This window comes from Sphaerimonospora thailandensis, assembly GCF_016863115.1.
Lineage (GTDB): Bacteria > Actinomycetota > Actinomycetes > Streptosporangiales > Streptosporangiaceae > Sphaerimonospora > Sphaerimonospora cavernae.
In genome coordinates, this window is record NZ_BOOG01000052.1 from 1 (window position 1) to 51801 (window position 51801).

Here is a 51801-nt window from a genome sequence, read left to right on the forward strand (position 1 = left end):
GTATCAGCATTACGGCCTTTACCCGTACCCTCTGGGCAACTCGATCGTTTGGTGTGTCAGATGCACGTCCACGCATCGTGGGGAGAGCCATGTCAGGACCGTCCATGCAGACCACTGCCCGGAACAGCGTCGGCGTATCGCTGCCCGACAGCGGGCTGCCCGATGGATTCAGCCCGCGGCCGCGGCCCACGATCCGCAATGTGGCCGAGCGCGCGGGGGTGTCCAAGTCGCTGGTGTCCCTCGTACTCAGGGGATCACCTCATGTGAGCGAGCATCGCAGGGAGGCCGTCCTCCAGGCGGCCAGGGAGCTCGGCTACCGCCCGAACGCGGTGGCCCGCAGCCTCGTGGAGGGCCGCACCCATCTGGTGGGCGCCCTGGTGTCGGATCTGCACAACCCCTTCTATGCGGAGTTCCTGGACGGTCTGCAGGAGAGCCTGCACGGCGACGGTCTGCGACTGCTTATAGGAAGCGGCCGGTGGGATCCGGCGTTCGAGGACGAGGCCGTGGAGGCCTTCCTGGAGTTGCGTGTGGACGGCCTGGTGATGCTGGGTGTCGCCCCGTCCAGCGACACGCTCGCCGAGGCCGCCGCCTACACCCCCACCGTGGTCGTGGGTGAGCGCGACGTGAACCTCGAGGGCGTCGACATCGTCGTGGACGATGACCAACTCGGAGCCCGCCTGGCCGTCGACCACCTCGTGGAACTCGGTCACCGGCGGATCGCCCATATCGAAGGAACGCCGTCATCGGCCGCCCGCTGCCGCTGCGAGGGCTATCTGATGGCCATGCGCCGCCACACGCTCGCGCCGCACATCATGGTCGAGCACGGAGACTTCACCGAGGAGGGCGGCCGGCAGGCCGCGCTGGCCCTGCTGCGCCGTACGCCTCGGCCGACCGCGGTCTTCGCGGCCAACGACATCGTCGCGATGGGCGTGCTCACGGCCGCGAGCGAACTGGGCCTGCGCGTGCCTCAGGACCTGTCCGTGGTCGGGTACGACAACACGCATCTCGCGGCGGTGAACCAGATCTCGCTGACCAGCGTGGACCAGCCCCGGCGCGCGATGGGGCGGTCTGCCGCCGCCCTGCTCAGCGACCGCATCTCGGAGCCGGGCAAGGCGGCCAGGCTGCGCCAGGTTACCCCCCAACTGGTCGTCCGGCGGAGCACCGGGCCTGCGCCAAGCGATTCCCAAAGCTAGGTCAACCTCCGACGTGTCGTCTCGCGGCGGTGTTAACTCGTGCCGTGACGCCGACCCGGCGCGTCAGTGTCATCGGGGGGACCCGCCGGGGCGGCGACCGCATTTCGCGAGAATCGGGGGGATTCATGCGTGATCCGGAGCTGGTCTCCTGCGCACAGCGGGCGGCCGACGAGCTCGAACGGGCCTGGGTGCGCTGGCGGGAGGCCCGGGGGCTGACCGTCGGCGACGACGACGCCGGCGACCTCGCCGAGACCGTGGCGAGCTACGTCGCCCACTCGATCGAGCATCCGTGGGGACGCCCCCGGGTGGTGCTGGGACTCGACGCCGCGGACGCGCGCGAGCTGGCCGCCCTCCTGCACGGGCAGGACGGCCCGCCCCTGCGGCCTCCCACGCCCAGGCTCGGGCTCTCCGTGGCGCCGGGAGCCTAGCTCATCCATCGGCGTTTCCGGTGTGACGGCATGGTCACGTGCGCTTTGCGCGTAGGTTGGTTTCCCAGGGAAGTGTCTGGCAAATGCTGCCCGGCCCCGCCTATCAGGGCGTGGTTTGTCAGACACGACCGAAGTGTCGCGAAGGGATTCGAGCGTGATCAGTCGACCTCTTGCCGCCGCGATCGTGGGCCTGTGCGGGCTCAGCACCCTCGTGGCCTGCGGCTCTCTGGAGGTCTGGGGCGGTTCCGAGGCTCCCGACGCGACGAGCCCGGCCGCCGCCACCCGTACGGCGAACCCGCCGCGAGCCGATGCCAAGTCGCCTGCCAGGACGCACACCACCGCGCAGACCACCTCCCAGGGCAGATCTCAGGAGGACACGTCGCAGCGTGACGCTCAGGCCAAGCCGCTGGCCGGGAAGGTCATCGTCATCGATCCCGGCCACAACGCGAACAACTGGCGGCATCCCCAAGAGATCAACAAGCAGGTCGACGTCCTCACCAAGCGGAAGGCCTGCGACACCACCGGCACGTCGACCAACGACGGCTACAGCGAGCCCGCCTTCACCTGGGACGTCTCGAACCGGCTGGTCAAGCGGCTGAAGGAACTGGGCGCCAGGGTCCGGCTCACCCGCACCGCCGACACACCCTGGGGCCCCTGCATCACCGAGCGTGCGGCGATCGGGAACCGGGCCAGGGCGGTCGCGGCGATCTCCATCCACGCCGACGGGGCGCCGTCGAACGGCCACGGTTTCCACGTGATCATCCCCAGGAAGATCGACGGACCGGTCGACCCCGTCGTTGACGACTCCGAGCGGCTGGGTCGTAAGATCCGGAACGCCTACCGCCACGGCACCGGCCTGCCGTACTCGAACTATCTCGGCAAGAACGCGCTCGACTTCCGCAGCGACCTCGGCGGCCTCAACCTGTCGGAGGTTCCGAAGATATTCATCGAGTGCGGGAACATGCGGAACGCGCAGGACGCGGCCAAGCTGAAGGACGAGGGGTTCCGGCAGCGCATCGCCGACTCCCTGGCGCGAGGTCTCCGGGACTACCTGCTGACCTGACCACCCGAGCCGGACACCCCGGAAATTTGGCATGATCTGGGGCATGGATCACCTCCTCCCCCGCCCCCGTGTGTCCGAGAGCACGCCCGGTGTGTTCGAGTTCGTTCCCGGCTCGTCGGTTTCCGGACCGGCCGCCCTCGTCGATGCCGTACGGCTCTCGCTTGCCGTGCTCGACCTCAGGCCCGCCGAGGCGGGAGCGGACACGGCCGCGGTGCGGGTGGTCGAGGACGCCGGCCTCGGCCCCGAGGCGTACGAGATCGAGATCACCGCCGAGGGGGTGCGGATCGCCGCGGGAGACCGGGCCGGCGCGTTCTACGCCGGACAGACGCTGCGGCAGCTCCTGCCCGCCGAGGCGTACCGGGCGGCGGCCCTCCCCGGCACGGTCTGGGCCGTGCCGTGCGGACGGCTCGCGGACGCGCCCGCACTCTCCTGGCGCGGGGCCCACCTCGACGTCGCCCGCAACTTCCTGCCCAAGCGGGAGGTCCTGCGGATGATCGACATGCTGGCCCTCCACAAGCTCAACCGGCTCCACCTGCACCTGGTGGACGACCAGGGGTGGCGCGTGGAGAGCCGGGCCTATCCGCTGCTCCACGAGATCGGCTCGCACCGGGATCAGACGACCACCAGTTACTACCGTGAGGAGCCGGCCTTCGACGGCGTCCCCCATGGCGGGTACTACACGCTGACGGACCTGGCGGAGATCTCCGCCTATGCGACGGCCCGGGCGGTCACCGTCGTACCGGAGATCGACGTACCCGGGCACGCATCGGCGATCCTGGCGGCGTACCCCGAGTTCGCGGCGCGGCCGGCAGACACATATCGGGTGCTGGACCGGTGGGGCATCTCACCGGCGATCCTCTCCCCGTTGCCGGCCACGGTCGACTTCCTCACCACGGTCTTCGACGAGATCATCGGTGCGCTGGGTGACGTGCCGTACTTCCACATCGGCGGCGACGAGTGTGTGCTGGACGACTGGGCGGCCTCCGCCGAGATCTCCGCGTACCAGGAGAAGCTGGGCCTGGCGACCCCGGCCGACCTGCACGCATGGTTCCTGCGGCGGCTGGCCGACGTGCTCGCCGAGCGCCGGAGCCGTGCCGTCGTGTGGGACGAGGCGTTCGTCAGCGGAATGCTCAGGCAGGACACGGTGGTCATGCCGTGGCGCGGCCCGCAGGTCGGGCGACGGGCCGCGGCGGCGGGCCACGAGGTGGTCGCGACGCCGGTGTTCCCGATGTACTTCGACTACGCCGAGGCGGCCTCGGCGGAGGAGCCGTTGGCCATCGGCGACACGATCACGCTGGCCGACGTGGCGGCCTTCGCGCCTGTGCCGTCAGAATGGACGGTCGAGGAGCGGGACCGGGTGGTCGGCGTGCAGTTCCAGCTCTGGAGCGAGCGGATCCCCGACGGGCGGACGCTCGACTACCGGGCCTGGCCGCGTGGCTGCGCGGCGGCTGAGATCGCCTGGAGCGGCGCACCCGTCTCGGAGTGCTTCACCGGTCGGCTCGACGCCCATCTCGTACGGCTGGACGCCTTCGGCGTGGAATATCGTCCGCCGGCGGGACCGCGGCCGTGGCAGCGGGGCGGCAGCGGGTGGCGGCGCCATCGTCCGGGCGTCGTGGACGTGCAGGAGATGATGAGGCACCTGCACGAGTTGACCCAATCGGCCGACTCCACCCGCCCCAGCACGAGTTCGTGACGCCCGTCCGCCCCGGCTCTCGGCCGGGGCGGCAGCACTGCGAGATCACGAATGGCGCCACACCAGGTCAGGGGTGCGGTCTGCGAGAAAATGCAAGATCACGGGGGAGGGGGTTCTCCCGGGGGTGCCCACGGGAGTTATGGGGGGTTATGGCGTGACGGTGTAGCCGGCCTCTTCGACGGCCTGCCGTACGGCCTCGTCGGTCACGCCTTCGCCGGTGACGTCGAGCCGGCCCGTGGCGAGGTCCACGTCCACGCCGGTCACGCCCGGGACCTCGCCGACCTCCTCGGTGACCGAGGCCACGCAGTGACCGCAGGTCATACCCTGCACCGTGTAGGTCTTCACGCTCATGTCGCTCTCCTCAATGGTCGTCTTCGCGTCGGTCAGGCGGTCTCGCCGACGGCGCTCCGGCCGATGACCTCGCGGATCGAGGTGTGGCCGTGGCGGCGCAGGCGGCGGGACAGCCCGCGGTGGATCCGCCAGGCCCACAGCGGGCCACCGTAGATCATTCCGGTGTATCCCTGGACGAGGGTGGCCCCGGCGAGCAGCCGCGCCCACACGTCGTCGGCGTCCTCGACGCCGCCGACCGAGACGATCGCGAGACGGCCGCCGACCCTCCGGTGCAGCCGGCGCAGCACCTCGAGCGACCTGGACTTCAGCGGACGCCCCGACAGCCCTCCGGTCTCGGCGCTGGAGACCCCCGCACGGCTGATCGTGGTGTTCGTGGCGATGATCCCGGCGAGCCCCAGGTCGGCGGCGAGATCCGCGACGGCGTCGATGTCCTCGTCCGCCAGGTCTGGGGCGATCTTGACGAGCAGCGGTGTCCGGCCCGCGGTCTCCCGTACGGCCGTCAGCAGCGGACGCAGCAGTTCCACCGCCTGAAGGTCGCGCAGCCCCGGCGTGTTGGGCGAGCTCACGTTGACCACAAGGTAGTCGGCGAGCGGAGCCAGCAGCCGAGCACTCGACACGTAGTCGGCCACGGCCTCGTTCTCCGGCACCACCTTGGTCTTGCCGATGTTGACGCCGACCACGGCCGGAAGGCTCCGGGACCGGCGCAGCCGCCTGGCCGCCGCGTGGGCTCCCGCGTTGTTGAAGCCCATCCGGTTGATGATCGCCCGGCTCTCCGGGAGCCGGAACAGGCGGGGGCGTGGGTTGCCGGGCTGGGCCCGTGCCGTGATCGTGCCGACCTCGACGTGGCCGAAGCCCAGGGCCGCGAGCGCCTCGAAGCACCCCGCGTCCTTGTCGAAGCCGGCGGCGAGCCCGAAGGGCGCCGGGAAGTGCACGCCGAACGCCTGGACGCGCAGCGACTCGTCGCGCGGCGCGAGCCATCCGTACAGCAGCCGTTTGACCACCGGCAGCACTGAGAGCAGGCGGAGCAGCCTGACCGTGAGATGGTGCACGGCCTCCGCGTCGAACCGGCTCAGGACCTGCGTGAAGACGAGTCGATACATCGCGGTCAGCCTATCGTCCACGGCATGGGGCCGCCCCGGAGCGTCCGGCACTCCGGGGCGGCCCAGGTCGTCCCTGGTCGGGCGCCGTCAGTGCTTCGCCTTCTTGCCCTCCGGGGTCACCGCGTACCACTCGCCGCCGAAGTCCTTGACGTTCTGACCGGCCGTGTCGCCGGCCTTCTGGTCCTTGGCGTAGTAGTACAGCGGATGCTTGTTGTAGGTGATCTGGGTGCCGCCGTCCTCGCGCTTGATCGTGCCGAGCAGGCTCCCGTTGATGCCGGTTCCGCCCTGGGGTTGCCCGAGCGTGAGCGCGGGCGGCCAGGCCGCCGCGCACGCCGCCGAGCAGGCCGACTTGTCCTTCTTGTCCTCGGTGAACAGATAGAGAGTGCGGCCCTCCGTCCCGACGAGAATCTTGCCGAGGCTGGTCTGCGCGACGTCGATCTTCGCCGGGCCCGTCGGCGTCGCCATGACCGGCGAGGTCGGCGACGCGGGGGCGCCGGACTCGGGCATCGCCGATCCGGACTCGTAGGGGGTCTCGCTCGGCTCGGTGTAGTGCTCATTGGCGGCAGGCTTGGCGGCGTTGTCGTGCTCCTCGGCGCTGCCACATCCTGACGCCAGCAAGCCAACGGTGATCACGCCGGCGTACAGCAGTTTCCTCATCTTCGGCCTCCTGGGAAGTTTCTGAGCACGGGTCCCAGGAGACACGTGAGGGCATGGGGTGTGCCGCCAAGACACGAAGATCTGGGACATCCCTTTACCGTCTACTGAAAGTCGCCTGATCTGGGCGCGTCAGGTCGCCGCCTGCCAGGACGTCGCCCGCTCGGACGCCGCCTGCTCGAGCGTCACCCGCTCGGGTGCCGCCTGCTCGGGTGCCGCCCGCTCTGACGCCGCCTGCTCGAATTCGGAGGGGAGCTGTGCCATCGCGTGGTCGAAGGCCTCACCCGCCACCGCCTCGCGCAGTGTCAGCAGGACGGCACTCACTCCGCCGCGGGTTTCCTCCACCGTCAGCCCGGTGCGGCGGCTCACGCGGCGCACCATGTCACGCAGGCCGAACCGCTCGATCCTCTCGCTGATGTGAAGTGACTCCCGCAGCGGCGCCGGGAGCTCGGCCGCCAAATGACGGGCCTCCCCCGCGCTGAGCCGATCCCCCAGCGTCTCGACCGTCGCGCGGGACAGGTCCGCGGCCTCCTCGCGCGATAATCCAGAGCGTTCCTCTACCAACCGGACGAACTCCTTGTACTCCACTCCGCTCCCATTCCCCCGAGAAGCGGATAAATGAGCAGTTTTCCGGAAATTGTGTACGGGACGCCCAGCCCGTACGGCTGGAGCCGGCACAGCCGGCGCGCGAGAGACCGGCGGCCGACACGCAACCGCGATCAAGGGAGCCTGCCCGCCGCGGCGGCGGGGGCGATGCCATGCTGGCCCTCGAACGCCGTCCAGCAGCGTCGGCCGGCTGCGACAACGCGGCGTCTTCCGTGCGGATCGCCCCCCTTCCGCCAGTTCGTGCATATCGTGCGGCAGAGAAGGAGCACCCGGATGACTGAGCAGATGCCGCTCACCCCGCCCGATCCCTCAGGTCTCGAGGCGTGGATCCGGCAGGTCCTCCGGCTGGCCGGCCCGCGCGCGTCCGCCCACATACCGCCGCTCCCGGCCACCGGACCCGGAGTCTCGGCCGTCCAGTCGGCCGAGGCGGGACCCGAGATGGGGTTCGAGGTGGGGTTTGAGCCGCCACCGCGGAACCGACCGCAGGACCGGCCAGGCGACTCCCGTCAGGAGTCGGCTTCTCGGCGCTGAAGTGAGCGACCGGGAGAGCCCGTTGAGACGCGGGGGCGGCGATTCATCGCTCCGGTCATTGCTCCGCCTGTCCGTTGGCCAGATGGATCCATCGGATGTGCACCGCCGAATCCGGTTTCGCACGCTCATCCTGCCCCGTCCGCTCCACGGGTGGCGCCGGAGGCTCCTCGTTCTCGCGTGCGCCGAGCAGGGGCAGCCGGAGCACGAAGCAGGCTCCCCCGCCCCCGGAGTCCTCGACGCCGATGCTGCCGCCGTGCGCCCTGGCGATCTCGCGGGAGATGGCCAGGCCGAGCCCGGTGCCGCCCGGGTCGAGTTTGCGTGACTCCTCCAGCCGGGTGAAGCGCTCGAAGATGCGGTCCCTGTCCTGGAGTGGGACACCATGTCCGTCGTCCGCCACAGCCAGCTCCGCCGACCCGCCGTTTCGACTGACCGTGACCTTGATCGTGCTGATGGCATGCCGCTGCGCGTTGTCCAGCAGGTTACGCAGCACCCGCCGGATCTGGGTCCGCATCCCCAGCACCCAGACATCGCTTTCGATTTTGAGCTGGACGGGGATGCGCCCCGTGCGCTGGGTGACCTCCTCCTCGGCCAGGCCTCCGAGGTCCACCGGGGTGGGCCGCATGGCCCCCGTCCCCTCCCGCAGGCGGGAGAGCAGCAGCAGGTCACTGATGATCTCTTCCAGCCGCTCGACGTCGCGCAGTTCCTGGCGCAGCAGCTCATCCAGGTCGCCATGCTCCCGGCTGAGCTGCAGTTCCTCTATGTGGAGGCGCAGGGCGGTGAGGGGTGTGCGCAGTTCGTGGGAGACGTCGGAGGCGAACTTCCGCACCTGCTTGACCTGGTCGAGCGTCTTGTTGATGCATCCGGCGAGCTGGGCGACCTCGCCCCGTCCCCGGGGCTGCTCGATCCGGCCGTCGCCGCCGCCGCGGTTGATCCGCTCCAGCGCCGTGCAGATCTCCCGTACCGGACGCAGCGTGCGGGTGACGACCTTGCGGACCGTCCAGACGGACAGCACCACGAGCACGACCGCCTGCAGCACGATCAGGATGTCGAGGAGGCCGACGACGACGGGTCTGGCGACACGCTGGGCCGTGTAGACGATCGGGGAGTCCGGCTCCGGCCACACCCGCACCGCCGTGGAGAGCAGGCAACCCTGCCTGGGATGTGCGCAGGCCTGCGTCATCTGGACCGGATCGTCACCGGGTGGGCGGACCGTGCTCAGCAGGGGCAGATTCCGGGCCGCACTCGACGTGCTGAGCATCTCCCCCTTCGGCCCCACGACCTGCGCCAGCTCGACGCTCGGGACACCGGTCTCCACCGTGCCGCCGAGCCGGCCCGCCCGTACGCGCTGCGCGAGGGCGAGCGCGGCCTCGTGGCTGGATCCCCACCACGCCATGGTGACCCGGTCCCGGGCGATCTTCCCCAGAAGGAAGCTCCCCGGCAGCAGGACGAGAATGGCCAAAATCAGAGAGAAGAGGGTGAGCCGGGCGCACAGTGCTCGTACGCACGGGACCACGTACAGACCCCACATATCGGATCCGATTACCCAACACCCGACAGGATGCCCCCTCACCGGCGAAAAGGTCTGCCGACTCTTTACCGAAGAGACCTTTGGGCAGGGGGCGGTTCAGCCGCGCTCTCAGCCGCTCACTCTGTGGGCCAGTCGCTCGAGGCTCTCGTCCAGGGCGCTGGCCACGAAGTCCCCCGCAGGGGCGTGCTCCTCGTCGAAGAAGGACAGGTGGACGGTCACGTCGCTGCTTGAATCATCGATCCCGGCCACCTGGAGCCACCCGGCGTACCGGTCGTCGTCCCGAGTGCCCCACTCCATGCGGAGCTGGTCGCGCTCGGTCCGCAGCAGCGCGCGCTCGTCCTGTCCCTTCGCGTCCTCGTGGACCGTCACAGCGGGCGGATCCTCCGGCCGCACGTGCAGGTCACGCGGCAGCCAGTCGTCGAGCTCGTCGATGTCGCACGCGCGCTCGAAGACCTGGTCGGCGGGGGCCGCGATCCTGCGGGAGCGTTCGAACTCGCTCATCTCTCCTCCCTCGTTCCTTCTCGCCTCACCGCCGCCCTACCCGCGCTCGCCCGGAGAAACGTCGGTGACGGGAAAACGCCGAGCGGCCGCCCGGGCCCCTTCCGTCGAACGGGGGGCGCGGGCGGCCGCGGGCGTACGGACCGCCGGATCAGCCGGATCAGTCGGATCAGTCGGATCAGCCGGCGTCGGCCAGCCAGAGGTCGGGGCCGAACACCTCGTAGTGGATCCGTGACGCGGGCAGGCCACGGCCGAGCAGCTCGGCGCGTACGCAGCGCATGAACGGCAGCGGCCCGCACAGGTAGGCGACCGTGCCCTCCGGCAGATCGATGTCCGCGAGGTCCATCAGGCCGGTCCTGGCCCCGTCGCCGTCGTCGGTTCCGGTGCCGGGGGCGGCGTAGTTCTGCTCGTACCACAGGTGCAGCGTGGCGTCGGGCAATGTCCCGACCAGGCGGCCGAGCTCGTCGCGGTGCGCGTGATCGGCCGCGCTGCGGTCGGCGTGCGCGACCGTGATCCGGCGGGTGGACCCGGTGGCGGCGAGGTGATCGACCATCGCGAGGATCGGGGTGACGCCGATGCCGGCCGAGGCCAGCAGCAGGGGAGCATCGCCGTCGGCGAGCGTCATCTCGCCGAACGGCGCCGAGACCGTCAACTCGTCGCCGACGCCGATTTCGGCGTGCAGCCAGTTGGACACCTCGCCGTCCGGCCCGGGCTCGCCATCCGGCCCGGCTTCGCCGTACACGCGCTTGACCGTGATGCGCCAGTCGTCGCCGGGCGCGGACGACAGGCTGTACTGGCGGATCTGCCGGGCCCCGTCCGGCAGCGGAACGGTGACGCTGACGTACTGCCCCGGCCTGAAGGACATCGGGGTCTCCGGCCGCAGCGTGAGGGAGATCACGTCGTGGGTCTCGCGCCGCCGCTCGACCACGCGCGCCCGCAGCCAGACCTCTCCGATCCCGCGGCGGGTCTCCCGGTAGAGGCCGATCTCCAGGTTGATCAGCGCCTCGGCCATGAGCCAGTAGACCTCGTCCCAGGCGGCGACGACGTCGGGGGTGGCGGCCTCGCCGAGGACCTCGGCGATGGCGCCGAACAGGTACTTGTGCACCACGTTGTACTGCTCGGGCGTGACGCCCAGCGACACGTGCTTGTGCGCGATCCGGGCGAGCATGAGGTCGGGCCGCTGGTCGGGGTGGTTCACCAGCATGGCGGCGAAGGCGGCGATCGAGCCGGCCAGGGCCTTGCGCTGCTCACCGTTGGCCTGGTTGCCCCGGTTGAACAGGTCCCGCAGCAGCTCCGGGTTGTCGGCGAACATGTCGTCGTAGAAGGTGGCGGTGATCTTCTCGATGGCTTCGCCGACGACCGGCAGGGTGGCGCGGACGACCGCGGCCGAGTCCGGGGAGAGCATCCGTCCTCCGATGACTAGTAGGTGATCTTCCCTTGTTTTGATCCGGGGTGGGATCCGGCACGGCGAGGAGGGCTTGCCATGGCTCGACCGCTGTAGTTATGAAAACTAACCGGATGGCGGCTTAGGTCCCGATTTGGGGATATTTGACCGGGGCGAGGGGGTGGCTTGGTACGATGCCGCGCCGCCCCCGCATCGCGAAGCCGTAGGCGCCTCCCGGGTGTGGAGGGCCGGGGCCGCTCCACGTAGGGTCCGATATATGAGCGATCACTACGATGTCGTTGTCCTCGGCGCGGGCCCGGGCGGTTACGTCGCGGCGGTCCGGGCGGCCCAACTCGGCCTCAGCACGGCGATCGTCGAGGAGCGCTACTGGGGCGGGGTCTGCCTCAACGTGGGATGCATCCCCTCGAAGGCGCTGCTGCGCAACGCCGAACTCGTCCATCTGCTCACTCACGAGGCCAGGACGTTCGGCATCGGGGTCGAGGGGAACCTCACCTTCGACTACGGCGAGGCGTTCCGGCGGAGCCGCAAGGTCGCGGACGGCCGCGTCAAGGGCGTGCACTACCTGATGAAGAAGAACGGGATCACCGAACACCACGGCTGGGGCGCCTTCACCGATCCGCACACCCTGCGGGTCGAGGGATCCGACGGCAACGCGCGGACCGTCACATTCGACCACTGCATCGTCGCCGCCGGGGCGACGACCAGGCTGCTGCCCGGGACCTCGCTGAGCGAGCGGGTCGTGACGTACGAGGAGCAGATCCTCACCGAGAAGCTGCCGGAGAGCATCGTCATCGCCGGCGCGGGCGCCATCGGGGTCGAGTTCGCGTACGTGCTGAGCAGCTACGGCGTCAAGGTGACGATCGTCGAGTTCCTCGACCGCATGGTGCCGCTGGAGGACGCCGAGGTGTCGGCCGAACTGGCGCGGCGCTACAAGCGGCTCGGCATCGAGGTGCTGACCTCCACCCGGGTCGAGTCGATCGACGACTCTGGCGAGAAGGTTCGGGTGACGGTCTCACGCGACGGCGCCACGTCCGTCCTGGAGGCCGACAAGGTCCTGCAGGCCATCGGGTTCCAGCCCCGGGTGGAGGGCTACGGCCTCGATCGGACCGGCGTACGGCTCACCGACCGGGGCGCCATCGACGTCGACGGGCGGTGCCGTACGAGCGTGCCGCACATCTTCGCGATCGGCGACGTGACGGCCAAGCTCATGCTCGCGCACGCGGCCGAGGCGATGGGCATCGTCGCGGCCGAGACGATCGCGGACGCCGAGACGATGGAGCTCGACTATGTGATGATCCCGCGGGCGACCTTCTGCCAGCCGCAGATCGCGAGCTTCGGCTTCACCGAAGCGCAGGCCCGCGAGCGCGGCTTCGACGTCAAGGTCGCCAAGTTCCCGTTCAGCGCGAACGGCAAGGCGCACGGCATGGGCGACACCGCGGGATTCGTCAAGCTTCTCAGCGACGCGAAATACGGCGAGCTGCTCGGCGCCCACCTGATCGGCCCCGACGTCACCGAGCTGCTGCCCGAGCTGACCCTGGCCCAGCAGTGGGAGCTGACCGTCAACGAGATGGCGCGCAACGTCCACGCCCACCCCACGCTGAGCGAGGCGGTCAAGGAGGCGATCCACGGCCTGGCCGGCCACATGATCAACATGTGAGCATTCACCCGGCTTCACCAGGGGACCGACGGGCTCTCCAGGCTGCCGCCGAAAGCGCCGGCGCGGGCCTTCCGCCACCGCTGCCGGACATTGCGCAGGTTCCCGCCCGTCCGGGGTGCCGCGGCGGTCACCGGTCCGCAGGTGACGATCGAGCCGTTGCCCGGCGGCGAGACACCGGCGCATATGTGGGGTGAAGAGACGGCGACGTCCCCGGTGGAGTCGAAGAACTCGATCAGGATGTCCGAACGCACCGAGGCGCTTCCCCGGATCCGCCCGAGCATATGGACGACGTCGCCCACCACCGCCATGCAGGGCCGCGACGATGGTCAGAGCGCGGGCAGGGCTTTCATGCCGTTCGGGTTCAGGTCGGCCTCCAGGCGGATGCCGCCGATGGTCGTCGCCCGCTCGCTGCCCGAGTTCTGCTCCGCCCACTTCTGCGCCTGCTTACGCAGCTTGGGCTGGGCGGCCAGCACCGCATCGGCCATCATGGCGGCGAGGCTCTTGCACGCCTTGGTATGGACGCCGAGCCAGCAGGTCGCCTCCACCACCTTCACCTTGTCGTCGGCGTCGTACTCGATGTCGACGTGCATATCGCCCCGATCATCCGGGGGCTCGCACTTCATCTGCGATTTGGCCCGGCTGTACAGATCCTGCGTCTTGGGATCCTTGACGCACTTCCACTTGTTGGCCCGCTTCATCCAGTCGTCGACGATAAAGGAAACGGTCACGCCGGGCAGATACTGTGCCTTGGCATCCGGAAACTTCCCCGCGAACGCGGGCACGCTGTTGTCACCCCTCGGCTTGGTCGTCGTCAGTCCGACGACACCGCCGATGATGCCGCCCAGCACCAGGGCCGCGATCGCCGCACCGATGGTCAGCAGCACGAACCCCGATCTCGGCCTGGGCGTGCGGGGCATGCCGCCACCCGGCGGGACGGGATATCCGGGCGGCACCTGGAATCCCTGCTGTTGGAATCCGGGCTGTTGGAAGCCCTGCTGCCCGGGAGGTCCGTACTGCGGCTGCGGCTGTGGCTGCGGCTGCGGCTGCGGCTGCGGCGGAGGCTGCACCGGCTGCCAGGCCGTGCCGTCCCACCAGAACCTGCCGTCGGGTGAGTAAGGTCCGGGTCGTGCAGCCATCGTCATTTCTCCCGGATGGTGAACTCGACGCTTTCCGCCTCAGGGCGTTGTAAGACGTACTCGTAGTCGCCGATGGTGGCCTTGGTGTCCTTGTTGTTTTCGAGCTGCTGGGCTATCCAGCCCTCGATCTCCTTCGTCAATACCGGATCGTCCCGGAACGGCAGGGCGGCGAACCACGACAGGTAGGAGAGCCCGGTGCCGGTCAGCGCCTTGTCGTCCATCCGATGGAGCCTGACCGAAACCGAATAGATGTAGCCCCCGGAGGTCTGCAACCAGAGGTCGAAATACACGTGGCCGATCACCATGTCGCAGTGCCACGACGAGCTCTTCTCCTCGCACGTGTGCCCCCGGTCCTTCAATGCCTCGACCAGGGTGGTGACCTTGAGCCCGGGAATGCAGCCATAGGAGTTGCCGCAGTCCTGCGTCATCTGATTACTGCGATAGTCGCGCGTGAGCGCGTACGCGCCGCCGCCGGCGGCCAGGAACACGACCAGGGCGATCACGAAGACCAGGAGCCCGCGACGGGAACGGTCCCCGCCGGGTGCCGGAGGCACGGACATCTCACCCTCCATTCCGGACGAAGGTGTTCCACCGGCTCCGGAAAGCGTCGCTGCTCATCCCGAGGACGTCCCTGCTGATCCCGTCGAAGACCGGGAGTCGCATGAAGGGCATGTCGAGCGAGTCGGGGTGCTGGATGATCCTGTAGTAGAGCTCCACCGCGGCGGCCCGCCCCTTGAGCCGCTCGGCCAGGCTGAACACCGTCGAGCCCAGACAGTAGTTGAAGTCGATGTCCCCGCCGAAGTCGTAGAAATTCTTGGAGGCGGGCGTGGTGCCGCGAAACTTGCCGGCCCGGACTCCGGTGGCCACCGCGGAGCGGATCCTGGCCGCCGACGCGGCGTTCCCCATGGTCTCGGTGTAGCGGGCGAAGCCCTCGATCGCCCAGGTCGGAGGAGTGTAGTCTCCCCCGATGGTCAGCGACGCACGAGCGGTGACCGCGTGGGTCAGCTCATGGCGGATCGTCATCGCGGGATCGCTGTATGCCTGATGACCTTTCAGGTTCACCACGATCCGGGACGCGGCGTACTCACGGCCGTAGACCGTGCCGTTCTTCTGAACGCCCAGCAGCCCCCACTGCAGGCCGAGGATGCTCGGGTCGAAGTCGTCGGCCGCGCCGTAGTCGAACCACTGCTTCAAGTTGGCCATATCCCGGGTGAAGAACAGGATGTAACCGGGATAGGTGAGGCGGTCGCCCCACAGGTTTTCGACCAGGCGCAGCTCCCGCTCCGTGACGGCGGCGTAGCGGTCCAGATCGGTGACGCTCTTGTCGCCGACCAGCCAGACCTTTTTCCCCACCTTCACGACGTGCAGCTTGTCGGTGTTCCACGGACCGTAGGCCAGCGGGCCGTCCAGGTGCAGCTTTTTGTAGTTCTTCCGAGTCGCCCCGATGATCCCCGTCACCACGAACTTGTCGTTCTTCTTGCGCAGGCGATAGAGAAACGTCTCGGCGGGGGCGACGTCGCCGGGGCCGGCGTCCGCGGTGAACTTGGTGATCCGGATCACCGGCGCGAACTGGACGTCGCCATCGTCATCGGTATTCTCAATGGCCCGCTCCGTGATGAACCGGATCTCCGCGAGATCGAACTGGCGCAGGTTGTCGAAGATGAGCTTCTCGTGCTGGACCAGCTTCTTGTTCGACTGGTCCAGGTCGGCCAGATAGCCCTTCTCGTCCTTGTCCATCAGCGCCTTGGCGCGGCGTTCGAGGATCTCCCTCAGGTGCTTCTTGTCAGACCCGGCGGAGTCGTAATCCTCGCTCTGGATGGTGGGCCGGCGGTAGCCACTGCAACCGGTGACCAGGAGCCCTCCGGCCAGCAGCGCCGCCCGTCTCGACCAGCGGACACTATGGACCATATCGCCCAGATGGTTTGACTCTGGCATCTTTCCCCCGAGAGAGCGAACAGTTACGGTCAACCTGGCTGACAGGGCGCGCCCCCGCCGGTTCGGCGGCGCCCAAGCTGCACATCCCGGCACGAGGGCAGCACAAAGAGAGCGGATTCCATAGGGGTCACCCCGCTCGGGGACGATCTCCGCCTCTCGCCGACCGATTATGGCAAGGATCTACCCGAAGCGGGAGCAGATCGCTCTAAACCCTCTAAAAACCCCAAGCTCAGACTCGGTTCGCGGCAGGATAACGACGTGTTGTCGTTGTTGTCCGAATTCGTGATCGTCCGCTGCGTGGTCGGACTGATCGACTGTGATCACGGCGGGACCGGCCCGGCCCCGTCGGCCTGCGGGCCGCGCCGGAGGCCTTCCTACTCCGCCGCCGATCTCACGTTCGCCGCGGGTAGAGGGCCGCCAGGGCGTTGGCGGTCTCGGTCAGCTTCCGCCGGAGCTCGAGAGGCTCCAGGACCTCGACCTCTGCCCCGAGCTTGAGGAACTCCGTCTGCGCGTGCGTCAGCGACTCGATCGGCACGGTCGCGGTGATCCACCCCTGATCGTCGGCCACGCCGGCGGTGTGGGCCACGGCCTCGACGACGGCCGAGCTCATCAGGTCGGCCAGCCGTTCCCGCCCCTCCGGTGAGATCCGGATCACCGCATGGCCCGTGAACAGCCGCGACCGGAAGTCGACCACATGCTCGCGCCAATAGCCGGCCAGGTCGAAACCGTCCGGCCGCTCGAACGTCTCGCCCGCCAACACCCGCAGGTCGAGGATCTGGGTGACCCGGTAGGTCCGCAGTGTCCCGTCACACCGGGCCACCAAATACCACTTCCCGCCCTTCAGGACCAGTCCGTACGGCTCCAGCCTCCGCTCGACCTCACACGGCGCGGCCCAACGGCGATAGCGAACGTGGATGACCCGCCTGTTCCACACGGCCTCGGCCACCGCAGGGAGGCAGGCCGCCTGATCGCCGTCGTGGTACCAGCCGGGGGCGTCGAGGAGGAAGTGCTCCCGGACACGCCGGGCGCCGTCCCGCAGCGCGGGCGGAAGCGCGGCCTCGATCTTGAGCTCGGCCGCCGCCGCCAGCGCGCCGAGACCGAGCTCGGCGGCCGGGCCGGGCATTCCGGCCAGGAACAGCGCCTCGGCCTCCTGCGCGGTCAGCCCGGTGAGCTTGGTGCGGAAGCCGTCGAGCAACTGGTAGCCGCCCTGGTGCCCGGCTTCGCCGTACAGCGGAATGCCCGCGGTGTGCAGCGACTCCACGTCGCGATAGATCGTGCGGACACTGACCTCGAGTTCGTCGGCGAGCTGTCGCGCCGTCAGGCGACCGCGCGACTGGAGCAGCAGAAGGATGGACAGCAGCCGAGAAGCTCGCATTCCACTGACAATACGTGGCAGTGGATGCGGCATACGGTCCGTTTCATGGCATTCAACGAGAAGAACATGCGGCCGCTCGACCCGATGGTCGTGGGCGGCCGTCCGTACAAGCGCTACCACGTCGACCGGCCCGGCCACGAGATCGAACCCGAGGTCGAGAAGGCGGCCTACGAGTTCCTGCCGCGACTCGTTCCCGCACCCGCCGACGACTCCCCGGCCGGCTGGATCGTCCTCCACAGGGGCGAGGACACCGGCGCCTACCTGATCGCGTACACCTGGGTCTGGGACAACGTGGTCGAGGTGCACACGGCGGCGGCCGGCCAACCCGTCATCGGCTGTCCCGACGAGGACCCCTCGCGCTTCGTTCTCGAGGCGCGCCGGTGGGTCGGCTGCGTGTGGGAGTTGCCCGCGCTCGAGTACGAGCGGGCCGCATGGGTTCGCCACATGTTCGTCCGGGACGTCCCCGACCTCGGCGGCTATCTGGCCGACAGCCGCCCGGAAGGCCCGGTGGGCCGGTAGCGGGTTCGATCGGGTGCGGTTTTCTCATAACGGTATTTACCGACTCGCGCCGCGAAAGGTGATCAGTACGACAAGATTCCCGTCATGACGTCATCGCCCGCCGCTCCGCCCGACGGCATCTGTCCCTCGTGCTCCGCCCCCATCTCGGTGAACCCCCGATTCTCCGCCTGGTGCCCGGCATGCGACTGGAACGTCGACCCCCTGAAGGAATCAGCCGCTCCGCAGGGCGGGCGATGGCAGCGGAAGTGGCGGGCCAGACGCCGTGCGGCGGACCGGGCAGCCATCGAACGGCTGTTCACCGAGGTCAGTGCCGTACCGGATGCGACCGGCGGGCGTGACGGTGCGGGGATCATCGCCATGGTCATCGCGGGCGCGGTGCATCTGTCCACGGTGGCCCTCGCGGCGGGATCGGTGTGGCTGCTGATCAACGGGGCGTTCGCGGGCCGAATCCTCGGCGTGATGGGACTGGCGATCGCCTTCTTGCTCCGTCCCCGCCTGGGGTGGTTCCGCCAGGACATGTGGTCGCTGAGCCGTACCGAAGCTCCCCACCTGTACGGCCTCGCCGACCGGGTCGCCGCCGAACTGGGGGTGGCACCCCCCGACCTGATCCGGGTCACGCCGGACTTCAACGCGAGCTTCGGCAAAGTGGGGCTGCGCCGGCGCAGCGTGCTCACCATCGGTCTGGCCGTGTGGGAGGTGCTCACGCCGCAGGAGCGGGTCGCACTGCTGGGACACGAGTTCGGGCATTCCCGCAACGGCGACAGCCGCCGCGGCGTGTTGCTCCAGGCGGCACTGGAGGCCCTGGGCCACTGGTACGCGATGACCCATCCGCGCAGGATCCTCGCCGGGGGTTCAGGCCCTTTGTCCACGATCGCGGCCATGATCGCCGCGGCGCTGCTGCTCGTCCCGAACATTCTCACAGCTCTGACGCTGTTCGCGCTGCACCGCCTCACGCTGCGAAACGGCCAGCGTGCCGAATATCTGGCCGACGACCTGGCCGCGCAGGTCGCCTCGTCGGCGGCGGCCCGGTCGATGCTGGAGGCCCTGGTGCTCGCTGAGAGCGTGAAGACCGTCTTGCAGCGCCAGACGGCCCGGCACCAGATGGGCGGATTCCAGCGCGCGAACGGCCAGGAGGCGGACTACGACCTGTGGCGGGAACTGCGCGACCACATCGCCACGGTCCCCGAAACCGAACGCCTCCGGCGGCTGCGGATTTCGGCCCTGCGCATGTCGTCGGTGGACACGACCCATCCGCCCACGCACCTGCGGATCCAGATGATGGCCGTACGCAAACCGCGCCAGGCCGCGATCACCCTCCGCGAGCCGGAGACCGACGCCATCACAGCGGAGCTGTCCGGAGCTCGCTCCCAAGCGGCCCAGGCCGTACTCACCCTCAGCTACTGAGGCCCATGGCTTCGGGGCCATGGACGCTGATCGCCGCACGGGTCGCCGGACTTCCCGTGCGGTAGCGGAAAAGATCGCGCCGATCGGGCGGGCTGCTCTCAGTAGGCGGTGAGGCCCAGGGCCTGCTCTACGAAGTGATAGACGTCGGTGTACGGATCCCGCTTCGGCAGGGGCACGTGGTCACTGTGCTGGGCGTTCATCCGAAGGGCACGTTTCTTCGCCTCGGCGTACCTGCCTAAGATCTGCTCCGGCCGCACCTTCTTGATGTTGACTGTCTCCCTGAACGGAAGCCGCGCTGTCACCAGGTCACACACCTGATTGAAGGTCCCGGCTACGTCCTTGTGGTGCAAGAGCCTCCACACCTCGAAGCAGGGGTGCGAGAAGGCGACGCGGACCTGTCCCTCACGAGCCTGTTTCAGCGCCTGCTCCAGTTGCGGGTGATCGTCTCGATCGAACAGGCACCACACCTGGGGCCAGAACTCCTCCCGCAGCCGGCTGCGTTTCGCCTCTAGAATCAGTTCGCGCATGAGCGGCACTGCTGCCTCAACCAGGTTGATCGGCTTGCGCCGGGAACCCGGTGCGCTGGCGTTCGCAATCCGCACGTCGATAGGAAGCATCTGGTCCTTGAGGACGTCCTTCATGATGTCGATGTACGAAGGCTCGGTGAGCTCACCTTCGGTGAAGACGTGGACGACTCGGTTGCGTCGGCCACGCTGCTGCTTCGAAGGCCCCAGCTTGTCCTTTCCTCTGGTGCGTGTCATGGGGCCTGCTCTGCGGCATGCCCGGGTTCTCGCCCACTTACGCCGGACAATCGGCGAGCGATTTCCCCTTCCACGATGAAGGGAACACCCCCGAAGGCCCCAGCCAGGTAGGACTTCATCAGGTTCTCGTCCTCTCCTGGCTCGGCGGCGGTCAGAGGGTATAGCTCCGTAGCACCGTCCTTGTTCTTCTCCGTCAGCCACACCTGGCCCGGCTCCAGTAGACGCTCACCACTCGGAGTGGCGAGCAGCGAGGAGTCATGCGAGGTGAAGACGAGTTGGGCACCCCTGGGGTTGGCATTTGGATCTCGGAAGAGCCTGACGACCTCAGCGGCGAAGCGTGGGTGCAGACTTGCGTCCAGCTCGTCGATGAGCAGCACGGCACCCTCGTCTAGTGCCAGCAGCACGGGACCGAGCAGCGCGAACCAGGAGCGGGTGCCGAAGGACTCGTGCTGCCAATCGAGGGGAACCTCTCCGGCGGCCGACTGGTGGATCAGCTTTACCGTTGGGTGTTTCTTGCCCTCCCGGATCACCTCTGCGCCGGTGATCCCCAGGTCGGCGACCCTCAATAGTTCTTTAATCCGGAGTGCGCGGCTGCCGGAGAGCTCCCTCAGAGTGAACTCCTCTCGTTGTTCTCGCTCGTTCTCCGGGTTGATGAGCCACAGATTTCGGCGGAACCAGTGGAAGAGCGTCGAGAGCTGAGGATGGTTGTCCGTACCCGCTGTGGACAGCACCAGCGCGTTGGGGCGGGTGCGTCTGACCAACTGAGCCCGATCCTTGACCCGGTGGCCCGGCCATTCGTACACCTCGACCCGTGAAGAGTCGCGATCGAGCCATACCTGACGGTGGCCGCGGGGATAGCTGTGGATCCATTCGGCCGCGACACGCGTCGGGCCCAACTCGAACCCGTACGTCCAGCGCACATCATCGATCACGAGGTCGACTTCGAAGAAACTCGGCTCGCTCTCTCCTCTTGGCTCCAGTCTGAACGGCTCGCGTGGGATGCCCTCAAACGAAGCCCATCGGGCGTAGGAGTTGAGGACCGCGGTACGCATGTCGGTTAGAGCTGCCAGTACGTTCGACTTGCCTGAAGCGTTGGCGCCGAAGATGCCGATCAGAGGGAAGACTCTCTCGGAGCGGCCCCCGCGGAGCGTAATTTGACGTCCTGCCTCGCTCGACTCCGGTTCAGGGACCACAAAGGACAGCTCTTGCTCGTCGCGTAGTGACCGTACGTTCGCGGCACGGAATCGGAGCAGCACGCCATCCCCCTCTCACTCTACGGTTAGGGTAACTGCCCGATCTCCTGATGGCTCGCCCCGGTGGAGATCACGCGCGCCGCCAGACCCACAGAGATCACTGCGATGCCTGTCCACCTACGGATGCGCCACAGGAAGCATTGATACACAGACCCGATCACAAACGAATCAACGTCCGGCCATCGGTGCGCGTACGTGAGCCGGACGGGAACGCGTGCTCCACCTGGCCGGGGCATCGGCCCGCCCGGCCACGGCATCCGCGTTTCCGCCCGGCCCGGACGCGAGTCAGCTCCAGGTCATGTTGATCTCACGCTCGAACTCGACGTACCCGGCTCGCCGGAACGCGCGCACCATGGGGACGTTACCGAGATCCGTCGACGCCCGGATCTCCGAGGTCTCATGCATGGCGAGAATCCGGGTGCCCACGGCCAGCAGGTCGTCGATGTAGCCCTTTCCCCGGTGCGCGGGCAGGACGCCGATGTACGCGATGATCGGGCGATAGCTGTTCCGTGCGGGGACGACGAACCCCACGGGATCGCCGTCGGAGGTCGTCGCCGTCTGCCACCACTCCCGCGGGCTCCGGTAGCGCGCCATCTCGTCGTCGTACTGCGCGGCCGCCGCCTGCGCGGGGGTCATGATGGCGAGATCAGCGTGACTGTGCGCGTCGAGGGTGCCCTCCAGGACGAGGGTCATCAGCTCGACGAGCTCGTCCCAGCCGGTACCCCGCGCCGCGCTCCTAAAGGCGTCGATCGCAGATGGCCTGCTCAGCAGCGATCAGAATGCGTTCTGACTTAGGCTGGAGCGGTGCATCGATAGACCTGCGGATAGCCGCTGGCTGCGCTCCAATCAGTTGAGACGAGATGGGTATAGGGACTCCAGGCAGTCCGCATGAACGGCGTATATGGAGGGACCTGGATCTGCGGCCGCCCTGAAGATTGCTTGCTGGTTGGCCAGGAAGCGGTCAGCGTACACGGCGGAGGCCAGGTCGCCGCGAGTGATTACAAAGCAGCGGGCTCGGTACTCGATCACGGCGTCGATTTCCGCGCGGCGATAACGGATGCGCTTGTCCTTCATCAAGACGATCCAACCGAGTTTTGCGGTTTCCTCGATCCACTCGGTATCTGCTACCTGCTCATCGGCTGGAACGCCGTAGTGTTCGGCGAGAGTGATGAGGTCCCAGCCAGCCGCGCGTAGCAGGTTGGGTACGGCGATGCGGCCGAGGCTACGATCGGCGAAGAACTTAGGCGGCTGGCCGGGTTGCGACACGGAGCGCGTCCTCGACTTCCTCCCGGCTGAGGCCGAACTCGTCAGCGACCACGTCCACAGGTTCACCCGCCCGGAACAGGTCGAGCACGTCCTCCAGCCTGGCGCCGCCCCGAGAGAACCTCGGCCGACCGAAAGCATGGAGAGGAGTGACCTCCACCTCGGCTACGCGATACTGCGGCAACCGGATCACCTGGGCGTATCCGTCCAGGGCGAAGTCCACCCGGCGCAGGTAGCGCTCCACGACCTCGGAGAACAGACGCTGGTTGTTGCGAACCACCACCAGCTCACGTGCCGACGCATCCCCGGCATGCTCAGCGTAGTCGTACAGAACCTCGGCACCATCGGTGTACAGACGCTTACTGGCGAGGGCGTGTTCCAGTCCGAGTTCGCGCTTGAGTGCGTCGATGGCCGGCCGGATCCGTTGCAGTGGTACCCCAGCCTGCCGGAACGCGGCCAGTGCGTATCCTTCGGCAAGGCCGACGAACGGGACCACCGGTTCGTTCGGGCGGCGCGGACGGGTAGCGGTGATGACCGGAGTGCCCTTGACCGTCCCGCCACCGGGACGCTTCCTGACATAGCCAAAGGCCCACGTGCTGAACGTCGATGGAGGAACGGAGAGATAGGCGGCCGCCTCGGCGATGCCGTACAGCGGAGTAGTGAACCGATCCACCGTCATCCTTCCCTCCCTGCCCAGATCATTCCATGCACCAGTACGCAAGCGCAGGTGATTGGAGCTGTACGCCCTGGTGGACGCCACCACCGCCCGCGCCGATCAGCACGCCGCCGGAATGGTGGTGAACCGCTCCGGGTCTGGTGGAGGCTCTGATAGTGATCTGGTCGATAGGCCAGTAGGCGCGGTCAGCTTTCTGAGGGGCTGCTCTCGCGCTGCACTACGTAGATCCCCATGCCCGTGACGGTCTCGACGAGCCCTTCGTCCTTGAGGACCCGGACGGCCTTGCGGAGGGTGTCTCTCGCGACGCCGAACTCCGCTTCCAGCTCGATCAGGCTGGGGATGCGGCGTCCGGGCGGGATCGCGCCTGATGCGATGCGCTCCCGCAAGGCGTTTGCGATCTGCCGGTACGGCGGAACCGGCCCCTCTCTGTCGATCATATGCTGACGCTACGTTACCAGGGCAAACAGGCCATAGCTACCCCCGAGGCTAGACGGGGGTAGTACACCTCGATTACGGTGCTGCCATAGTCCGTCCAAACGGCGGGCCCGCCGACAGTGCCGCTCACCGCCGACGGGTCCTTGATTGGATGTAGGAGGTCCGACCCATGACCGATGCTAGATCCCCGCGTGGGCTCCCGACACTGCCGGGTTGGCGCGTGATCCGCAGCGACACCGGACGCCTGTGGGCCAGCCGAAACACGCCGTTCTCCACGGCGGCCGAGAAGGCGGGCGCGTTCCGCACGGTCGACGGTGATGACATGGCCGAGCTGGCGGCGTCCGTCGCTGCTCAAGAGGACCTCGCCGACGAGGTGCCACAGTGATTCGCCCGACTCATGCCCGGGGACGTCACCGGCCCGGAAGCATACCTTCCCCCTTCCGCCGCCGGTTCTGGGACCGCAATGCGCGTGAAACAGCCCACAGCCTCGACCAGCACTGGCAGGGCTGGTTCGTGATGTACGGGCCTGCCAGCCGCCGGTTCTACGCCATCGTGACCTGGCCCGGTACGCGAGCCACTGATCTTGTCTGCCCCGACCTCGGACGAGTTGGAGCGGCTGATGTACCAGGCCGAGATGGTCTTCAGCGCCCGCGGTGAGATCCCTGCCCCAGCCCTCAGGATCGCTGCATGACCGGCACGTCCAGCCTTGACCACCTCGGCAATCGGCTGTCGCGACCAGATACGAAACAGACCTGGCCCCACAAGCGGCATGCTCCGCTGCTGGGCGCCACAGGACGGGTGGTCCCCTCACGCCAAGCGGAGTCGGCTGACGGAACAGGCCGAGGGGATCACCTGCTGACCGCGCCCTCCGGTGGTGAACCTTCCCACCCACCGGCGGGTGCCCCCCCACACACACAGGCCTCCGACAGGAAACGGCGGTGCGATCGTGACGGACTGGCTTGAGATCATTCGCTCCTGTCCGTACCTCAGGAGGGGTATGAGCGGGTGAACTGGCGCAAGAGCGTGCCGCGTGCTCCCCGCGTCCGGGTCCGTCGGCACACCTATGATTGCAAAGGATCGTGTATGAGCTGTGCCAGGCAGGCGGGCTTTCCTTGGTCCGCCGCCTTTCCCGCTCCGGAGGCAAGGCGCTGATCACCGAGTCGGAGTGGGCGCGCGCTCCGGAGGCGTTACCGAGCGTGCTGCCATTTGGTCCGATCTCGGAGGACACGAACGTAGTCGAATCCCTGATCTTCCAGCTGCCGCACGACCCACTGAGCAGCATGATCGTCAGGATCAAGTTCCCGCAGGTGGAATCGGAGGCTCTCGATAGCCTTCCGCTCACGGATCTTGGACCTCTTGGGGAAGAAATCGTGCGGAAGGTTGTGACACACGTCCGCGATCAGGCGCAGTTGCTCCAGACGCCTCAGTGCCGCGTCCATATCCCCAGCGGCCAACGCGCGCTTCACAAAGTGGCTGCCGGCTCGGATCTCAACGAACCCCCTGGCCATCAAGAGCCTTATGGCCTCCTGCGCCGAGCCCCTCTCCAATCCGGCGGGCCGGTCACGCGCTGTCCGCATGTCTTCCAAAAACGTGAAGCAGGAGCAGTGGCCTTCACGTTCTTCAATGCAGTGCCGGCGCTTGCAACTGTGGTCGTGCCGGTGATCACGGAACCACACATGGAAGTCCCGTCTGATGCCCCTCGCACGTCGCGCTGTCCGGTACTCCTCCCACCGTGACAGCGTCTTAGGAAGCTGCTGGAAACGCAGCATCGGGACAGGCATGTGAAGTCCGCTCATGACGAACGCACCGTCGTTCATTCTGAGCATCATGGCCGCGGAGAAGCAGCCTTCGACGTGCGCATCCCAGGACTTACGTGGCCGCGGGATCACATAGTGAATTCCTCCCGGAGCAAGGTGAGCAGCCATAAGCTCGGTGGCCTGCGGTTTAGCGGAGCCTGAGGTCTCACGTAACAACTCAATCATTGTGGCGGTGTCGACGGCGCGAACGGCCCGAAGTGCCCTGGGCAACACCGTGCCATGGCTCGGATCCTTCGCCACAGGCCAAGGAAGTAACCACACGAGCATCAGCCTGCCATGGAAGGCCCAGCAGCGGAGGCGGCGACGTTGCTGTCAGCGTTGCTGTCGCTGGAGATCAAAAACGCCCCGGAGCTTAGTTGCTCGGGGCGTTTGGGCTGTTCAAGGGTGGTGGTCAGGGGCAGGGTCGAACTGCCGACCTTCCGCTTTTCAGGCGGACGCTCGTACCAACTGAGCTACCTGACCTCGGCGGTTCCGCCGTACGCGGTCCTGACGGGACTTGAACCCGCGACCTCCACCTTGACAGGGTGGCGAGCACTCCAAACTGCTCTACAGGACCTCTATGTTCGGAAGATTTCGCTTCCGTCTTGCTCGGCTAGCTCAGCTTACCAGTTCTCCGGAGGTCTTCGACCTCTCGTTTTCCCGGTGAGCCGGAGCTCGCACGTGCCCCCAACGGGATTCGAACCCGTGCCGCCGCCTTGAAAGGGCGGTGTCCTAGGCCGCTAGACGATGGGGGCTCAGGGATGGCGCCCTGTTCCGTGACGTCTTCCGTCGGAGACCTCTGAAGCATAGGGGACGTTTGCCCCTGATGCCAAAGTGGACGGCGACGGGGAGCCGGTGATCGTTCCCGCCGGTGGAGGGATCTCTTTCGGCTCCGGGAAAATTGTACGGCCAGGCTCCGACTCCAGGTGACGCTCCACCTGGATCGACTGCTCGCCCAGACCGCCGACTGTGATGTCGTCCCAGGCCTCAAGCCTGTGAGTGGACTTACTGAAGTAGAGCACGGAAGCCGCCAGCGGGGTCGGCTCATCGTGTTCGAGGCCGCGCAGACCGGCGCCCCCGGTGGAACCCTGAACCATCAGCCGGGTCCCGGTGGGCAGCAGCTCGGTCGATCGCTGGTGAGCATGACCGGACAGCACAAGCGGGATATACCCCGAGAAACCGCGCCCAACGTTCGGGTCGTGCACGGCCACGACGTCGGCGGCGATCTTTTCCGTGGCCGGGGCCGAGGGCGACACAGAGGGTGTCGCAGGGGGCGACACCGAGGGCGACACCGAGGGCGAGGGCGCGATCGGTTCCGGAGGGGCGAGCCGGGCGGCGTGGGCACGGCCGAGCGCGTGGAGCGCCTCGTTCGAGTCCCCCGCCACCTGTACGGATTTGTCCGGAGTGAACCGAGGGTCACCGAGGCCGTAGATGCGCAGCCCCTTGACCGTCGCCGCCTCGTCGTCCAGCACGATCGCGTTCTTCTGCTTGGCCACCGCCCGCTGGGTCTTCGTCGAGTCGTGGTTCCCACGCACGAAGACGTACGGCACCCCGAGGCGGCCGATCTCCTTGACGAACTCGTTCTCGGCCTTGGTGCCGTGGTCGCTGATGTCACCCGTGTCGATGATCATGTCCACGTTGAACTGGTCCTTCAGGGACCTGATCACGTTCCAGCCGATCGGGTTGATGTGCAGGTCGGAGACGTGTAACACGCGGATCATCTCGGGATCCGGATCGAAGATCGGCAGCATTGTCCCGGCCTCGTAGAGCTGCGACACGTTGGTCACGAGCTTGGCGAGCTGCCCGCGATATTCCGAGAACCGGTTCACGATCGACTCGGCGCTGCCGATCAGGGACGGAACGCCGGTCAGCAGGCCCGTATAACGGGGCTCGGCGACCGATCGGGGGTCGAAGGTCAACGCCGACAGCCCGCCGAGGACGACGACCATGATCAGTGAGGTGGCCGCGGTCCAGGCGGCCCGGGAGAGACGCCGGAAGACGACCAGCCCGGTCAGGAACCCGGCGGCGACCGCGAACAGCGCGGCGCGGATGGCGAGGGTGCGCAGCCCTTCGATCGCGTCCCGCTCGATCGTCGCGGACAGGCGGTCGGCCCACCGGGGATCCTTGATGATCTCTTCGGCCATCTCCGGATGGACCGCCTCGATGGTGAGGTCGAGCCGCACCGGGCTGTTGTGGGTCTTGAAGTTGAGGGTGCCGAGCGGGCGGACGTCCACGACGGTCTCGCCGGTCCAGGATGGCGTCAGCGACATTCCGATGTCCGCCGGACCGACGGAGGTCTGCGTGGAGGCGCCGAGCGCCAGGCCCAGCCATCCCCCGATGACGGCGGCCAGGACTACGGCCGCGATCCGCGCCGTACGACCGCCGACCAGCCGTCGACCGGCCTCCTTCCACGCCAAGGTCCTCATTGCCTTTCTCTTTACCCGGATTCATCGCCGGCCGCGCCCGTATGCCCGCCGAAATCAGCGGCAAACCCTGCTCGAACGAGGCCTCGCCCTGTGGCCCCCCGAATCTCGGTCAGCCCCCCGCTCCCGGCCGGCCTGCTCTTCGAGCACGAAAACCGCCCAGGGAATGCGCAAGCGTACCCAATCCCCGCATCGCATCGGCCCTGGTGAGGCCGGCACGGACCAGTGGCTCCAGGATCAGGCCACCGCGCCGAGCACGCCGGCGATCCGATGAGGTGTGCGTCGACACGTGCTCGACGAAGACCACACCCGCCGGGGAGCCGTGCTCGCCATAAAACGGACGGGATGCCACGATGGGGGCGTGATCGACGTCCCGCTGAAGAGGTTCGAGGAGCTCGTGGCCGACGCGCTGGACACGATCCCGCCCGAGCTGGCCAAGCTGATGGACAACGTGGTGGTCGTGGTCGTGGACGACCCGCCCGAGCCCGGGCTCCTCGGGCTCTACACCGGCATCCCGCTGACCGAGCGCGGCGGATGGTATTCGGGAGTCCTGCCGGACCACATCGAGATCTACCGCAATCCGACGCTGGAGATCTGCGAGACCGAGGACGACGTGGTCGAGGAGGTGACGATCACCGTCGTCCACGAGATCGCCCACCACTTCGGGATCGACGATGACAGGCTCCACGCGCTCGGCTGGTGACCACTCCTTGCGATTGGCCGTACACACCGGCACTGTGTGTAACAGAATAGCCACAGTAGGTCAGGTAGGGTGATCCAGCGGGTCACGGGTGCGCGATGTCCGAGTGCGCCACCCGATGGGCCGTCACGGTCGCTGATCAGCCGAGGTCGTCACGGTGGTCGAGCCGGCGGAGCAGCAGGAGCAGCATTCGGAGTGAGATGGCGGCCACGAAGCCCGGCACCGGCAGGCTCTCAGGAAGGCATCGCCGTCCGCCCGAGCCTCGGGTCACCTACGGTGAGGTCGTCTCCGTCAGGGAGTTCCGCGCACTGTGGTTCGGGCAGATCCTGTCGCTGCTCGGCGACCAGCTCGCCCAGGTGGCGCTCGCCGTCCTCGTCTACCAGCGCACCGAGTCCGCCCTCGCCACGGCCGCCGTCTACGCGCTGACCTATCTGCCGCCCATCCTGGGCGGGCCGCTGCTGGCCGGGTTGGCCGACCGCTACCCCCGTCGCCGCGTCATGCTGTGCTGCGACCTCCTGCGGGCCCTGCTGCTCGCGGTGATGGCCGTGCCCGGCATGCCGTTCGCCGCGCTCTGCACGCTCGTCTTCTGCGTGGTGCTGCTCGGCGCGCCGTTCTCGGCGGCCCGCGCGGCGCTGCTGCCCGAGGTGCTCGAGGGAGACCGGTACGTGGTGGGCTCCGCCCTCCAGAACGTGACCAACCAGGCCGTCCAGATGCTCGGCTTCGCCGTCGGCGGGGCCGTCATCGCGAGCCTGGGGCCGTACCGTGCGCTCGCGCTGGACTGCTCGACGTTCCTCGCCTCCGCGCTGGCGATCGTCGCGGGGGTACGGCGACGGCCCGCGCCGCTGCGGGACGACGGCGACGGGCGGACGTCCATGTGGTCGATGACGAGGGCCGGAGCGCGACTGGTCTTCGGGGATCGGCGGCTGCGCACGCTCGTGGCGTTCGCCTGGCTGTGCGGGTTCTACGTGCTGCCCGAGGGCATCGCGGTGCCGTACGCCGCGGAGCTCGACGACGGCAGGCTGTCCGTGCCGGTGATCACCGGTCTGCTGATGGCGGCGATGCCGGCCGGGACGGTCGTCGGCGCGTTCCTGTTCGGGCGCTTCGTCACGCCGGCCGGGCGGCTGCGCGGGATGGGGTGGCTGGCCATGCTGACCTGTGCTCCCCTCGTGCTGTGTGCGATGGAGCCCCCGCTGGAGGCCGTCCTCGCGCTCTGGGTGCTGTCCGGCGTAGGCGGCGCCTACCAGTTGGCGGCGAACGCCGCTTTCGTTCAGTGTGTTCCACCGGCCGGGCGTGGCCAGGCGTTCGGGCTCGTGCAGTCCGGGTTGCTGGCCGTCCAGGGACTCGGCATCCTCATCGGCGGCGTCGCCGCCCAGGAGTTCGGCCCAGAGCCCGTGATCGCGCTGGCCGGCGTGGCCGGGCTGTCCGTCGCGGCCATGCTGACCATGCTCTGGACCGGTTCCCGTAGAGAGATCATCGCCAAGGTCCGGGCCACCGACGAGGCCTGAGGTGGTCAGGCCTGCGGCCTGTCCTCGGGGCGGTCGGCGGCCGGGGCCTGGCCGTACGGGTGCTGCTCGTAGCCCGTCTGCTGCGTGCCGTACGGCTGGTGGGGGTTGTTCGCCTGCCCGCTGTGGTCCTGCCGGCCCGGACCCGACCAGTTGGTCTGCACGTCCTGCCACTTCGCCCTGGCCTCGTGCCAGACGCGGCCGTCCTTGTTCTTGTCGATCAGGTCCTGGGCGATGGAGGTGTTCTTGTCCTTCTCGGGGAGGAGAAGCCAGGCCACCGCGTACACGCCGATGCCGAGGCCGCCGAAGAGGCTGGCGACCGCGAGCGCCAGGCGCAGGATGTTGGGGTCGACGCCGATGTACTCCCCGACACCGGAGCAGACACCCGCGATGATCTTTCCGTTGTCGGAGCGCTGGAGCCGCTTGACCGAACCGTTGGTGTTCATCTCGTTCATGACTTCAGAGTGCCCGTTTCATGCCCCCGCGCACATCGGGATTCCCCCTGGCGATACCCCGACCCGTCCCGGATGTCCCGGCCCTTTCCCGGATACGCTGACCCCCATGGACGACCTCCTCGAGCTCGATGACCAGCTCACACCCGAACATCGCATGGTCAGGGACTCCGTCGCGGGCTTCGTCACCGACCGGGTCCTCCCCCACGTCGGGGACTGGTTCGAGCAGGGCGTCTTCCCGGCGCGCGACCTCGCCCCCGTGCTCGGCTCGCTCGGCATGCTCGGCATGCACCTCGAGGGGTACGGCTGCGCCGGCCTCGACGCCGTCTCGTACGGCGTGGCCTGCCGTGAGCTGGAGGCGGGCGACTCGGGGCTCCGGTCGTTCGTGTCCGTGCAGGGGTCGCTGGCCATGTTCCCGATCTGGAAGTACGGCTCGGAGGAGCAGAAGCGGGAGTGGCTGCCGCGGATGGCGTCCGGGGAGGCCATCGGGTGCTTCGGCCTGACCGAGCCGGACCACGGCTCGGACCCCGCCGGGATGCGCACCACCGCCAAACAGGACCCGTCAGGCGACTGGATGCTCAACGGCGCCAAGATGTGGATCACCAACGGCTCGATCGCCGACGTGGCCGTGGTGTGGGCGCAGACGGACGACGGCATCCGGGGCTTCGTCGTCCCCACCTCGACCCCGGGATTCTCCGCGCCGGAGATCCACCGCAAGATGTCGCTGCGCGCCTCGGTCACGTCGTCCCTCTATTTCGACGACGTACGGCTGCCCGCGTCGGCCGTGCTGCCGGGGGTGACCGGCCTGAAGGGCCCGCTCTCCTGCCTGACGGAGGCGAGGTTCGGGATCCTGTGGGGGGTCGTGGGCGCGGCCCGGGCCTGCCTGGAGGCGGCGGTCGACTACGCCAGGACCCGCGTGCAGTTCGGCAGGCCGATCGGGGCGTTCCAGCTCACCCAGGAGAAGCTGGCCTGGATGGCCGTGGCCCTCGGCCAGGCCGGGCTCACCGCGCTGCACCTGGGCCGGCTCAAGGACGCGGGCACGCTCAAGCCCCGGCAGGTCAGTTTCGGCAAGCTGGCCAACGTCCGGGCCGCGCTGGACATCGCCCGCCAGGCCAGGACCGTGCTGGGCGCCAACGGCGTGACGCTGGAGTACCCGGTGATCCGGCACATGAACAACCTGGAGTCCGTGCTGACCTATGAGGGCACACAGGAAGTGCATCTGCTGACGCTGGGCAAGGCGCTCACCGATCTCGATGCCTTCCGCTGACCGGGTATCGTGATCGTGCGAAAGCGCGTCGCCGGATGGCGGGTACGCTCTGTACCCTGCATCTGGGACGTGTTTCGCGAAGCACGACCCGGTCGGCCCGGTCGGTCTGATCGGCAAGGGGTGCTAGCTCAATGGCAGAGCTGCGGACTTTTAATCCGTCGGTTCAGGGTTCGAGTCCCTGGCGCCCCACTCAGTGGGCAGGCAGACTCCCGAACGGTGATCGTTCAGGAATCCGCCGGCCCGTGTTCGTGATCGCGGTTTCTCGGCTCCCTCGCGGTACGGCGACGAGCCGGATGAGCCCCGTCGTCAGCTCGTGGAACCGCCGTCCCCACCCAGCGACGGTTAGCGTGTGGCAGTGGTGCCCGAGAGCAGTACAGAGCCGCGGAAAGCGCCGTGGGGTGTCGACTCAGGCGTTCACGGGGCGCTGTTCGCGGCAGCCGCGAAACTCCTGCGGAGTCATCGCGTACCGCTCCCGGAACAGCCTGCTGAAGTGGGACGGGCCGGACAACCCCCAGCGCCCGCCGATGCTCGCGACTGACAGGTGGTCGAGGCGAGGGTCCCGCAGATCGACCCGGCAGCGTGCCAGCCGCTCTTCCCGGATCCAGCGGGCCGGGCTCACCTGATGTTCCCGGAAGAGTTGTTGTAGGTACCGCAGTGAGATGTTGTGCTCGCGCGCCAGCACCGCGGGGCTCAGCGACGGGTCGCCGAGCCGCTCCCGGGCGAAGGACTGCACTCGGTTGAGCAGTGCGGTCCGGCCGCCGTCCAGACCTTCGGCCACGCCCATGCGCTCGGTCATGAGCGCCGCGACCAGGCTGCTCACGCTGTGCTCCAACCGGTCGGCGCAGTTCGGGTCCAGTTCGGTCAGCTGCTCCGCCAACCCGCTGAGCAGCTGGTACACCAGATAGCTGGTTCCGCGCTGACCGCACCAGGGTGCGGCGGTGACCCGGTGTGTGTCGCGTGGCGCGATTCCGACCAACTGGTGCGGCAGCATCACCGCGAGCATCCGGAACGAGTCACGCATCACCAGGCTGTAACACCGGGCGCTGTCGAACGCGACCAGGCTGCCGGTGGTCGCCGATCCCGCGTGCCCATCCTGAGAGACCCGGACCTCTCCGTCCAGAATCGCGCACAGGTGAAAGTATTCGTGGTCGGCTCGGGCGATGAGTCGTTGGGTGCGCTCCACCGCGTGCGGCATGGCCCGGATGAGCGACGCACGCATCTCCCCGAATTGGCCGGTTATGATTGAACCTTCAAACGATTCGGCATTGTATCGGCCCACTCGCAGCGGCCCGCAGATCGACTCGACCATGTCGACCCAGGCGTTGAAGCGCTGTCGGGGCACGCAGGTCCCCGTGTCGATCACGCGTACGAGCCGTTGTGCAACGCCGGTACGCATACCTAGTTCCTCCCCCCATTCAACCTGACGGAATAGTTACACCCTACGTCGGCCCACGGTGTTTGCGGTTGCCCCTCGACCTGTTTTCCTTCTTTGGGAAGTATTGATGCGAGCAGTCAGCTTCGGCCTTGATTAGCGGTGCACCTGATCGGCCGCAGCAGGACCGCGGCCCGCCGATCCTCCGCCATCACCCGGTCGTATTCGTCGAGATCCGGATGTGCGCCGCCGGCCGCGGCGTAGATGTCCCTCAGCAGCAGCCGCAGGTCCTCCGCCGTCACGTCCTCGGCGGGGTCGTCAGGGCCGATGATCTCCGTGCTGCCGTGCACCGCCACCCACTCCCAGCCGGCCCGGAAGACCAGCGAGGCGGTTGGCCTTTTGCGCAGGTTGGCGAGCCGGGCGGCGCCGCCGCGGGAGACGAAGGCCACCATCGGCTCCCCGGTGCGCGGATGCGGCAGGATGCCCGCGTTGACCACCGACGTGGACGGCTCGCCATCCGGGCGGGTGGTCACCACCACGGCCAGCCAATGGTCGGCGGAACCCAGTTCGGCAATCCGGGCCAGTCCCTGCTCGATGGTCATCATGTCGTCTTCGCCTCGCTTCTTATTCGGTGCTTCCTGCTCGTGCCTGGAGGCGAGCAGCCTCGCAGGTGTTCGCGCGCCCCCTGCGACATTGTCACGGAGATGTGTTCAGTGGGCAGTGTCGTGAAACCCGGCAATGTCGTGAAACCGGCACTGTCGTGAAACCCGGGATCACCGGCCATGTCAAGGTCCGTCGCCAACGAGCTCGGGCAGCCGAGCCCGCAGTAGCTTGCCGGTGCCGGTACGCGGTAAATCTGAAGGATTAACCCGGACAGGGCGGACATCGGACAGGCCGTACCGTCGCAGGAGGAAATCACGCAGGAGTGCCGCCGACCCGGCTGGCACCTCGCTTGTCGGCGCGTAGCACAGCAGCAGCGTGCCGTCCTGGTCGAGGACGCCGGCGGCGGTGACGAACGGCAGCTCGCCGAGAGCCGCCTCGATCTGCCGGCCATGTACGAGGGTCCCGTCGGGGATCCGGACCAGGTCGACGGTGGCGCCCAACACAGTGAGCCGGCCGTCGGCCACACGGGCGATGTCGCCGGTGCGCAACCAGCCGTCACCGGTCAGCGGCGAGAGGTCGGCCGGGTCAGCATAGGCGGTGGCGACGGGCACCCCGCGCACCTCCAACCGGCCCGTACGGCCCGAGGGCACCGGTGCGCCGGACGCGTTCACCACCCGCACCGACACGCCGGGGTGCGGACGGCCGACGGGAAGGATCTCGTGTGGGTCGATCGGGGACGCGGCCGGCGAGCCCTCGGCGAGGACCTCGTCGACGACGCCGGACGCGGTCTCGGACGAGCCCCAACCCGGGCGAACGGCCCAGGACTTCAGGCCGTGCGGGACGAGCGCACGCAGCATCCGGTCGACCGCGCCCGCCCGTACGGGCTCGCCCCCGTTCATCACATACCGCAGGCGACTCAGATCCCAGCCGCCGTCGAGCCCGGATGCGGCGTCCCCGAGAAGCTCGAAGGCGGTGCTGGTGCCCCACGTAGTGTCGATGTGGTGGTCGTTCAGCACGTCGAGCCAGCGCAGCGGGTCATCGAGGATCCAGCCGCGATCCGCATGCACCTGGCGGCAGCCCAGCACGACGTCGCGGACGTGACACATCAACAGACCGCTGACGTGCTCCAGCGGCATCCAGTTGAAGGTGCGCGAGTCGGCGGTCATCCCGGAGACGGCGATGCTGCCGATCGCGCGCCCCAACACGTTGCGGTGGCACAGCACGACGGTCTTCGGCGCACCGGTGGTGCCCGCGGTGCGCATCAGCGCCGCCGGCTCGGCCGGGTCCGCGCGGTGATATTCGGCGTCGATCGGGGACTGCCGCAGCTCGCGCAGGTCGAGGGTCCGCTCACCGGCACGGCGGGTGTCGGTCAGCAGCCAGGGCCTTCCGGCGGCGCCGGTCAGGGTGTCGACGACGGTGTCGGCGATGGCGAGCGGCGCGGGCGCCGGGATCAGCCCGCCGAGCGTCGCGCCCCAGAACACGGCCACCAGGTTCCGGGGCTCACGGGCGGCGATGACGACCCTGTCGCCGGCGGCCGCGCCGTACCGGCGCAGGCCGTGCAGGATCCGGCTCGCCTCCTCCAACAGTGCCCGGTAGCTCATGTCGTGCCGGCCACGACCATCGAGGAAGGTCAGGGCGGCGGACCGCCGGTCGGTGGCGGCGGCCCGGAGGAGCGCGGCGGTGAGCGTCTCCGGGCCGCCGCCCGGCAGCGGCCCCCCGAACAGTTCGGAGGACCGCGTCGGATTCGTGCCCGGTCGCCGATCGACGGCTGTCATTCGGCTGGGGCCGCGACCGGCCGCGCGGAGCGCTTGCGCAGCGCCGCGACGAATGCAGCGATCATGGTCACCGCGGAGATGGCCGTGACCACGTAGAGGCCGTTCTGGTACGAGGAGAGCATCGCGGTGGAGCTCTTGACGTCGGGCTGGCCGGCGGCCATGGTCGCGGTGACCACGGCGAGCACGACGGCCGCGCCGACCTGGTAGCCGGTCTGCAGGATGCCGGCCGCGAGCCCCTGCTCGGCGTCGGCGACGCCGCTGGTCGCCTGGACGTTGGCAGCGGGGAACGAGAACGGGAAGGCCACGCCGATGAGCAGCATGGTCGGCAGCAGCACGGTCAGGTACGGCGACGCCACGTCGATACGCCAGAAGAGCACATAGGCAGCGGTATAGGCGACGAACCCGGCGAAAATCATCCAGCCCGGGCCGAACCGGCCCACGAGCACACCAGCGCGAGGCGCGATGGTCGCGATGAGCAGGCCACACGGCAGGAACGCGAGCGCCATCTGCAGCGGCGACCACCCGCGCATCTCCTGCAGGTAGAGCGCGCCGATGAACTGGAAGCTCATGTACGTGCCGAGAATCGCCGCCGCGGCGAGGCTCGCGCCGACCAGGGAGCGGTTGCGCAGCAGGCCGAGCCGCAACAGCGGGACCGCGGTGCGGCGCTCGATGACGGTGAACAGGGCGAGCAGCAGCAGCGCGACGGCGAACTGGACCAGGGTGCGCGGCGTGGACCAACCGACTTCCGGAGCCTCGACGATCGTGTAGACGATCAGGAGCATCGCCGTGGTGACCGTGAACGCGCCGGCCACGTCGTAGTTGCGCCGGCCGGGCCCGCGGGCCGGGTCACGAGGCACCAGCACCGCCCCTCCGACGAGCACCAGCAGCGCGATCGGCACCGGCAGCAGGAACGTCCACCGCCAGTCGATCTGGGTGAGCAGCCCACCGGCGATGAGTCCGGAGGAGAACCCGGCGGCGCCGCAGGCCGTGTAGATGGCGACGGCCTTGTTGCGCTGCGCACCCTCCCGGAACGTGGTGACGATGATCGACAGTCCGGCCGGCGCGGTGAACGCCGCGCTCAAGCCCATCACGAAGCGGGCGGCGATCAGCACGATGCCGTCGTTGGCGATCCCGCCGACGAAGGATGCGGAGGCGAAGACCGCGACCGCGACCAGCAGCACCCGCCGCCGGCCCAACAGGTCGCACATTCGCCCGCCGAGCAGCAGGAAGCCACCGAAGCCGAGCACGTACGCGCTGACCACCCACTGCACCGCGGCGGTCGACATGCCGAGCTCTTCCTTGATCGGCGGCACCGCGATGCCCACCATCGCGTTGTCCAGCGCGTCCAGGAACATCGCACTGCACAGCACGATCAGCATGGCCAGCAGCCGTGGGCCCCAGCGTTCCTGTTCGTCGGTTCGTGCGGTGGTCGCGGGACCCGCCGCCATTTCGTCGGAAATTGCCATGAGGTGGCTCCATCCATCTAATCTTGAAAGTCCAATAGTGGACCGAACAGTCCCGGACCGATCGGTCCATGATTAACCTGTGGTTGGATCACTGTCAACAGGACCGTTCAGTCCCGCTACATTTGAGCGAGGAGGTCGGGGCATGGCACGCAGGGCGGCAGCGGACACCAGGGAGCGCATACTCGTCACCGCGGCTCGCTTGTTCGGCGACAAGGGCGTCCACGCTGTCGGTCTGCAGCAGATCATCGAAGCGGCCGGCTGCGGCAAGAACCTGCTCTATCGGGAGTTCCCGAGCAAGGACGTGCTGGTCACCGCGTACCTTGAGCGATGCCGAGAGGACTGGACCGAGACGCTGCGCGAGACCGCCGCCGCGACGAACACGCCGGCAGAGCAGATCGTCGCGGTGGTGAAGGCGATCGCCGAGCGTGCGACCGCCCCGGGCACCCGCGGCTGCGCGCTGCGCAACACGTTCGCGGAATTCCCCGAACAGTCGCACCCGGCTCACCAGGTGGCGGTCGAGCACTTCACCCAGATGCGCCGCCAACTGCACGAGCTGGCCCAGCGGGCCGACGCCCACGACCCGCAACTCCTCGGCGACCGCATCATGCTGATCATCGACGGGCTCTACACCAACGGCGCCATTTTCGGCACCGCCGGCGCGGCCGCCGCCGCCATCGCGTTCGCCGAGGAGGTCGTCGCCGCGCAGACGACGACCTCCACTGTGGTCGCTTAACCGCGACGGATGGCGGTCACGGCAGCAACCCCAGGCTGAAGGGGTTCTGCGGTACGCCGCCGAGCAGGTGCGCGCCCGCCGACTGGATCACCTGGTCCTGCGCGATCACATGCTGGCACATCGTGGTGAGATCGCGCAGCCAGCGATCCAGCGGTGACGGCCGGTAGATCGCCGCGGTCGCGACCAGGTCGACCATGCGGGTCACGATCGAGCGGGCCACCCGGAAGGAGTTGGTACGCGCCAGCACGGCGGCGGCCCGCTCGTCAGGAGCCGGCTCGACGCCGGAGGCGAGCCGATCCCACAGCCGGTCGAGGCTCCCGTAGACCGCGTACCGGACAGCACCCAACTCCATCTCCGCCTCGGCGATGGCCATCTGCACCCGATAGGTGTCGGTCCACGGCAGGCCGGTGGCCCGCTCGACCCGCGTACCCGCCATCTCCCTGACCAGGTCGAGCGCGGCACGCGCGATGCCGAGCGGCACCCCGGGCATGTTGCGCAGGACCGAGTCCGTGGCGAAGAGCGGGCCCTCGCGCCGCGGACGGGCCAGGCTGAACGATCGCTCCTCGGGCACGAACAACTGGTTGGCCGTGTAGTCCCGGCTGCCACTGCCGGCCAGGCCGGTCGTGTGCCAGGTGTCGAGGATCTCGAAGTCATCGCGGCGGGCCAGCATGACACGCCAGTTGACGGGCATGCCGCCCGGCCCGCGCTCGGGCTCGCCGTCGCTGTAGACCTGACAGCCCGCCACTACCCAATCCGCGTGGGTGATGCCGCTGCCGAAGCCCCAGCGGCCGGTCACCCGATAGCCGCCCGGTACCCGGTCCGCCCGGCCCACGGGCAGGATCAGACCGGCGGTTATGAGATCGGGGTCTGTGAAGAGCTCGCGCGCCACCGACTCCTCGAGGTAGCCGGCATAGATCGGCGTGTCCATGCCGATCATCGCACACCAACCGGCGGAAGCGTCGCCCATGGCCAGCGCCTCGATCACCTGGGTCTGCTCGGTCGAGTTCAGCTCCGGACCTCCCCAGGAGCGGGGCACCGCCATCCGGAACACGCCTGTGCCGCGCAGCAGTTCCACCACGTCAGCGGGCAGGCACCGGTGCTTCTCGATGTCGTCGGCCCGTTCGCGCAGTCGCGGCGCGACCCGCCGGGCCGCCTCGAGGATGTCGGCGAACGAGTTGGGCACCGTGGAGGACGACAGTTCGACGGTCATGACCGAACACCTTTCCGAGGAGGGGTGGTGGTGACGGAGTACCGGCCGGGCGCGATCGCCTGGTGCGGATCCAGCAGCGTCTTGAACCGGCTCAGCAGTTCTCGGTCCGCACCGAGCCGCTCGAACCAGTCTGTGTGGTCGACGTCGAGCCGGTACGGCCGGAAGCCTGCCGCGGTGAACGATTCGTAGAGCAGATCGAGGGCCTTGTGCGGGGCCGCGGCGTCCTTCCTCTCGTACTTCATCGACACCACGAGGTCGACGACGTCGGAGTTCAGCGCGTGGAGCGTGGCGCCGAAGCGCACTCCGGTGGCCTCCCCCACCTCGTTCAGCAGCCGATCGGCGTGTACGACGGCAGCGCCGCGGAACGGCACCAGCGGCAGGAAGAAGAGGAATCCGACGTGCTCGTCGATCTGATCCGCCGGACGGCCGAGCTTCATCTCGAAGATCGTGTCATTGCGGTCCGGGTCACCCGCATAGGAGCGCTCGACAAGTGTCGCGACCTCGCGGCCGGGGCCTTCGTCTGTCGCGTCGGTCGCGCTGACGGCGGAGAAAACACCCGAACGGCGCGCCTCCTCGACCACGACCCCGGTGAGCGCCTCGACCGCGGCGGCGGTGCCGTCCACGCAGGCGTGCACGAGGAAGTGATCCGGGTGGAGCGTGCCGTAGCCGCGCGCCGCGGCCGGGTTGTAGACCTTCAGCACGCCGTGCAACAGCCCCTGCCCGACCCAGCGATGCAGCACGTCCGTTGCGGCGGCCAGCTGCTCCGGCACGAAGTTGAGCCGGATCACCCGCAGCGCCTCGGGCCGGGGGAGCAGCCGCACCGTGGCGGCGGTGACCACGGCGAGGTCCGACTGCACGAACAGCTGCAGCGCCGACGGGCCGAGGCCGTACGGGTAGACCGGCGTCGCCACCTCGGGGTCCGGCCACCAGCCGACCCGCCGCATCGTGCCGTCGGCGCAGGCCAGCTCGAGCCCGACCAAGTCGTGCACACGCTGGTGGCGCAGGCCGACACCGCGGTCGAGCGCGTTGCCGATGACGCTGGTCCGGGCGGCCGATACGGTGACGTTGAGCATCCGCTCGGTGCCATCGAGTAGATCCGCCAGCTGCAGCTGGGTCACCCCGGGCTCGATCACCGCCCAGCCTGCCTCCACGTCGATGGCGCGGACCGCGTCGAGGTCACCGAGGTCGAGGGCGATGGCGCCGGGCATGACCGGCTCCCGGGTGCCGAGACCCCAGTTGCGGCCGGTGCTGTACGGGTGCAGCGACCCCGCCTCCGGCGAGCGGCCGAAGATCTCCACGACACGGCACACCTCGTCGGCTGTGCGCGGCCGGATGATCCCGGCGACCGACCGGGACGGGAACACGGACACGTTGGGGCCGAGTGTCAGCTCGTCCGGTCCGGACGGGGTGACCACCCGGTCGGCGCCGACCACCTCGGCGGCCGCCTGCAGGGATTGTTCGAGGTCGCTCATAGTTCGCCTTTCAACGCGTGGAATCGGCCGTGTAGGAATACGATCGGCGGCCGACGATGCTGCTGACCGGCTGCCACCACCGAGCCGATCAGCACGGTGTGGTCCCCGGCATCGAATTGGTCGCGCAACTCGCACTCCAGCCATGCCGGGGCGTCCACGATCAGGGCGCCGGTGTGTTCGCCCGGTCGGGCGGACAGGGTGCGGACCGCCTCGGCCCGCACGTCCCGGCTCTGCGCGAAGACGCGGGCCAGATCGTGCGTGCCGGCGTCGAGGATGGACAGTGCCCAGACCTTCGTCGTGAGCAGGTCGGCCAGAAAGGTGGAGCCCTGGCGCAGGGAGATGGAGACCAACGGCGGCCCCAGGGACACCGAGGTCAAAGAGTTGACCGTGAGGGCGTCGTGCCGGCGGCCACTGTTGTCATCGGCATAGGTGGTGGCGATGCAGACGCCGGTGGCGAAGTTGCGCATCGTGCCACGCAGGTCGACTTCCACGATCAGCTCCTCTCAGAGCAGAGCCATCGGCATGGATGATGGGCGGCGGGCAACCGGTCAGTCTTCCTCGAGCAGGTCGGGCTGCTCCCGGACGATCTCGTCCCACAGCAGCTGGAAACTGAACCGGCCGAGTTGGGCGTCGCCGAAGCCGTCGCGGGCGGCCAGCGCCTGCTCCTCGCTCATCGGCTGCAGGGTGCCGGCCGCCGCGGCGAGCAGCTGGACCTGCGCGCAGGTGTCGTACGTGAAGAACCAGTGCGCGGCCTCCTCGATCGACCCGCCAACGGTGATCAGGCCGTGGTAGCGCAGGAGGAGCGCCCGCTTTTCGGCGAGCTTCTCGGCGATGTCGCGGCCCTGTGCGATCGAGATCGACGGTCCCTCGTACGCGTCGTAAAGCACCTGATCCTGATAGAAGGCCGCGGACTCCTGGTCGATCGGTTCGAGCAGCCGTCCCACCGCCGCCAGTGCCCGGGCGTGCACGGTGTGCCCGTGCGCGGCGGCGACCGCGTCCGGCCGCAGCTGGTGGATTTTCGAGTGGATGACGAAGGCGCTCGGGTTGACCGGGTGGTCGCCGGCGACGACCTTGCCGTCCATGTCCACGAGGATGAGGTCGCCGACACGTACCCGGTTGAACGAGACGCCGAACGGGTTGACCCAGAATCGATCATGATGTTCGGGATCACGCACCGAGAGATGGCCGGAGATGCCCTCGCCGAAGCCGTACTTGCCGAACAGGCGAACCGCCGCGGCGAGGCGCTGCTTGGCGTGGCGGCGGGCGTCCTCCAGCGACTCGAACCGCGGCTCGGCGGCCAGCGGCAGACCAGTGTGGGTATCGGCGAGGTAGGTGGGCCCTGCGGCGGCGATGTCGGTGGTCAAAGCACTCTCCTTCGAGGGTGACGAGTCAGAGGCGGCGGAGTTGGAGGCGAATGAGTTAGAAGGAGGACGAATCAGAGGGGGACCAGCGTCGCGGTGCTGACCGGCGCGGTATTGATCGCGGCGACGATGTCGACGGCCCGGTCGACCAGCGACGGAATGCCGAACGTGAAGAACAGTGCGCCGGCGGCGAGGTCGCCGAGCGCGTAGATCCGGTCGTCAGTACGTCCCCCGACCCGCAGCCGGCTGGTCGCGCGTTCCACGTCGAGCCCGCCACGCGGGTGGCGCTCGACCAGTCCGCAACGACGCAGCGATGCGATCAGGGCGCCCGCACCGGACGGGATCCGATGCGTCGGCGCGCTGACCGCGTTGACGACCGTCGAGTAGTCGCGGACGCCGTCGGCCAGGACAGCCTGGAACCCGTCAACGAACTTGATCTCCCGCAGGCCGCGGGGCAGGTCCAACTGGCCCGACTCGATGAGGGCGAGCAGGCGGTGCCCGTTGGCCGGCGGCATCGGGCAGCACAGACTCATGATCGTGCGGTGGTGCTCACTCATCAGGTATGACTTGTCGTGCTCCGGCAGGATCGGCCACACGTCGGGACCGGTGTCGGGCACCGCCCGCTGCAGGATCCGCAGGCCCAGGTCGGGGTGGTCGACCGCGGCGAGATGACGGCGCAGCCGCTCGACCGGATCCTCGACCTCCGTGCCGGTGACCTCGCGGATCAGCGCCGGGATGTCCACGTCGGCGTGCCGCAGCTCGGCGCGCATGATCTCGAAGGCTTCCCCTATCGGCATGGACTTCAGCGCACGGAACGTTTCCGGAGTGAAGTGGGCGAGCCGGTAGTCGGCCGGGCACTGCCGGACGGCGGGCAGCACAGCCCGGCGCGACAGCATGCTGATCGGCCCGCGGTGGCCGACCGCGGCCAAGGCGAGCACGGCGTCTACCGCGGTGAGCCCGCTGCCGATCACCGCCACCGGTTCGTCTGGGTCGATGACGGCGAGCCGGCCGACCACCGGGTATGGATCGCCGATGAAGCCCGGCATGCCGGACAACCCGTAGCTGTCGGCCGGCCCGCCGCCGCCCACGCACAGCACGACGACGTCCATCTCATACCGGTCGCCGGACCCAGCCTCCAGCTCCATCCCGGAACCCGGCGCGGCCCCGTGGACCACCGCCTCACGTACGACGTGCACCTCACAGTCGCGGTCCAGCAGGACTCGCAGTGCGGTGCGGGCAGATTGCTCGAGGTAATCGCCATACGTGGCCCGTGGAACGAACCTCACCCCGGACCACGGGTCGGCGGTTTCCGCGTCGACGGCCTCCCCGGCCAGGCCGCGCTCCGCGAACCAGCGCTCGAAATGGTGCGGGTCGCCGGCCCTGATGGACATGTCGTCGGGAGGTGCGTTGACACGCACCGCTGTGGCGTCCGGTTGATAGGCCCGGCCCCGCCACAGGGTTGGCGAGTCGTCGAAAACAGTGACCACTGCTGGTACGGGCGTCGCCTGGCTCAGTGCGTCCAGCAGGCAGACAGCGGCGGCCCCGCCGCCGACCACGCCGATTCTGATCGTCGAGGGCATTCGTGCTCTTCCCCGGTGCCCGCGTCTAGGAAGATGCTGAAGGCGTCGTGAATGACCGTCCACGCTCGGCACCGAAACTGTTGGAGTGGCAGGGAATCCAACGGACTGGACTGTCCGTTGCGGTGGCACGCGGTGAAGTCTGGTCGACCGGCTTGCCCTTCGCTTGCACAAATGCGCACGAAGTCTGTCGAATTCGCGCATTGATCGCTTCACCGCAGGTCAAAGCGTTTACGTTGCCTACAGTTATCCACCCGCGAGAATTCGAGGACGTCCAGATGCCTGACTTCGCGACTCCGTTCGCGGCCCGCCCTGGTTTCGCCCGGATGTTCCGGCCGGGAGCGTTGACCCTCGGACTGCTGTTCCCGATCGAGTCCTACGACGGCCCGGTGCCGCGTATGGCCGTCGACGAGCAGGTGGACCGGGCACGGCTGGCGGAGGCGTACGGCTTCACCGCGCTCTGGGCCCGCGATGTGCCCCTGCTCGACCCCACGTTCGGCGACGCCGGACAGATGTACGACCCGTACGTGTGGCTCACCCACATCGCCGCGCACACCTCCCGGATCGGGCTGGCCACCGGCTCGAGCGTGCTGCCCCTGCGCAATCCGATCGACGTGGCCAAGGCAGCCGCCTCGGTCGATCTCCTCAGCGTCGAGCGACTCGTCCTCGGCATCGCCACCGGCGACCGGGGTGCGGAGTTCCCCGCATACGGGCTGAACCGCGAGGACAGCGGCGACCTCTTCCGCGCCTCGGTGGAGGCGTTGCGGCGGCTGTGGGCTGAGGACTTCCCGCCGCTGGACTCGATGTTCGGCACCATGCGGGATGTCGGGCTGCTACCCAAGCCGGTCGGACGGCACCTGCCGCTGCTGGTCACCGGCAACAGCCGACAGTCGCTGCAGTGGATCGCCCGGCACGCCGACGGGTGGCTGACCTATCCCCGCGCGGTCAGCCAGCAGCAGATCGTGACCGCGTCGTGGCGACAGGCCCTGCAGGAAGCCGAGGAGCCGGACAAACCGTTCGCCCAGTCGCTCTACATCGACCTCGCCGAGGACGCGAACGCCGGGCCGACCCCCATCCACCTCGGCTTCCGATCCGGACACAACTACCTGATCAAGCACCTCAACCAGCTCCGCGACATCGGCGTCAACCACGTCCTGATCAACCTCAAGTACGGCAGGCGTCCGGTCGACGAGGTGCTACAGGAACTCGCGGAGGCGGTGGTGCCGCGTTTCGGCGCCGACTATCCGCTGACGACGTCCTGAGGATCGATGCTCAGTGGTTTCCGGTCACGGCCGACGGCCATGGGCGTGACCGGAAGCCCACGACCGCGTTCAGGCCGCGGCGGGCAGCAGCAGCGGCTCGGCGGCGGTGCGCAGCTCGTCACTGAACGGCACCGGCCGCAATGTTCCGGGGTCCAGGTTGATGTTGACGCGGTACCCCTCGGCGTGGACCACGGAACGGTCGGCCGACAGCACCCGGAAGCCGTACACCGCGCTGGTCCGGCCCAGCCGGTCGATCCAGAAGTGCACCAGCGGCTCGCCCGCCCCGGAGATCGGCGCATTGTAGGTCACCTTGAACTCCCGGACGACCAGGAACACGTCCTTGAACGACGAGCGGGCAGGATCGGGCGCCCAGCCGAGCCGATTCCAGTACGCCCCGACCGCACGCTCGACCAGCAGGGCGTAGCGGGAGTTGTGCAGCAGTCCCATCGCATCAAGATCGTCAAAATGCACCTGGACCGGCTCGAAGTGGCCACTCTCGGTCATGTCAGTCCTCCGGAAGCAGTGAGGGGTCGGGACACAGGCCGCGCAGGCGCTGCAGTACGGCCCGGCGGGCGTGCGCGAAGGCGAGCCGCTCGTCGAGCAGCCGGGAGTGGGTGACGGCCATCTCGCCGAGCGCCTCGATCTCGAAGGCCAGCTGCGCCGGGTCGACGCCCGGCGCGAGCTCGCCCAGCGCGATCGCCTCCTCCACCAGGCCCCGGATGAACGCCTCCCAGTCCCGAAGGGCCCGCACGATGCGGTCGCGGACCTCGCCGGGACGGTCGTCGAACTCCGCCTGCACCGCACGGAAGAAGCAGCCGCCCGGCAGCACGTGCTCGGCGTAGAACCTCAGCCTCGCCTCGTGCAGGGCGAACAGCCGCCTGACCCCCGCCGGGGCGCGCAGGGCCGGCGCCACGATGTGCTCTCGCCATTGACGGGCGGCCCAGTCCACCGCATCGAGCTGCAGCTCTTCCTTGTCGCGCCAATGTGCGAAGAAACCCGACTTGCTGATGCCGATCGCGGCCGCCAGCCGACCCAGGGACAGCCCGTCCAGGCCTTCGACCGAGGCCAGGCTGACCGCCTGCCCGAGGATCGTTTCGCGGCTGCGCAGCCCTCTGAGTCGACGACCGTCCTGTGTCATACGCGCCATACTATATGAACGTCCGGTCGTTCATATAGTTCGGGAACGCGGGAACCACGCTCGCCGCTTTTGTCGGTGACGATCTCTAGCCTCCCGGTCATGACAAGTACGACTCAGGCGTACCGCTACGCCGCGCCTTCCACCCTGTCGGACGGGCGCCTCGGGCTGTCGACGTCCGGTGGCAGGGCTCTGAGCGGGCCCGCGCTCGCGCCGAAGTTCTTCAGCGGGGTGGTGACGCAGGCGGCGCCGGCGGCCGCGGCCCTGCTCGGCGTGGCCGACGTGGCGCTCACCCGCTATCACAAGCCGCGTCCGGGATGGACCCGCGATCCGGTGGTGACCTGCGGCGGCGACCGGTTGCGGTTCGAGTCGTTCTCCGCCTGCGGCGGCGTCTACGCCCGGCTCGACCTGCTCGACGGCGCGCTGGACGGCGAGGTGTTCGACCGGGGGACGACCAACGTCGACATCAATGGGCCGCTGCGCGAGGCGCTGGCCAGGGTGGGGACGCGGGACCCGCTCCACCTCGGCGTCGGCGCCGACGAGCTGACGGTCACGACGCTCGACGGCGCGGTCGTGGAGAAGAAGGTGCCGCTGCCCGAGCGGTGGCTGCGCGGTTTCGCCGAGGTCCAGGTGATCGCGGCCCGCATGGACCTGAGGGCCGAGCTGCCCGGCATGAGCGCCGTACGGTTCCTGCGGTCGCTGCCCAAGCGGGCGACCGCCGACCTCTGGGTCGCTCTGGTGGGCCGCGACCTGCGTGTCGTCGATCGGCCCGGCCCGGGAGCGGTGTGCCTGTCCGGGGTGGGACGCCTGTCGACGCTGCTGCCCCTGCTCCGGTTCGCCAAGAACCTCAAGGTGTACGGCCCGGCCGTGCCCGGTCACGCGGCGTCGAGCGCGTGGGAGCTCGAACTTCCGGGGATGCGTTACACGCTGGCCCTGTCGCCGGAGCGCTGGCGCGGCTTCTCCGGAGAGGGCGCGGTGCTGACCGATCTCGCGACCGACGAGGCCGAGGCCGACGCGGACGTGGTGGGCATGCTGCTCAACTTCGAGCCCGAGGTGGAGATCGGCCTGCTGGCGGACCGGGCCGGCCTGTCCACGTCCCGGGTCCGCGCCGCGCTCACCCGGCTCGGGGTGGCCGGACGTGTCGGGTACGACCTGGCCGAGGCCGCGCACTTCCACCGGGAGCTGCCCTACGACCGGGAGCACGTGCGACGTCTCAACCCCCGGCTGACCGCCGCGCGGGCGCTGGTCGAGGCGGGTGCCGTACAGCTCGACGGCGACTCGGCCCGGGTGCGGACCGGCGGAGGCGTGCGCGAGGTCGGCCTGACCGACGGATCGTGCACCTGCGAGTGGTGGTGGGATCACCGGGGTTCACGTGGGCCGTGCAAGCACGTGCTGGCCGCCAGGATCGCCGCCCGCGCCACCGTGGAGGCTGCCCGGTGACCGGCTCGGCGAACGTCTGGCAGGAGGTGCGCGACCTCATCACCGACCGCAGGACCGGGGCGCTGGCCGACCGTGTGATCGCGCTGAGCGGGGCGGAGCGCGCCGAGGTGGGGCGGCGGCTCCCGGAGTTCCTCAAGGAGATGCGCACCACCGCCACCCAGATGGCCCGCGAAGACCTCCTCGGCGAGGACGAGAGCGAGTGGTCCGACTGGGAGCTCGCGGAGCTCCAGACGGAGGTCCGCTGGGAGGTGGGCGACGCGATCGCCGAGTTCCGGGCACCACTGTTGATCGCGGGCGCGGGCACGATCTCGGGTCCCGCCGCGGCGGTCGCCTGGCTGTCCCGCCGCGAGTTCAATCCCCGTTGGTCGCCCACGCCGGACCTCACCGATCTGCTTCGCGTGCTGGCCGCACGCCCCGCCGACTGGCAGACCGACGTGGCGGTCCGGCTCGCCGAGAGGATCCGTACCACGGGAGATCCCATCGTCCCCCTGGCGCTCGCCCTGTTGCGAGCCTGCGGCTGTGAGCCGCCCAAGCACGAACCGCTCGTGGTGGCCTGGCTCTCGGCCACGGTGGTCGACGACGACCCGCTGTTCGGGCCGATGTTTCCGAGACTCTTCGAGGCGGAGGGAGCCGGCCGCGCGCTGCGGGAGGAGCGGCTGACGCCCCGGCCCACGCCGTGGCTCTCCCTGCTGCGGCGGCTTCTCGCGGCGGGCCGGGTGTCACGTGAGGAGCTCCTCGACGGCTGCGTAAGCCGCTTTCTGCGCGGAGGCGACGCCATCGACCTGCGTTTCTTCGTACGGCTCCACGAACTGGTCGACCCCACCCCGCAGGAGGCGGCGGCGCGGGCACGTGACTACCTGCGGCTGCTTCCCGCCGCCCCCGGCACTGTCGCGGAGTTGGCGCTCGCCCAGGCGCGTCGTACCGGCCCGCACGACCCCGCCGATGTCGTGGAGGCGATCGGCGCGCTGACCTTCCGTGCCGAGGCCAAGCCGGCCCGCGCGGGCCTGAAGTGGCTGGACGAGGAGGTGCGGCGATCGCCCGCGTGCGCCGACGAGCTGGCTCCCGCGCTGGCCACGGCTTTCGGACACGTCTCCTACGAGGTCCAGGGGCGTGCGGCCCGGCTCGCTCTCAAGCATGCGGCCGCGTTCGACACGGGTCGCGCCCTGATCGCCGAGGCCGTACCGATGCTGCCCGCCGCGCTGGGCGCGAAGGTGGCCGCGCGGTTCGGCGGTGAGTCTTCGAATACCTATTCGAGGAGCGCGAGCCCCGGCATGTCAGCCAGATCCGGCTGGTGCCCGTACTGCGAGCGGAGCCGACCGGGCACGACCTCATCGACGAGCTGCTGCAGGAGCCGTCGAAGTGGCGCGGGGAGGACCACGGCGGTGGTATGGGCTGGTGGCCGTCGATCCTGCCGTCACACCGCGAGGTCGTCGCCGTCAACTACCTGCCCCACCTGCTCTACCAGTGGAACCATCCGGGGGTCTATCCGCATTATTTGGCGGCCCTGGCCGAGGCGGACGGCCCGGTCGGGGACGCGACCGCGCTCATCCTGGCCTACTTCCTGGCCGAGCGGAATGCGGAGGCGGTGCCGCTGCTGCTGCGGATGGCCGCCGGGGGCGATCTGCCCGCCGAGGCGGTCGGCCGCCAGCTCGCGCTGCTGATCCGCCGCACCTGGTTCGAGCTCCGTCCGGTGCTGGCCTCCCTGACCGAGGCCGCCCGCCAGGGAGGCCATCGGCAGGTCTGGGAGATCCTCAGGAGCATGCTGCCGCTCCTGCTTCCCACGCCGGGCGGCGGCGAACGCCCCGGCATCGCTCATTCCGAGGCGGTGGCGCTCGCCGCCGACGTGGCGACATGGGCGGAGGCCCACGGCGAGATCCCGATCGTATCGGCGCACGCGGCGAGCGGCCGCCGCAGCCGCTTCGCCCGCGAGTGCGCCCGCCTGCGCGATCAACTTCGCTGACCGGACACATCGGCCCGGCCGTTCCTGCTTGCGGACGACCGGGCCGTTCAAAGCTTGGCGCCGCGAACAACCCCGCCTTGTCCGATCATTTCGGCATGATGGGGTGATGAACTGGATCGCTCCGCAGATCACCCGTGCCGACGCGCCACCGACCGGGGACGAACGCCTGCTCCTGGAGGCCTGGCTCGACCACCACCGGCAGACCCTGCTGCTCAAATGCGCCGGGCTCACCGCCGAGCAGCTCAAACTACGCGCCGTCGAACCGTCGAGCATGAGCCTGCTCGGGCTCGTACGCCACATGGCCGAGGTGGAGCGCTCGTGGTTCCGGCGCAGGTTCGCCGGCGAACCGGTCGACTTCCTTTATTGGGATCTGGAAACCAACCCCGACGGCGACTTCGACGACGTCGACACCGCGGACGCGGAGGCGGACTTCGCCACCTTCGCCCGGGAGGTCGAAGCGGCCCGGACGGCGGCGGCCGGGCATTCTCTGGAGGAGACCTTCTATCAATCGCACCGGAAGGTCGAGATGAGCCTCCGCTGGGTGTACCTGCACATGATCGAGGAGTACGCCCGGCACAACGGCCACGCCGACCTGCTCCGCGAACGGATCGACGGCGTCACCGGAGCCTGACACGCGATGGACGCTGCTTCGGGAACTGACTGCGGCGATGCGCCGCGAAGGGCTGATTCCGGTGACGATCGAGCGCTTTTCCTGATCTCCGGCTGATTCGGCCATCGCCGACGTTCCGACAGGGCGAGCATCCTCGCTGGTGAGCGAGTTATTTGTTAAGAATCTTGACAGATGAGGCCGTCGATCCCGACCATAGGATCACGGATCCGTACTTGTCCAGCGGCTCGCTGGTGAACAGAACCACCGGTGACGTCGCCGGCGCGCCCATCACCCCCCACCGATCGGCGCCATGGCTCCGATCACTCCTGGTTCAGGAGAGACCTCCATGCGAAAGCGCACATCCCGCCTGCTGACGCTGGCAGCATCCATGCTGCTCGCAGTCACGGGCGCCGTCCTCACGCAGACGCCGGCCAACGCGGCCAACCTGCTCGTGAATCCCGACTTCGAGACCGGAAACCTCTCGCCCTGGTCCTGCACCGGCGGGCTGGGATCGGTGGTCAGTTCCCCGGTCCACGGCGGCGGCAAGGCGCTCGCCGGAGCCGCCAGCGGCTCGGACAACGCCCAGTGCACCCAGACCGTCTCCGTGAAGCCGAACACCGCCTACACCCTGAGCGCCTGGGTCCGCGGCAACTACGTTTACCTCGGCGTGAACGGCGGTGCGTCCACCTGGACCCCGTCTGCCTCGGCCTACACGAAGCTCAGCGTGTCCTTCACCACCGGCGCCAACCAGACCAGCGCCACGATCTTCCTGCACGGCTGGTACGGCCAGGGCACCTACTACGCCGACGACGTCAGCTTCGACGGCCCCGGCGGCTCACCGTCGCCTTCGCCGACACCGACGCCCACTCCCAAGCCCACCCCGTCACCTACGCCGACACCGACGCCCAAGCCCACGCCGACGCCCACGCCGACGCCCACCCCGACCCCCGAGCCCACCCCGACGCCTACGCCGTCGCCCGGGGACGTGACATGCGCGGTGAAGGGCAAGCCCAGCGGCAAGGTCACCCAGGGATACTGGGAGAACTGGGACGGCGCGTCCAACGGCGTACACCCGCCGTTCGGCTGGGTGCCGATCAACGACGCCCGCATCAAGCAGCACGGCTACAACGTGATCAACGCGGCGTTCCCGGTCATCCGCTCTGACGGCACCGTCCTGTGGGAAGACGGCATGGACGCCACCGTCAAGGTCTCCACTCCGGCTGAGATGTGCGCGGCCAAGGCCGCGGGCGCGACGATCCTGATGTCCATCGGCGGAGCCACCGCCGGCATCGACCTCAGCTCCAGCACCGTCGCCGACCGCTTCGTCGCGACGGTCGTGCCGATCCTGAAGAAGTACAACTTCGACGGCATCGACATCGACATCGAGACCGGCCTCAGCGGCAGCGGCAACATCAACCAGCTGTCCGCCTCCCAGGCCAACCTCATCCGGATCATCGACGGCGTGCTCGCCCAGATGCCGTCCAACTTCGGGCTGACCATGGCCCCCGAGACGGCGTACGTCACCGGCGGCAGCGTCGTCTACGGCTCGATCTGGGGCGCGTACCTGCCGATCATCAAGAAGTACGCCGACAACGGCCGCCTGTGGTGGCTGAACATGCAGTACTACAACGGAAGCATGTACGGCTGCTCCGGCGACTCCTACTCCGCCGGCACAGTCCAGGGATTCGTCGCGCAGACCACCTGCCTGGACAAGGGCCTGGTCATCCAGGGCACCACGATCAGGGTCCCCTATGACAAGCAGGTCCCCGGCCTGCCCGCCCAGCCCGGAGCCGGCGGCGGCTACATGTCGCCCTCGCTGGTGAGCCAGGCCTGGAACAGCTTCAACGGCCAGCTCAAGGGTCTGATGACCTGGTCCATCAACTGGGACGGCTCGAAGGGCTGGACCTTCGGCGACAACGCCAAGGCGCTCCAGGGCCGCTAGGCCGTACCGGAAACCTTTCCAGTAGCACGCGAAGGCCGCTCCCCCATCGCAGGGAGCGGCCTTCGCCCTGAGACGTGCCGATATTCCGCGGTCTCGGACGCCAACCCCGCAAACGCCTCGCCGATCTGCTGATCGCGTCCGTGGCCGCAGCCAATGAACTGCCCCTGATAACACGGAATCCAGACGATTTCGCCGGACTGGAGTCCCAAGTCCGGGTGATCGCTGCCTGAAGTTCCGGCAAGGCGACACGGGCGGCGGGCCCGGACCGTGGTCCGGGCC

Annotated in this window: 51 protein-coding genes and 4 tRNA genes; 20 read left to right on the forward strand and 35 right to left on the reverse strand. The window is 68.7% G+C overall.

The annotated features are described in order from the left end of the window. Nucleotides 1-89: 89 nt before the first annotated feature. From Mth01_RS23520 to Mth01_RS23535, 4 genes are all read left to right on the forward strand, one after another. Nucleotides 90-1193 (forward strand): LacI family DNA-binding transcriptional regulator, encoded by a 1104-nt coding sequence (locus tag Mth01_RS23520; protein ID WP_204018108.1) that lies wholly within the window; start codon nucleotides 90-92, stop codon nucleotides 1191-1193. 125 nt (nucleotides 1194-1318) lie between these two features. Then, nucleotides 1319-1621: a hypothetical protein gene (locus tag Mth01_RS23525; RefSeq protein WP_204018109.1), complete on the forward strand. Its 303-nt coding sequence runs from the start codon at nucleotides 1319-1321 to the stop codon at nucleotides 1619-1621. Nucleotides 1622-1775: 154 nt separating this feature from the next. Next, nucleotides 1776-2684 carry an N-acetylmuramoyl-L-alanine amidase gene (locus Mth01_RS23530; protein ID WP_204018110.1) on the forward strand — a complete coding sequence of 303 codons (909 nt, stop codon included), beginning with the start codon at nucleotides 1776-1778 and terminating at the stop codon, nucleotides 2682-2684. 43 nt (nucleotides 2685-2727) lie between these two features. Further along, nucleotides 2728-4377 (forward strand): beta-N-acetylhexosaminidase, encoded by a 1650-nt coding sequence (locus Mth01_RS23535; protein WP_204018111.1) that lies wholly within the window; start codon nucleotides 2728-2730, stop codon nucleotides 4375-4377. A gap of 147 nt (nucleotides 4378-4524) precedes the next feature. Here the strand turns inward: Mth01_RS23535 and Mth01_RS23540 are convergent, their stop codons facing one another. The 4 genes from Mth01_RS23540 to Mth01_RS23555 form a co-directional block, all read right to left on the reverse strand. Then, nucleotides 4525-4728 carry a heavy-metal-associated domain-containing protein gene (locus Mth01_RS23540; RefSeq protein WP_204018112.1) on the reverse strand — a complete coding sequence of 68 codons (204 nt, stop codon included), beginning with the start codon at nucleotides 4726-4728 and terminating at the stop codon, nucleotides 4525-4527. A gap of 32 nt (nucleotides 4729-4760) precedes the next feature. Next, nucleotides 4761-5828: a quinone-dependent dihydroorotate dehydrogenase gene (locus tag Mth01_RS23545; RefSeq protein ID WP_204018113.1), complete on the reverse strand. Its 1068-nt coding sequence runs from the start codon at nucleotides 5826-5828 to the stop codon at nucleotides 4761-4763. 87 nt (nucleotides 5829-5915) lie between these two features. Next, nucleotides 5916-6485: a COG4315 family predicted lipoprotein gene (locus Mth01_RS23550; RefSeq protein ID WP_204018114.1), complete on the reverse strand. Its 570-nt coding sequence runs from the start codon at nucleotides 6483-6485 to the stop codon at nucleotides 5916-5918. 129 nt (nucleotides 6486-6614) lie between these two features. Continuing rightward, nucleotides 6615-7070, reverse strand: coding sequence for a DUF2267 domain-containing protein (locus Mth01_RS23555; RefSeq protein WP_204018115.1), 456 nt, complete (start codon nucleotides 7068-7070; stop codon nucleotides 6615-6617). A 291-nt stretch (nucleotides 7071-7361) separates the two neighbouring features. On the opposite strand from Mth01_RS23555, the gene Mth01_RS23560 reads away from it, so the two are divergent. After that, complete coding sequence (locus Mth01_RS23560; protein WP_204018116.1) at nucleotides 7362-7619, forward strand: hypothetical protein; 258 nt, start codon at nucleotides 7362-7364, stop codon at nucleotides 7617-7619. Between the two features lie 55 nt (nucleotides 7620-7674). On the opposite strand, the gene Mth01_RS23565 is transcribed toward Mth01_RS23560, so the two are convergent. The 3 genes from Mth01_RS23565 to Mth01_RS23575 all read right to left on the reverse strand — a co-directional run bounded on the left by Mth01_RS23565 (nucleotide 7675) and on the right by Mth01_RS23575 (nucleotide 11050). Next, nucleotides 7675-9078 (reverse strand): sensor histidine kinase, encoded by a 1404-nt coding sequence (locus tag Mth01_RS23565; RefSeq protein WP_204018117.1) that lies wholly within the window; start codon nucleotides 9076-9078, stop codon nucleotides 7675-7677. A gap of 177 nt (nucleotides 9079-9255) precedes the next feature. After that, on the reverse strand, nucleotides 9256-9648 hold the full coding sequence (locus Mth01_RS23570) for an SRPBCC family protein (protein WP_204018118.1): 393 nt from the start codon (nucleotides 9646-9648) through the stop codon (nucleotides 9256-9258). Nucleotides 9649-9823: 175 nt separating this feature from the next. Beyond that, nucleotides 9824-11050 carry a globin domain-containing protein gene (locus tag Mth01_RS23575; RefSeq protein ID WP_204018119.1) on the reverse strand — a complete coding sequence of 409 codons (1227 nt, stop codon included), beginning with the start codon at nucleotides 11048-11050 and terminating at the stop codon, nucleotides 9824-9826. 256 nt (nucleotides 11051-11306) lie between these two features. On the opposite strand from Mth01_RS23575, the gene lpdA reads away from it, so the two are divergent. After that, a complete protein-coding gene (lpdA, locus tag Mth01_RS23580) occupies nucleotides 11307-12707 on the forward strand; it encodes a dihydrolipoyl dehydrogenase (RefSeq protein WP_204018120.1) in 1401 nt (466 codons plus the stop codon). 14 nt (nucleotides 12708-12721) lie between these two features. Here lpdA and Mth01_RS23585 read toward each other — a convergent pair whose 3' ends face one another. From Mth01_RS23585 to Mth01_RS23605, 5 genes are all read right to left on the reverse strand, one after another. Continuing rightward, a complete protein-coding gene (locus Mth01_RS23585; protein ID WP_204018121.1) occupies nucleotides 12722-12958 on the reverse strand; it encodes a hypothetical protein in 237 nt (78 codons plus the stop codon). A gap of 75 nt (nucleotides 12959-13033) precedes the next feature. After that, nucleotides 13034-13843, reverse strand: coding sequence for a hypothetical protein (locus Mth01_RS23590; RefSeq protein ID WP_204018122.1), 810 nt, complete (start codon nucleotides 13841-13843; stop codon nucleotides 13034-13036). 2 nt (nucleotides 13844-13845) lie between these two features. Next, nucleotides 13846-14346 (reverse strand): hypothetical protein, encoded by a 501-nt coding sequence (locus Mth01_RS23595; protein WP_204018123.1) that lies wholly within the window; start codon nucleotides 14344-14346, stop codon nucleotides 13846-13848. Between the two features lie 58 nt (nucleotides 14347-14404). Continuing rightward, complete coding sequence (locus Mth01_RS23600; RefSeq protein WP_204018124.1) at nucleotides 14405-15751, reverse strand: hypothetical protein; 1347 nt, start codon at nucleotides 15749-15751, stop codon at nucleotides 14405-14407. A gap of 418 nt (nucleotides 15752-16169) precedes the next feature. Continuing rightward, nucleotides 16170-17153 carry a helix-turn-helix transcriptional regulator gene (locus Mth01_RS23605; protein WP_204018125.1) on the reverse strand — a complete coding sequence of 328 codons (984 nt, stop codon included), beginning with the start codon at nucleotides 17151-17153 and terminating at the stop codon, nucleotides 16170-16172. 45 nt (nucleotides 17154-17198) lie between these two features. Here Mth01_RS23605 and Mth01_RS23610 point away from each other — a divergent pair, with 45 nt between their 5' ends. Next, nucleotides 17199-17672 carry a hypothetical protein gene (locus Mth01_RS23610; RefSeq protein ID WP_204018126.1) on the forward strand — a complete coding sequence of 158 codons (474 nt, stop codon included), beginning with the start codon at nucleotides 17199-17201 and terminating at the stop codon, nucleotides 17670-17672. Between the two features lie 84 nt (nucleotides 17673-17756). Then, complete coding sequence (locus Mth01_RS23615; RefSeq protein WP_204018127.1) at nucleotides 17757-19076, forward strand: M48 family metallopeptidase; 1320 nt, start codon at nucleotides 17757-17759, stop codon at nucleotides 19074-19076. A gap of 98 nt (nucleotides 19077-19174) precedes the next feature. On the opposite strand, the gene Mth01_RS23620 is transcribed toward Mth01_RS23615, so the two are convergent. The 6 genes from Mth01_RS23620 to Mth01_RS23645 all read right to left on the reverse strand — a co-directional run bounded on the left by Mth01_RS23620 (nucleotide 19175) and on the right by Mth01_RS23645 (nucleotide 23466). Beyond that, a complete protein-coding gene (locus tag Mth01_RS23620) occupies nucleotides 19175-19837 on the reverse strand; it encodes an RloB family protein (protein WP_204018128.1) in 663 nt (220 codons plus the stop codon). Beyond that, the gene (locus Mth01_RS23625) at nucleotides 19834-21093 is read right to left on the reverse strand and encodes an AAA family ATPase (protein ID WP_204018129.1); all 1260 of its coding nucleotides are present in this window, start codon (nucleotides 21091-21093) and stop codon (nucleotides 19834-19836) included. The genes Mth01_RS23620 and Mth01_RS23625 overlap by 4 nt, the downstream gene beginning before the upstream one ends. A gap of 282 nt (nucleotides 21094-21375) precedes the next feature. After that, nucleotides 21376-21783 (reverse strand): GNAT family N-acetyltransferase, encoded by a 408-nt coding sequence (locus Mth01_RS23630; protein WP_204018130.1) that lies wholly within the window; start codon nucleotides 21781-21783, stop codon nucleotides 21376-21378. A 153-nt stretch (nucleotides 21784-21936) separates the two neighbouring features. Then, a complete protein-coding gene (locus Mth01_RS23635) occupies nucleotides 21937-22356 on the reverse strand; it encodes a PIN-like domain-containing protein (protein WP_204018131.1) in 420 nt (139 codons plus the stop codon). Continuing rightward, the gene (locus Mth01_RS23640; protein ID WP_204018132.1) at nucleotides 22331-23032 is read right to left on the reverse strand and encodes a DUF433 domain-containing protein; all 702 of its coding nucleotides are present in this window, start codon (nucleotides 23030-23032) and stop codon (nucleotides 22331-22333) included. Before Mth01_RS23640 ends, Mth01_RS23635 begins: the two co-directional genes overlap by 26 nt. A gap of 182 nt (nucleotides 23033-23214) precedes the next feature. Beyond that, entirely contained in the window at nucleotides 23215-23466 is a 252-nt protein-coding gene (locus tag Mth01_RS23645; protein WP_204018133.1) for a GntR family transcriptional regulator, read from the reverse strand. 167 nt (nucleotides 23467-23633) lie between these two features. Between Mth01_RS23645 and Mth01_RS23650 the strand changes: the two genes are divergently transcribed. Continuing rightward, on the forward strand, nucleotides 23634-23849 hold the full coding sequence (locus tag Mth01_RS23650; protein WP_204018134.1) for a hypothetical protein: 216 nt from the start codon (nucleotides 23634-23636) through the stop codon (nucleotides 23847-23849). A gap of 802 nt (nucleotides 23850-24651) precedes the next feature. Here the strand turns inward: Mth01_RS23650 and Mth01_RS23655 are convergent. From Mth01_RS23655 to Mth01_RS23675, 5 genes are all read right to left on the reverse strand, one after another. Then, the gene (locus Mth01_RS23655; protein WP_204018135.1) at nucleotides 24652-25437 is read right to left on the reverse strand and encodes a hypothetical protein; all 786 of its coding nucleotides are present in this window, start codon (nucleotides 25435-25437) and stop codon (nucleotides 24652-24654) included. 229 nt (nucleotides 25438-25666) lie between these two features. Continuing rightward, nucleotides 25667-25743: transfer RNA gene (locus tag Mth01_RS23660), tRNA-Phe, on the reverse strand. A gap of 19 nt (nucleotides 25744-25762) precedes the next feature. Beyond that, nucleotides 25763-25837 (reverse strand) — tRNA-Asp (locus Mth01_RS23665). A gap of 105 nt (nucleotides 25838-25942) precedes the next feature. Continuing rightward, a tRNA-Glu gene (locus Mth01_RS23670) sits at nucleotides 25943-26015 on the reverse strand. Then, the gene (locus Mth01_RS23675) at nucleotides 26016-27686 is read right to left on the reverse strand and encodes a metallophosphoesterase (protein ID WP_204018136.1); all 1671 of its coding nucleotides are present in this window, start codon (nucleotides 27684-27686) and stop codon (nucleotides 26016-26018) included. Nucleotides 27687-28044: 358 nt separating this feature from the next. Here Mth01_RS23675 and Mth01_RS23680 point away from each other — a divergent pair, with 358 nt between their 5' ends. Both Mth01_RS23680 and Mth01_RS23685 read left to right on the forward strand, forming a co-directional pair. Beyond that, the gene (locus tag Mth01_RS23680) at nucleotides 28045-28386 is read left to right on the forward strand and encodes a metallopeptidase family protein (RefSeq protein ID WP_204018154.1); all 342 of its coding nucleotides are present in this window, start codon (nucleotides 28045-28047) and stop codon (nucleotides 28384-28386) included. A 197-nt stretch (nucleotides 28387-28583) separates the two neighbouring features. Next, complete coding sequence (locus Mth01_RS23685; protein ID WP_204018137.1) at nucleotides 28584-29888, forward strand: MFS transporter; 1305 nt, start codon at nucleotides 28584-28586, stop codon at nucleotides 29886-29888. A 5-nt stretch (nucleotides 29889-29893) separates the two neighbouring features. Here Mth01_RS23685 and Mth01_RS23690 read toward each other — a convergent pair whose 3' ends face one another. Further along, nucleotides 29894-30340, reverse strand: coding sequence for a PspC domain-containing protein (locus Mth01_RS23690; RefSeq protein ID WP_239089944.1), 447 nt, complete (start codon nucleotides 30338-30340; stop codon nucleotides 29894-29896). Nucleotides 30341-30446: 106 nt separating this feature from the next. On the opposite strand from Mth01_RS23690, the gene Mth01_RS23695 reads away from it, so the two are divergent. Next, nucleotides 30447-31604: an acyl-CoA dehydrogenase family protein gene (locus tag Mth01_RS23695; protein WP_204018138.1), complete on the forward strand. Its 1158-nt coding sequence runs from the start codon at nucleotides 30447-30449 to the stop codon at nucleotides 31602-31604. A 117-nt stretch (nucleotides 31605-31721) separates the two neighbouring features. Then, nucleotides 31722-31793, forward strand: a tRNA-Lys gene (locus Mth01_RS23700). Nucleotides 31794-32010: 217 nt separating this feature from the next. Here Mth01_RS23700 and Mth01_RS23705 read toward each other — a convergent pair. From Mth01_RS23705 to Mth01_RS23720, 4 genes are all read right to left on the reverse strand, one after another. Then, the gene (locus Mth01_RS23705) at nucleotides 32011-33000 is read right to left on the reverse strand and encodes an AraC-like ligand-binding domain-containing protein (RefSeq protein ID WP_204018139.1); all 990 of its coding nucleotides are present in this window, start codon (nucleotides 32998-33000) and stop codon (nucleotides 32011-32013) included. A gap of 116 nt (nucleotides 33001-33116) precedes the next feature. Then, on the reverse strand, nucleotides 33117-33581 hold the full coding sequence (locus Mth01_RS23710) for a pyridoxamine 5'-phosphate oxidase family protein (RefSeq protein WP_239089945.1): 465 nt from the start codon (nucleotides 33579-33581) through the stop codon (nucleotides 33117-33119). A 180-nt stretch (nucleotides 33582-33761) separates the two neighbouring features. Further along, nucleotides 33762-35354 carry an AMP-binding protein gene (locus Mth01_RS23715; RefSeq protein WP_204018140.1) on the reverse strand — a complete coding sequence of 531 codons (1593 nt, stop codon included), beginning with the start codon at nucleotides 35352-35354 and terminating at the stop codon, nucleotides 33762-33764. Next, on the reverse strand, nucleotides 35351-36820 hold the full coding sequence (locus tag Mth01_RS23720) for an MFS transporter (RefSeq protein WP_239089946.1): 1470 nt from the start codon (nucleotides 36818-36820) through the stop codon (nucleotides 35351-35353). The genes Mth01_RS23715 and Mth01_RS23720 overlap by 4 nt, the downstream gene beginning before the upstream one ends. A gap of 142 nt (nucleotides 36821-36962) precedes the next feature. Between Mth01_RS23720 and Mth01_RS23725 the strand changes: the two genes are divergently transcribed. Beyond that, the gene (locus Mth01_RS23725; protein ID WP_204018141.1) at nucleotides 36963-37553 is read left to right on the forward strand and encodes a TetR/AcrR family transcriptional regulator; all 591 of its coding nucleotides are present in this window, start codon (nucleotides 36963-36965) and stop codon (nucleotides 37551-37553) included. 16 nt (nucleotides 37554-37569) lie between these two features. On the opposite strand, the gene Mth01_RS23730 is transcribed toward Mth01_RS23725, so the two are convergent. The 5 genes from Mth01_RS23730 to Mth01_RS23750 all read right to left on the reverse strand — a co-directional run bounded on the left by Mth01_RS23730 (nucleotide 37570) and on the right by Mth01_RS23750 (nucleotide 43176). Further along, nucleotides 37570-38763 carry an acyl-CoA dehydrogenase family protein gene (locus Mth01_RS23730; protein WP_204018142.1) on the reverse strand — a complete coding sequence of 398 codons (1194 nt, stop codon included), beginning with the start codon at nucleotides 38761-38763 and terminating at the stop codon, nucleotides 37570-37572. Continuing rightward, complete coding sequence (locus Mth01_RS23735) at nucleotides 38760-40235, reverse strand: FAD-binding oxidoreductase (protein WP_204018143.1); 1476 nt, start codon at nucleotides 40233-40235, stop codon at nucleotides 38760-38762. The genes Mth01_RS23730 and Mth01_RS23735 overlap by 4 nt, the downstream gene beginning before the upstream one ends. Then, on the reverse strand, nucleotides 40232-40726 hold the full coding sequence (locus tag Mth01_RS23740) for a flavin reductase family protein (protein WP_204018144.1): 495 nt from the start codon (nucleotides 40724-40726) through the stop codon (nucleotides 40232-40234). Before Mth01_RS23740 ends, Mth01_RS23735 begins: the two co-directional genes overlap by 4 nt. Before the next feature lie 57 nt (nucleotides 40727-40783). Next, nucleotides 40784-41599 carry a class II aldolase/adducin family protein gene (locus tag Mth01_RS23745; protein WP_239089947.1) on the reverse strand — a complete coding sequence of 272 codons (816 nt, stop codon included), beginning with the start codon at nucleotides 41597-41599 and terminating at the stop codon, nucleotides 40784-40786. A 71-nt stretch (nucleotides 41600-41670) separates the two neighbouring features. Further along, a complete protein-coding gene (locus tag Mth01_RS23750) occupies nucleotides 41671-43176 on the reverse strand; it encodes an FAD/NAD(P)-binding protein (RefSeq protein WP_204018145.1) in 1506 nt (501 codons plus the stop codon). Nucleotides 43177-43451: 275 nt separating this feature from the next. Here Mth01_RS23750 and Mth01_RS23755 point away from each other — a divergent pair, with 275 nt between their 5' ends. Then, nucleotides 43452-44435 (forward strand): LLM class oxidoreductase, encoded by a 984-nt coding sequence (locus Mth01_RS23755; RefSeq protein ID WP_204018146.1) that lies wholly within the window; start codon nucleotides 43452-43454, stop codon nucleotides 44433-44435. Between the two features lie 69 nt (nucleotides 44436-44504). Here the strand turns inward: Mth01_RS23755 and Mth01_RS23760 are convergent, their stop codons facing one another. Both Mth01_RS23760 and Mth01_RS23765 read right to left on the reverse strand, forming a co-directional pair. Next, complete coding sequence (locus Mth01_RS23760) at nucleotides 44505-44939, reverse strand: acyl-CoA thioesterase (protein WP_204018147.1); 435 nt, start codon at nucleotides 44937-44939, stop codon at nucleotides 44505-44507. 1 nt (nucleotide 44940) lies between these two features. Continuing rightward, nucleotides 44941-45573 (reverse strand): TetR/AcrR family transcriptional regulator, encoded by a 633-nt coding sequence (locus Mth01_RS23765; RefSeq protein WP_204018148.1) that lies wholly within the window; start codon nucleotides 45571-45573, stop codon nucleotides 44941-44943. Nucleotides 45574-45672: 99 nt separating this feature from the next. On the opposite strand from Mth01_RS23765, the gene Mth01_RS23770 reads away from it, so the two are divergent. The 5 genes from Mth01_RS23770 to Mth01_RS23790 all read left to right on the forward strand — a co-directional run bounded on the left by Mth01_RS23770 (nucleotide 45673) and on the right by Mth01_RS23790 (nucleotide 51522). Next, nucleotides 45673-47010, forward strand: coding sequence for an SWIM zinc finger family protein (locus Mth01_RS23770; protein ID WP_204018149.1), 1338 nt, complete (start codon nucleotides 45673-45675; stop codon nucleotides 47008-47010). Continuing rightward, nucleotides 47007-48671: a DUF6493 family protein gene (locus Mth01_RS23775; protein ID WP_204018150.1), complete on the forward strand. Its 1665-nt coding sequence runs from the start codon at nucleotides 47007-47009 to the stop codon at nucleotides 48669-48671. Before Mth01_RS23770 ends, Mth01_RS23775 begins: the two co-directional genes overlap by 4 nt. Then, nucleotides 48596-48970, forward strand: a complete 375-nt coding sequence (locus tag Mth01_RS23780) for a hypothetical protein (protein WP_204018151.1) — start codon at nucleotides 48596-48598, stop codon at nucleotides 48968-48970. The genes Mth01_RS23775 and Mth01_RS23780 overlap by 76 nt, the downstream gene beginning before the upstream one ends. Nucleotides 48971-49076: 106 nt before the next feature. After that, the gene (locus Mth01_RS23785; protein ID WP_204018152.1) at nucleotides 49077-49601 is read left to right on the forward strand and encodes a DinB family protein; all 525 of its coding nucleotides are present in this window, start codon (nucleotides 49077-49079) and stop codon (nucleotides 49599-49601) included. 325 nt (nucleotides 49602-49926) lie between these two features. Next, complete coding sequence (locus Mth01_RS23790; protein WP_204018153.1) at nucleotides 49927-51522, forward strand: carbohydrate binding domain-containing protein; 1596 nt, start codon at nucleotides 49927-49929, stop codon at nucleotides 51520-51522. Nucleotides 51523-51801: the final 279 nt, after the last annotated feature.

Bases quoted from the DNA above. Each gene is read 5' to 3' on its own strand.
- Mth01_RS23520 (WP_204018108.1), top strand. From the start codon at position 90: ATGTCAGGACCGTCCATGCAGACCACTGCCCGGAACAGCGTCGGCGTA.
- Mth01_RS23525 (WP_204018109.1), top strand. From the start codon at position 1,319: ATGCGTGATCCGGAGCTGGTCTCCTGCGCACAGCGGGCGGCCGACGAG.
- Mth01_RS23535 (WP_204018111.1), top strand. From the start codon at position 2,728: ATGGATCACCTCCTCCCCCGCCCCCGTGTGTCCGAGAGCACGCCCGGT.
- Mth01_RS23540 (WP_204018112.1), bottom strand. From the start codon at position 4,728: ATGAGCGTGAAGACCTACACGGTGCAGGGTATGACCTGCGGTCACTGC.
- Mth01_RS23545 (WP_204018113.1), bottom strand. From the start codon at position 5,828: ATGTATCGACTCGTCTTCACGCAGGTCCTGAGCCGGTTCGACGCGGAG.
- Mth01_RS23550 (WP_204018114.1), bottom strand. From the start codon at position 6,485: ATGAGGAAACTGCTGTACGCCGGCGTGATCACCGTTGGCTTGCTGGCG.
- Mth01_RS23560 (WP_204018116.1), top strand. From the start codon at position 7,362: ATGACTGAGCAGATGCCGCTCACCCCGCCCGATCCCTCAGGTCTCGAG.
- Mth01_RS23570 (WP_204018118.1), bottom strand. From the start codon at position 9,648: ATGAGCGAGTTCGAACGCTCCCGCAGGATCGCGGCCCCCGCCGACCAG.
- Mth01_RS23575 (WP_204018119.1), bottom strand. From the start codon at position 11,050: ATGCTCTCCCCGGACTCGGCCGCGGTCGTCCGCGCCACCCTGCCGGTC.
- lpdA (WP_204018120.1), top strand. From the start codon at position 11,307: ATGAGCGATCACTACGATGTCGTTGTCCTCGGCGCGGGCCCGGGCGGT.
- Mth01_RS23590 (WP_204018122.1), bottom strand. From the start codon at position 13,843: ATGGCTGCACGACCCGGACCTTACTCACCCGACGGCAGGTTCTGGTGG.
- Mth01_RS23600 (WP_204018124.1), bottom strand. From the start codon at position 15,751: ATGGTCCATAGTGTCCGCTGGTCGAGACGGGCGGCGCTGCTGGCCGGA.
- Mth01_RS23605 (WP_204018125.1), bottom strand. From the start codon at position 17,153: ATGCGAGCTTCTCGGCTGCTGTCCATCCTTCTGCTGCTCCAGTCGCGC.
- Mth01_RS23610 (WP_204018126.1), top strand. From the start codon at position 17,199: ATGGCATTCAACGAGAAGAACATGCGGCCGCTCGACCCGATGGTCGTG.
- Mth01_RS23615 (WP_204018127.1), top strand. From the start codon at position 17,757: ATGACGTCATCGCCCGCCGCTCCGCCCGACGGCATCTGTCCCTCGTGC.
- Mth01_RS23620 (WP_204018128.1), bottom strand. From the start codon at position 19,837: ATGACACGCACCAGAGGAAAGGACAAGCTGGGGCCTTCGAAGCAGCAG.
- Mth01_RS23630 (WP_204018130.1), bottom strand. From the start codon at position 21,783: ATGACCCTCGTCCTGGAGGGCACCCTCGACGCGCACAGTCACGCTGAT.
- Mth01_RS23640 (WP_204018132.1), bottom strand. From the start codon at position 23,032: ATGACGGTGGATCGGTTCACTACTCCGCTGTACGGCATCGCCGAGGCG.
- Mth01_RS23645 (WP_204018133.1), bottom strand. From the start codon at position 23,466: ATGATCGACAGAGAGGGGCCGGTTCCGCCGTACCGGCAGATCGCAAAC.
- Mth01_RS23650 (WP_204018134.1), top strand. From the start codon at position 23,634: ATGACCGATGCTAGATCCCCGCGTGGGCTCCCGACACTGCCGGGTTGG.
- Mth01_RS23675 (WP_204018136.1), bottom strand. From the start codon at position 27,686: ATGAGGACCTTGGCGTGGAAGGAGGCCGGTCGACGGCTGGTCGGCGGT.
- Mth01_RS23685 (WP_204018137.1), top strand. From the start codon at position 28,584: ATGGCGGCCACGAAGCCCGGCACCGGCAGGCTCTCAGGAAGGCATCGC.
- Mth01_RS23690 (WP_239089944.1), bottom strand. From the start codon at position 30,340: ATGAACGAGATGAACACCAACGGTTCGGTCAAGCGGCTCCAGCGCTCC.
- Mth01_RS23695 (WP_204018138.1), top strand. From the start codon at position 30,447: ATGGACGACCTCCTCGAGCTCGATGACCAGCTCACACCCGAACATCGC.
- Mth01_RS23705 (WP_204018139.1), bottom strand. From the start codon at position 33,000: ATGCGTACCGGCGTTGCACAACGGCTCGTACGCGTGATCGACACGGGG.
- Mth01_RS23710 (WP_239089945.1), bottom strand. From the start codon at position 33,581: ATGATGACCATCGAGCAGGGACTGGCCCGGATTGCCGAACTGGGTTCC.
- Mth01_RS23715 (WP_204018140.1), bottom strand. From the start codon at position 35,354: ATGACAGCCGTCGATCGGCGACCGGGCACGAATCCGACGCGGTCCTCC.
- Mth01_RS23720 (WP_239089946.1), bottom strand. From the start codon at position 36,820: ATGGCAATTTCCGACGAAATGGCGGCGGGTCCCGCGACCACCGCACGA.
- Mth01_RS23725 (WP_204018141.1), top strand. From the start codon at position 36,963: ATGGCACGCAGGGCGGCAGCGGACACCAGGGAGCGCATACTCGTCACC.
- Mth01_RS23730 (WP_204018142.1), bottom strand. From the start codon at position 38,763: ATGACCGTCGAACTGTCGTCCTCCACGGTGCCCAACTCGTTCGCCGAC.
- Mth01_RS23735 (WP_204018143.1), bottom strand. From the start codon at position 40,235: ATGAGCGACCTCGAACAATCCCTGCAGGCGGCCGCCGAGGTGGTCGGC.
- Mth01_RS23750 (WP_204018145.1), bottom strand. From the start codon at position 43,176: ATGCCCTCGACGATCAGAATCGGCGTGGTCGGCGGCGGGGCCGCCGCT.
- Mth01_RS23755 (WP_204018146.1), top strand. From the start codon at position 43,452: ATGCCTGACTTCGCGACTCCGTTCGCGGCCCGCCCTGGTTTCGCCCGG.
- Mth01_RS23760 (WP_204018147.1), bottom strand. From the start codon at position 44,939: ATGACCGAGAGTGGCCACTTCGAGCCGGTCCAGGTGCATTTTGACGAT.
- Mth01_RS23765 (WP_204018148.1), bottom strand. From the start codon at position 45,573: ATGACACAGGACGGTCGTCGACTCAGAGGGCTGCGCAGCCGCGAAACG.
- Mth01_RS23770 (WP_204018149.1), top strand. From the start codon at position 45,673: ATGACAAGTACGACTCAGGCGTACCGCTACGCCGCGCCTTCCACCCTG.
- Mth01_RS23785 (WP_204018152.1), top strand. From the start codon at position 49,077: ATGAACTGGATCGCTCCGCAGATCACCCGTGCCGACGCGCCACCGACC.
- Mth01_RS23790 (WP_204018153.1), top strand. From the start codon at position 49,927: ATGCGAAAGCGCACATCCCGCCTGCTGACGCTGGCAGCATCCATGCTG.